General features: G+C 56.4%; 53 protein-coding genes, 6 pseudogenes and 1 riboswitch (2 of these 60 running past the window's edge). Of the genes and pseudogenes, 32 read left to right on the top strand and 27 right to left on the bottom strand.

The features are described 5' to 3' along the window. Both prc and htpX read left to right on the top strand, forming a co-directional pair. Positions 1-1,796, top strand: the 3' portion of a protein-coding gene (gene prc, locus LA04_RS15620) for a carboxy terminal-processing peptidase (protein WP_047652306.1). The gene continues 253 nt to the left of window position 1, outside the view; 1,796 of the gene's 2,049 nt are visible here — the last part of the coding sequence; its start codon lies off the left edge, out of view; it ends in the stop codon at positions 1,794-1,796. A 193-nt stretch (positions 1,797-1,989) separates the two neighbouring features. Further along, positions 1,990-2,871, top strand: coding sequence for a protease HtpX (htpX, locus tag LA04_RS15615; RefSeq protein WP_014884290.1), 882 nt, complete (start codon positions 1,990-1,992; stop codon positions 2,869-2,871). Between the two features lie 99 nt (positions 2,872-2,970). Here the strand turns inward: htpX and LA04_RS15610 are convergent. After that, positions 2,971-4,089 (bottom strand): annotated as a pseudogene (locus LA04_RS15610) (MFS transporter); the annotation flags it as partial. 179 nt (positions 4,090-4,268) lie between these two features. On the opposite strand from LA04_RS15610, the gene kdgR reads away from it, so the two are divergent. Then, positions 4,269-5,060, top strand: a complete 792-nt coding sequence (kdgR, locus tag LA04_RS15605) for a DNA-binding transcriptional regulator KdgR (protein WP_023312208.1) — start codon at positions 4,269-4,271, stop codon at positions 5,058-5,060. A gap of 68 nt (positions 5,061-5,128) precedes the next feature. On the opposite strand, the gene LA04_RS15600 is transcribed toward kdgR, so the two are convergent. After that, positions 5,129-5,368, bottom strand: a complete 240-nt coding sequence (locus LA04_RS15600) for a YobH family protein (protein ID WP_023312207.1) — start codon at positions 5,366-5,368, stop codon at positions 5,129-5,131. A 161-nt stretch (positions 5,369-5,529) separates the two neighbouring features. Between LA04_RS15600 and mgrB the strand changes: the two genes are divergently transcribed. The 7 genes and pseudogenes from mgrB to rlmA all read left to right on the top strand — a co-directional run bounded on the left by mgrB (position 5,530) and on the right by rlmA (position 10,762). After that, positions 5,530-5,673, top strand: a complete 144-nt coding sequence (gene mgrB, locus LA04_RS15595; protein WP_006175995.1) for a PhoP/PhoQ regulator MgrB — start codon at positions 5,530-5,532, stop codon at positions 5,671-5,673. 74 nt (positions 5,674-5,747) lie between these two features. Next, positions 5,748-6,038, top strand: a complete 291-nt coding sequence (locus LA04_RS15590; protein WP_008500484.1) for a YebO family protein — start codon at positions 5,748-5,750, stop codon at positions 6,036-6,038. Positions 6,039-6,060: 22 nt separating this feature from the next. After that, positions 6,061-7,050, top strand: coding sequence for an MBL fold hydrolase (locus LA04_RS15585; protein WP_047652305.1), 990 nt, complete (start codon positions 6,061-6,063; stop codon positions 7,048-7,050). A gap of 525 nt (positions 7,051-7,575) precedes the next feature. Next, positions 7,576-7,720, top strand: a pseudogene (locus LA04_RS15580) (DUF2627 domain-containing protein). 13 nt (positions 7,721-7,733) lie between these two features. Beyond that, entirely contained in the window at positions 7,734-7,943 is a 210-nt protein-coding gene (cspE, locus tag LA04_RS15575; RefSeq protein ID WP_001062678.1) for a transcription antiterminator/RNA stability regulator CspE, read from the top strand. A gap of 219 nt (positions 7,944-8,162) precedes the next feature. After that, positions 8,163-9,881 (top strand): peptidoglycan glycosyltransferase FtsI, encoded by a 1,719-nt coding sequence (gene ftsI / locus LA04_RS15570; RefSeq protein WP_047652304.1) that lies wholly within the window; start codon positions 8,163-8,165, stop codon positions 9,879-9,881. Between the two features lie 65 nt (positions 9,882-9,946). Then, complete coding sequence (rlmA, locus tag LA04_RS15565; protein ID WP_047652303.1) at positions 9,947-10,762, top strand: 23S rRNA (guanine(745)-N(1))-methyltransferase; 816 nt, start codon at positions 9,947-9,949, stop codon at positions 10,760-10,762. On the opposite strand, the gene mntP is transcribed toward rlmA, so the two are convergent. The 5 genes from mntP to manX all read right to left on the bottom strand — a co-directional run bounded on the left by mntP (position 10,759) and on the right by manX (position 14,913). Continuing rightward, positions 10,759-11,325 carry a manganese efflux pump MntP gene (gene mntP / locus LA04_RS15560; RefSeq protein WP_047652722.1) on the bottom strand — a complete coding sequence of 189 codons (567 nt, stop codon included), beginning with the start codon at positions 11,323-11,325 and terminating at the stop codon, positions 10,759-10,761. The two genes, rlmA and mntP, sit on opposite strands and share 4 nt — an antisense overlap. A gap of 71 nt (positions 11,326-11,396) precedes the next feature. Then, positions 11,397-11,525, bottom strand: a riboswitch (yybP-ykoY riboswitch). A 198-nt stretch (positions 11,526-11,723) separates the two neighbouring features. Continuing rightward, a complete protein-coding gene (locus tag LA04_RS15555; RefSeq protein ID WP_045404374.1) occupies positions 11,724-12,182 on the bottom strand; it encodes a DUF986 family protein in 459 nt (152 codons plus the stop codon). 54 nt (positions 12,183-12,236) lie between these two features. Next, on the bottom strand, positions 12,237-13,088 hold the full coding sequence (locus LA04_RS15550; RefSeq protein ID WP_047652302.1) for a PTS mannose transporter subunit IID: 852 nt from the start codon (positions 13,086-13,088) through the stop codon (positions 12,237-12,239). Positions 13,089-13,100: 12 nt separating this feature from the next. After that, complete coding sequence (manY, locus tag LA04_RS15545; RefSeq protein WP_008500490.1) at positions 13,101-13,901, bottom strand: PTS mannose transporter subunit IIC; 801 nt, start codon at positions 13,899-13,901, stop codon at positions 13,101-13,103. Positions 13,902-13,947: 46 nt separating this feature from the next. Then, a complete protein-coding gene (gene manX / locus LA04_RS15540) occupies positions 13,948-14,913 on the bottom strand; it encodes a PTS mannose transporter subunit IIAB (protein WP_047652301.1) in 966 nt (321 codons plus the stop codon). Between the two features lie 266 nt (positions 14,914-15,179). Here manX and LA04_RS25285 point away from each other — a divergent pair, with 266 nt between their 5' ends. Both LA04_RS25285 and yoaE read left to right on the top strand, forming a co-directional pair. Continuing rightward, positions 15,180-15,389: a protein YoaL gene (locus LA04_RS25285; protein ID WP_072015543.1), complete on the top strand. Its 210-nt coding sequence runs from the start codon at positions 15,180-15,182 to the stop codon at positions 15,387-15,389. Then, a complete protein-coding gene (yoaE, locus tag LA04_RS15535; protein ID WP_033145827.1) occupies positions 15,377-16,936 on the top strand; it encodes a CNNM family cation transport protein YoaE in 1,560 nt (519 codons plus the stop codon). Before LA04_RS25285 ends, yoaE begins: the two co-directional genes overlap by 13 nt. 6 nt (positions 16,937-16,942) lie before the next feature. Here the strand turns inward: yoaE and LA04_RS15530 are convergent, their stop codons facing one another. From LA04_RS15530 to pabB, 4 genes are all read right to left on the bottom strand, one after another. Beyond that, a complete protein-coding gene (locus LA04_RS15530) occupies positions 16,943-18,541 on the bottom strand; it encodes an EAL domain-containing protein (RefSeq protein ID WP_047652300.1) in 1,599 nt (532 codons plus the stop codon). A 130-nt stretch (positions 18,542-18,671) separates the two neighbouring features. Beyond that, complete coding sequence (sdaA, locus tag LA04_RS15525; RefSeq protein WP_047652299.1) at positions 18,672-20,036, bottom strand: L-serine ammonia-lyase; 1,365 nt, start codon at positions 20,034-20,036, stop codon at positions 18,672-18,674. A gap of 184 nt (positions 20,037-20,220) precedes the next feature. Beyond that, positions 20,221-20,799 carry a CoA pyrophosphatase gene (locus tag LA04_RS15520; RefSeq protein WP_047652298.1) on the bottom strand — a complete coding sequence of 193 codons (579 nt, stop codon included), beginning with the start codon at positions 20,797-20,799 and terminating at the stop codon, positions 20,221-20,223. Between the two features lie 6 nt (positions 20,800-20,805). Further along, positions 20,806-22,131, bottom strand: coding sequence for an aminodeoxychorismate synthase component 1 (gene pabB / locus LA04_RS15515; protein ID WP_047652297.1), 1,326 nt, complete (start codon positions 22,129-22,131; stop codon positions 20,806-20,808). Positions 22,132-22,192: 61 nt separating this feature from the next. Here pabB and LA04_RS15510 point away from each other — a divergent pair, with 61 nt between their 5' ends. After that, positions 22,193-22,375 (top strand): YoaH family protein, encoded by a 183-nt coding sequence (locus LA04_RS15510; protein ID WP_047652296.1) that lies wholly within the window; start codon positions 22,193-22,195, stop codon positions 22,373-22,375. A gap of 6 nt (positions 22,376-22,381) precedes the next feature. Here LA04_RS15510 and LA04_RS15505 read toward each other — a convergent pair whose 3' ends face one another. Continuing rightward, positions 22,382-22,726 carry a RidA family protein gene (locus LA04_RS15505; protein ID WP_008500498.1) on the bottom strand — a complete coding sequence of 115 codons (345 nt, stop codon included), beginning with the start codon at positions 22,724-22,726 and terminating at the stop codon, positions 22,382-22,384. 134 nt (positions 22,727-22,860) lie between these two features. On the opposite strand from LA04_RS15505, the gene LA04_RS15500 reads away from it, so the two are divergent. The 5 genes and pseudogenes from LA04_RS15500 (at position 22,861) to rnd (ending at position 29,241) form a co-directional block, all read left to right on the top strand. Beyond that, positions 22,861-24,771 (top strand): ATP-dependent DNA helicase, encoded by a 1,911-nt coding sequence (locus tag LA04_RS15500; RefSeq protein WP_047652295.1) that lies wholly within the window; start codon positions 22,861-22,863, stop codon positions 24,769-24,771. Positions 24,772-24,837: 66 nt separating this feature from the next. Further along, positions 24,838-25,533 carry a tRNA (adenosine(37)-N6)-threonylcarbamoyltransferase complex dimerization subunit type 1 TsaB gene (gene tsaB / locus LA04_RS15495; RefSeq protein WP_047652294.1) on the top strand — a complete coding sequence of 232 codons (696 nt, stop codon included), beginning with the start codon at positions 24,838-24,840 and terminating at the stop codon, positions 25,531-25,533. Between the two features lie 37 nt (positions 25,534-25,570). Then, positions 25,571-26,152: a Slp family lipoprotein gene (locus LA04_RS15490; protein ID WP_047173205.1), complete on the top strand. Its 582-nt coding sequence runs from the start codon at positions 25,571-25,573 to the stop codon at positions 26,150-26,152. Between the two features lie 203 nt (positions 26,153-26,355). Further along, a pseudogene (gene fadD, locus LA04_RS15485) lies at positions 26,356-28,042 on the top strand (long-chain-fatty-acid--CoA ligase FadD). 71 nt (positions 28,043-28,113) lie between these two features. Then, positions 28,114-29,241 (top strand): ribonuclease D, encoded by a 1,128-nt coding sequence (gene rnd / locus LA04_RS15480; RefSeq protein WP_152594374.1) that lies wholly within the window; start codon positions 28,114-28,116, stop codon positions 29,239-29,241. Between the two features lie 75 nt (positions 29,242-29,316). Here rnd and minE read toward each other — a convergent pair whose 3' ends face one another. The 3 genes from minE to minC are packed head-to-tail and all read right to left on the bottom strand — an operon-like array spanning position 29,317 to position 31,133. After that, the gene (gene minE / locus LA04_RS15475) at positions 29,317-29,586 is read right to left on the bottom strand and encodes a cell division topological specificity factor MinE (RefSeq protein WP_008500504.1); all 270 of its coding nucleotides are present in this window, start codon (positions 29,584-29,586) and stop codon (positions 29,317-29,319) included. 3 nt (positions 29,587-29,589) lie between these two features. Continuing rightward, positions 29,590-30,402 carry a septum site-determining protein MinD gene (gene minD / locus LA04_RS15470; protein ID WP_029742160.1) on the bottom strand — a complete coding sequence of 271 codons (813 nt, stop codon included), beginning with the start codon at positions 30,400-30,402 and terminating at the stop codon, positions 29,590-29,592. A 23-nt stretch (positions 30,403-30,425) separates the two neighbouring features. Further along, positions 30,426-31,133 (bottom strand): septum site-determining protein MinC, encoded by a 708-nt coding sequence (minC, locus tag LA04_RS15465; RefSeq protein ID WP_023312186.1) that lies wholly within the window; start codon positions 31,131-31,133, stop codon positions 30,426-30,428. A gap of 123 nt (positions 31,134-31,256) precedes the next feature. Between minC and LA04_RS15460 the strand changes: the two genes are divergently transcribed. The 3 genes from LA04_RS15460 (at position 31,257) to LA04_RS15450 (ending at position 32,773) form a co-directional block, all read left to right on the top strand. Next, positions 31,257-31,532 (top strand): YcgL domain-containing protein, encoded by a 276-nt coding sequence (locus LA04_RS15460; protein WP_029742143.1) that lies wholly within the window; start codon positions 31,257-31,259, stop codon positions 31,530-31,532. Positions 31,533-31,579: 47 nt separating this feature from the next. Continuing rightward, on the top strand, positions 31,580-32,239 hold the full coding sequence (locus tag LA04_RS15455; RefSeq protein WP_032647730.1) for a fumarylacetoacetate hydrolase family protein: 660 nt from the start codon (positions 31,580-31,582) through the stop codon (positions 32,237-32,239). A 93-nt stretch (positions 32,240-32,332) separates the two neighbouring features. After that, complete coding sequence (locus LA04_RS15450) at positions 32,333-32,773, top strand: YcgN family cysteine cluster protein (RefSeq protein WP_047652292.1); 441 nt, start codon at positions 32,333-32,335, stop codon at positions 32,771-32,773. A 125-nt stretch (positions 32,774-32,898) separates the two neighbouring features. Here LA04_RS15450 and dsbB read toward each other — a convergent pair whose 3' ends face one another. Continuing rightward, the gene (dsbB, locus tag LA04_RS15445) at positions 32,899-33,429 is read right to left on the bottom strand and encodes a disulfide bond formation protein DsbB (RefSeq protein WP_047652291.1); all 531 of its coding nucleotides are present in this window, start codon (positions 33,427-33,429) and stop codon (positions 32,899-32,901) included. 143 nt (positions 33,430-33,572) lie between these two features. Next, a complete protein-coding gene (gene nhaB, locus LA04_RS15440) occupies positions 33,573-35,111 on the bottom strand; it encodes a Na(+)/H(+) antiporter NhaB (protein ID WP_047652290.1) in 1,539 nt (512 codons plus the stop codon). Between the two features lie 200 nt (positions 35,112-35,311). Between nhaB and fadR the strand changes: the two genes are divergently transcribed. Further along, positions 35,312-36,031, top strand: coding sequence for a fatty acid metabolism transcriptional regulator FadR (gene fadR, locus LA04_RS15435; RefSeq protein WP_023312180.1), 720 nt, complete (start codon positions 35,312-35,314; stop codon positions 36,029-36,031). A 72-nt stretch (positions 36,032-36,103) separates the two neighbouring features. On the opposite strand, the gene LA04_RS15430 is transcribed toward fadR, so the two are convergent. Further along, the gene (locus LA04_RS15430) at positions 36,104-37,636 is read right to left on the bottom strand and encodes a SpoVR family protein (RefSeq protein WP_047652289.1); all 1,533 of its coding nucleotides are present in this window, start codon (positions 37,634-37,636) and stop codon (positions 36,104-36,106) included. Between the two features lie 321 nt (positions 37,637-37,957). On the opposite strand from LA04_RS15430, the gene LA04_RS15420 reads away from it, so the two are divergent. Together LA04_RS15420 and dadX are read left to right on the top strand one after the other, a co-directional pair. After that, positions 37,958-39,256, top strand: coding sequence for a D-amino acid dehydrogenase (locus LA04_RS15420; RefSeq protein WP_032658462.1), 1,299 nt, complete (start codon positions 37,958-37,960; stop codon positions 39,254-39,256). Between the two features lie 9 nt (positions 39,257-39,265). Further along, the gene (gene dadX, locus LA04_RS15415) at positions 39,266-40,336 is read left to right on the top strand and encodes a catabolic alanine racemase DadX (RefSeq protein WP_047652288.1); all 1,071 of its coding nucleotides are present in this window, start codon (positions 39,266-39,268) and stop codon (positions 40,334-40,336) included. 43 nt (positions 40,337-40,379) lie between these two features. Here dadX and LA04_RS15410 read toward each other — a convergent pair whose 3' ends face one another. Both LA04_RS15410 and ldcA read right to left on the bottom strand, forming a co-directional pair. Continuing rightward, a complete protein-coding gene (locus LA04_RS15410) occupies positions 40,380-42,113 on the bottom strand; it encodes a potassium/proton antiporter (RefSeq protein WP_047652287.1) in 1,734 nt (577 codons plus the stop codon). 97 nt (positions 42,114-42,210) lie between these two features. After that, complete coding sequence (ldcA, locus tag LA04_RS15405; RefSeq protein WP_047652286.1) at positions 42,211-43,125, bottom strand: muramoyltetrapeptide carboxypeptidase; 915 nt, start codon at positions 43,123-43,125, stop codon at positions 42,211-42,213. Between the two features lie 107 nt (positions 43,126-43,232). Between ldcA and emtA the strand changes: the two genes are divergently transcribed. Beyond that, positions 43,233-43,844 (top strand): membrane-bound lytic murein transglycosylase EmtA, encoded by a 612-nt coding sequence (emtA, locus tag LA04_RS15400; RefSeq protein WP_047652285.1) that lies wholly within the window; start codon positions 43,233-43,235, stop codon positions 43,842-43,844. A 37-nt stretch (positions 43,845-43,881) separates the two neighbouring features. On the opposite strand, the pseudogene LA04_RS15395 reads toward emtA, so the two are convergent. Beyond that, a pseudogene (locus LA04_RS15395) lies at positions 43,882-44,488 on the bottom strand (flagellar brake protein). A gap of 208 nt (positions 44,489-44,696) precedes the next feature. On the opposite strand from LA04_RS15395, the gene LA04_RS15390 reads away from it, so the two are divergent. Together LA04_RS15390 and LA04_RS15385 are read left to right on the top strand one after the other, a co-directional pair. Continuing rightward, positions 44,697-44,951, top strand: coding sequence for a GlsB/YeaQ/YmgE family stress response membrane protein (locus LA04_RS15390; RefSeq protein ID WP_008502662.1), 255 nt, complete (start codon positions 44,697-44,699; stop codon positions 44,949-44,951). Positions 44,952-45,064: 113 nt separating this feature from the next. Then, a complete protein-coding gene (locus LA04_RS15385) occupies positions 45,065-47,167 on the top strand; it encodes a TonB-dependent siderophore receptor (protein WP_047652284.1) in 2,103 nt (700 codons plus the stop codon). A gap of 62 nt (positions 47,168-47,229) precedes the next feature. Here LA04_RS15385 and LA04_RS15380 read toward each other — a convergent pair whose 3' ends face one another. Both LA04_RS15380 and LA04_RS15375 read right to left on the bottom strand, forming a co-directional pair. Next, positions 47,230-48,915 (bottom strand): alpha,alpha-trehalase, encoded by a 1,686-nt coding sequence (locus LA04_RS15380; RefSeq protein ID WP_047652283.1) that lies wholly within the window; start codon positions 48,913-48,915, stop codon positions 47,230-47,232. 102 nt (positions 48,916-49,017) lie between these two features. Continuing rightward, positions 49,018-49,974, bottom strand: a complete 957-nt coding sequence (locus LA04_RS15375; protein ID WP_047652282.1) for an AraC family transcriptional regulator — start codon at positions 49,972-49,974, stop codon at positions 49,018-49,020. A 115-nt stretch (positions 49,975-50,089) separates the two neighbouring features. Between LA04_RS15375 and LA04_RS15370 the strand changes: the two genes are divergently transcribed. After that, on the top strand, positions 50,090-51,277 hold the full coding sequence (locus LA04_RS15370) for an MFS transporter (protein WP_047652281.1): 1,188 nt from the start codon (positions 50,090-50,092) through the stop codon (positions 51,275-51,277). 41 nt (positions 51,278-51,318) lie between these two features. Here the strand turns inward: LA04_RS15370 and gap are convergent, their stop codons facing one another. After that, the gene (gene gap, locus LA04_RS15365; protein ID WP_047652280.1) at positions 51,319-52,329 is read right to left on the bottom strand and encodes a type I glyceraldehyde-3-phosphate dehydrogenase; all 1,011 of its coding nucleotides are present in this window, start codon (positions 52,327-52,329) and stop codon (positions 51,319-51,321) included. Between the two features lie 78 nt (positions 52,330-52,407). Beyond that, positions 52,408-53,388: a GlxA family transcriptional regulator gene (locus tag LA04_RS15360; protein ID WP_047652279.1), complete on the bottom strand. Its 981-nt coding sequence runs from the start codon at positions 53,386-53,388 to the stop codon at positions 52,408-52,410. 149 nt (positions 53,389-53,537) lie between these two features. Between LA04_RS15360 and LA04_RS15355 the strand changes: the two genes are divergently transcribed. From LA04_RS15355 to LA04_RS15350, 4 genes and pseudogenes are all read left to right on the top strand, one after another. Beyond that, positions 53,538-54,509: a fatty acid desaturase gene (locus LA04_RS15355; protein WP_047652278.1), complete on the top strand. Its 972-nt coding sequence runs from the start codon at positions 53,538-53,540 to the stop codon at positions 54,507-54,509. A gap of 51 nt (positions 54,510-54,560) precedes the next feature. After that, positions 54,561-54,758, top strand: a pseudogene (locus tag LA04_RS25050) (fatty acid desaturase); the annotation flags it as partial. Then, positions 54,751-55,050, top strand: a pseudogene (locus LA04_RS25280) (phosphate ABC transporter substrate-binding protein); the annotation flags it as partial. The pseudogenes LA04_RS25050 and LA04_RS25280, both read left to right, overlap by 8 nt. Further along, entirely contained in the window at positions 55,030-55,758 is a 729-nt protein-coding gene (locus LA04_RS15350; protein ID WP_047652721.1) for a phosphate/phosphite/phosphonate ABC transporter substrate-binding protein, read from the top strand. The pseudogene LA04_RS25280 and the gene LA04_RS15350, both read left to right, overlap by 21 nt. On the opposite strand, the gene LA04_RS15345 is transcribed toward LA04_RS15350, so the two are convergent. Continuing rightward, positions 55,737-56,633, bottom strand: a complete 897-nt coding sequence (locus tag LA04_RS15345; RefSeq protein ID WP_047652277.1) for a LysR family transcriptional regulator — start codon at positions 56,631-56,633, stop codon at positions 55,737-55,739. The genes LA04_RS15350 and LA04_RS15345 overlap by 22 nt on opposite strands. A 22-nt stretch (positions 56,634-56,655) precedes the next feature. Next, positions 56,656-56,961: the end of an FdhF/YdeP family oxidoreductase gene (locus LA04_RS15340; RefSeq protein ID WP_047652276.1), read on the bottom strand. The gene runs 1,983 nt beyond the window's last position; only the last 306 of its 2,289 coding nucleotides appear in the window; its start codon lies off the right edge, out of view; its stop codon occupies positions 56,656-56,658.

Here is a 56,961-nt window from a genome sequence, read left to right as displayed (position 1 = left end):
TGCTCGCCAGCGATGTCGAGCAGTTCGCTAAGCGCAAATCCGAGGTGGGTGACGAGTTGCGTTCAGGCAAGCTGGATCTGTTCTACGATCTCTACAACCTGTCGCAAAAGCGCCGCTTTGAACGCTATCAGTACGCGCTGAAAGTGCTGGAACGTCCGATGGACTTCACCGGTACCGACACCTTTAATCTGGATCGCAGTAAAGCACCCTGGCCGAAAGATGAAGCCGAGTTGAACGCGCTGTGGGACGGTAAAGTTAAATACGACGAACTGAGTCTTAAGCTGACCGGCAAAGACGAAAAAGAGATCCGTGACACGCTGACGCGTCGTTACAAATTTGCCATTCGTCGTCTGGCGCAGACCAACAGTGAGGATGTTTTCTCACTCGCGATGACCGCCTTTGCGCACGAAATCGATCCGCACACCAACTATCTCTCTCCACGCAACACCGAACAGTTCAATACCGAGATGAGCCTGTCTCTGGAAGGTATCGGCGCGGTGCTGCAGATGGACGATGATTACACGGTGATCAATTCCATGGTCGCGGGTGGCCCGGCATCCAAAAGCAAAGCGATTAGCGTAGGCGATCGCATTGTGGGTGTAGGACAAACAGGCCAGAACATGGTCGACGTGATCGGCTGGCGTCTCGATGACGTGGTTGCGCTGATCAAAGGTCCGAAAGGCAGCAAGGTTCGTCTGGAAATTCTGCCTGCCGGTAAGGGCACCAAAACCCGTATCGTTACCCTGACCCGCGAGCGTATCCGTCTGGAAGACCGCGCGGTGAAAATGTCGGTGAAAACCGTGGGTAAAGAGAAGGTGGGTGTTCTGGATATTCCTGGCTTCTACGTGGGGCTGACTGACGATGTGAAGGTTCAGCTGCAGAAGCTTGAAAAGCAGAACGTCAGCAGCATTATCATCGACCTGCGCAGTAACGGCGGCGGGGCGCTGACGGAAGCGGTTTCACTCTCCGGTCTGTTCATTCCATCTGGCCCGGTGGTTCAGGTGCGCGATAACAACGGTAAAGTGCGTGAAGATGCCGACAACGACGGTGTGGTCTACTACAAAGGCCCGCTGGTGGTCCTGGTTGACCGCTTCAGTGCTTCCGCGTCTGAAATCTTTGCCGCTGCAATGCAGGACTATGGCCGCGCGCTGATCGTCGGTGAGCCAACCTTCGGGAAAGGTACCGTTCAGCAGTATCGCTCTCTGAATCGTATTTACGATCAGATGCTGCGTCCGGAATGGCCTGCGCTGGGCTCGGTTCAGTACACCATTCAGAAATTCTACCGCGTGAACGGCGGCAGTACGCAGCGTAAGGGCGTAACGCCGGACATCATGATGCCGACAGGCACGGAAGAGACCGAAACCGGCGAGAAGTTTGAAGATAACGCCTTGCCGTGGGACAGCATCAATGCCGCGACCTACGTGAAAGCGGGTGATATGACGCAATTTGGCCCTGAACTGCTGAAAGCGCATAACGACCGTATCGTGAAAGATCCGGAGTTCCAGTACATCATGAAGGACATTGCACGATTCAATGCCCTGAAAGATAAGCGGAATATCGTTTCTCTTAACTACGCTCAGCGTGAGAAAGAGAACAACGAAGACGATGCAACCCGCCTGGCGCGTATCAACGATCGCTTCAAGCGCGAAGGCAAGCCTCTGCTTAAGAAACTGGACGATCTGCCAAAAGATTACCAGGAGCCGGATCCGTATCTGGACGAGACGGTGCATATCGCTCTCGACCTGGCGAATCAGGAAAAAGAGAAACCTGCCGTACAGCCCGCTCCGGCAAAATAACCTCCCAACAGGCACAAGAAATTGTGCCTGTTTCTTTTTGTTCTGCATCCTTCCGTCAGCCAGATTTCCAATTGTGTAAAGTTGTGTCTTTCTGGTGACTTACGCCCGCCGGATGCTTGAAAATAGCCGCAATACCCATACGATGTGGGTAATCGCATAGTGCGTTTTGTTAAACTGAGGTAAAAAGAAAATTATGATGCGAATCGCGCTCTTCCTGCTCACCAACCTGGCGGTTATGGTGGTTTTCGGGCTCGTGCTAAGCCTGACAGGAATTCAGTCGAGCAGCGTTCAGGGTCTGTTGATTATGGCGCTGCTGTTTGGTTTTGGTGGCTCGTTCATCTCCCTGCTGATGTCGAAGTGGATGGCACTGAAATCGGTGGGTGGTGAGGTTATTGAACAGCCTCGTAACGATATGGAACAGTGGCTGATGAATACGGTGGCTCAGCAATCCCGCCAGGCCGGGATCGCCATGCCGCAGGTAGCGATTTATCATGCACCGGACATCAACGCTTTCGCCACGGGCGCCCGTCGCGATGCGTCACTGGTTGCCGTCAGCACAGGTTTGCTGCAAAACATGAGCCGTGACGAGGCCGAAGCGGTTATTGCCCACGAAATCAGCCATATCGCAAACGGTGACATGGTGACCATGACCCTGATTCAGGGCGTGGTGAACACCTTCGTGATCTTCATCTCCCGTATTCTGGCGCAGATCGCGGCAGGTTTTATGGGTGGCAACCGTGACGAAGGCGAAGAGAGCAATGGCAACCCGCTGATTTACTTTGCCGTGTCGATGGTTCTGGAGCTGGTATTCGGTATTCTGGCCAGCATCATCACCATGTGGTTCTCCCGTCACCGTGAATTCCACGCGGATGCCGGCTCGGCGAAACTGGTTGGTCGTGAGAAGATGATTGCCGCGCTGCAGCGTCTGAAAACCAGCTACGAGCCGCAGGAAGCGAACAGCATGATGGCCTTTTGCATTAACGGTAAATCCAAATCGTTGAGCGAGCTGTTTATGTCTCACCCGCCGCTGGATAAACGTATCGAAGCGCTGCGCAGTGGGGAATACCTGAAGTAACGCTAAGAACCCTAATAAGCCGGGCAGGAGAATACTCCGCCCGGCTTTTTTATGCCTGAACCCTGGGCTGGGTCACCCGCAGGCCGCTGATGACCGCCGCCCCGCGCCGCACAGGATCATGCGCCAGATGATGTCCAGATCCGTTGGCGATGACGGTAGCAGAGCAAGCGCGAAAAGGCCTGTCGCCATCACCGCCAGCCCCAACGCTCCCAATAAACCGGCATGGACGCGTTCAATTAAGTAACCTGCCAGCGGCGCCATCACCATTGTCGCCAGCGGCCAGGGGGTTAACAGCAGGCCGGTTTCCACTTCTGAACGGCCGACCACGCTCTGCAGAAAGAAGGGCAGAGAAACCAGGGCCAGCATCTGGGCGCAAAACGAGCAGACAGACGTGCAAATGGAGAGGGAAAAGAGGGGAATACGCAGCAGATCGACTGGCAGTAAAGGCACGGGGAGAGTGAGCTGGCGGCGAACAAAGGAGAAGCCGATCGCCAGCAGGGCGATGAGCTCCGCGCCGGTAAGCATCAGAGACTGTCCCTGCGCAAAGCCGCTCAGCGCCGTAATCAGCAGGCCAAAGGTCAGGGCATTCATCACCGCACTCGCCACGTCGAAGCGCGGCATGGTGCTTTTGGGACCGTTAGCGGGAAGAAAGCGCAGGGCAAAGAATATAGCGACGATACCCAGCGGCACGTTAATGGCAAACAGCCATTGCCATGACGCAACGGAAAGGATCGCCGCCGCAATGGTTGGCCCGGCGGCGGAAGAGACGGCCACAATAAACGAGTTTATCCCCATGCCGCGCCCCAGATGACGCTGCGGATAAATTAAGCGGATCAATGCCGTGTTTACGCTCATGAGCGCCGCGCCGCCAAAACCCTGCGCTATGCGGGCAAGCGTCAGGGTATGCAGTGAATCTGAAAGGGCGCATAACAACGACGTGAAGGTGAAAACCACCAGACCGCACTGATATACCCGACGGTAACCGAACATATCGCCCAGGAAAGAGAACGAGAGCAGGGAAACCACAATCGCAATCTGATAGGCGTTGACGATCCATATCGAACTGGCGGGAGAGGCATGCAGGTCGCTGGCGATGGTTGGCAGGGCAACGTTCGCGATTGCGCCGTCAAGGACGGCCATTGAGATACCGATAATGATGGTCGCTATAGCGCCGTACCGCTGGGGTAAAGGCAGGCCATCGGAAAGGGTTTTTTCCATTAGGATTAAAAAAGCTCAGCGTGAAATTATTCTCAGGATAACTATTTTAGCATTGTTACAGCCGCGATATGTCGCAGATTTGTAACGAAGTAAACGCGGATTGATTGCAGGTGACATGACGGGAACTTATAATAAAAACCGGTTCTGATTTTTATAAAACACTCTCTATGAGGTGGTAAATGGCTATTGCGGATTTGGATAAACAGCCAGATTCTGTTTCTTCCGTGCTGAAGGTGTTTGGCATCTTACAGGCGCTGGGGGAAGAGCGTGAAATAGGTATTACAGAGTTGTCGCAGCGCGTCATGATGTCTAAAAGCACCGTATATCGCTTTTTGCAAACCATGAAGTCGCTGGGCTACGTAGCCCAGGAAGGCGAATCTGAAAAATACTCTCTGACGCTGAAGCTGTTTGAGCTGGGTGCCCGTGCGCTACAAAATGTTGACCTGATCCGCAGCGCTGATATTCAGATGCGTGAAATCTCTCGCCTGACTAAAGAGACCATCCATCTCGGTGCGCTGGATGAAGACAGCATTGTGTACATCCATAAAATCGACTCCATGTACAATCTGCGCATGTACTCGCGCATTGGTCGCCGCAACCCGCTGTACAGCACCGCGATTGGTAAGGTTCTGCTGGCGTGGCGCGATCGTGAGGAAGTGAAGCAGATCCTCGAAGGCGTGGAATACAAGCAAAGTACTTCACGAACCATTACCAGCACGGACGCGCTGTTAACGGTGCTCGATCGCGTACGCGAGCAGGGGTATGGCGAAGATAACGAAGAGCAGGAAGAGGGGCTGCGCTGCATCGGCGTTCCGGTGTTTGACCGCTTTGGGGTGGTGATCGCAGGCTTGAGTATCTCCTTCCCAACCTTACGCTTCTCCGAAGAGCGCCTGCATGAATATGTGGCTATTCTGCACACTGCCGCACGTAAGATTTCTGAACAAATGGGTTATCACGACTACCCGTTTTAATCTCTGCTCGCATAAAAAAACGCCGCATCTCTTGCGGCGTTTTTTATATCAGCCATGTCACCGGGCGATTAGCCATTATCAATCACGACGGATGTCTTACGCAGGACCGGACAGTTGGTCAAGCCAACGATCCCGCTGTCAGTATGCAGATATTGCGCAGTGCTGACGCCCTGTGCCGTTAAATATTTACATTGAATGCCTAACCCGGCTGCGTTTTCGGTGCTTCCCACTAGCACACCGTAACCCGTGAGCAGAAGGCCAATCCAGACGATGGCCAGAGCAATAATTGTTCGAATGATGAAGCGCATCATTAACCTCTTTTGTCGTTGTTATCATAATGCTAGCGTAAACGGTTTACACCATGAAACAAGTGCAGGATTCTGAAAAAAGCGCGATGGCGGTACAGTTAGTCCCTGTTTAAGATAAGCATGATAACCTTGTTACATCAGGTTTTTAGACGGAGTCTGGAGTGAAAAAAATACGCTGGGTAATTCTGATTATCGTGCTGATAGCATGCGTGGTGTTATGGACGCAGACGATCAATGTGATGTGCGATCAGGATGTACAGTTTTTTAGCGGCGTTTGCGCAATTAATAAGTTTATTCCGTGGTAATACGCATTTTTTCTCAAGGTGATTTCCTTCCTTCGCGCCAGTGGTAAAATAGACGTTTTTATTGAGGTGGTGAAATGGGTGAGTTACTGAATTCAGGGCTGCTGAATATGGCATCCCTGATGATTTCTTTGGTTGTTCTGCTTGTGGGCCTGGTCATTTGGTTTTTTGTGAACCGCGCCAGCTCCCGTACTAACGAGCAGATTGAACTGCTGGAAGCGCTGCTCGATCAGCAAAAACGTCAGAATGCGCTGCTGCGCCGTCTGTGTGAGGCTAACGAACCGGAAGAGAAAGACGCGCCGAAAGACGCGGTTGCTGAAGATAACAAAGACGAAGACGACTTTATCCGCCTGGTGGCTGAGCGTTAATCTTTTTGTCCGGGAGGTGGCTGTGGTCTGGAAAAATCCCTGGTATGACCCCTCCCTGAAACATCACACCCCGAACGGTTTTCGTAATACCGATCCTGTCGGACATCAACCCGGCGACCTTGACCGTTGGCGTAAAGCGCGTAAAGAAGCCGGTTTACCGAAGCCACCCGCGCTGGGTTATGAAGACTTTATCCAACAGTGGTGGCAACCGGTTGAGCTTACGCAACCTCATGAAGATGGGGTGTGGTGGCTGGGACACGCGAGCGTGATGATGCAGCTGGACGGCAATATCATCCTTACCGATCCGGTGTTTTCACGGCGCGCTTCTCCGCTGCCTTTCCTGGGACCCCAGCGCAAAACGCCTCCCGCGCTGTCAGTCGATCAACTCAATCAGCTTGATGCGGTCGTCATCTCCCATAATCATTACGATCATCTTGATGATGCGACCATTCGCCGTATTCTCAAACGCTTTCCCGACGTCAGTGTTTTTGTTCCGCTGGGCCTGGCCGACTGGTTTCGCCGCCGGGGAGCAAAACGCGTGGTTGAGCTCGACTGGTGGCAGAGCTTCACCTGGCAGGGGATGACGCTGACTGCCGTACCGGCACAGCACTGGAGTATGCGCACGCCATGGAACCGCAATCGCTCATTATGGTGTGGCTGGGTTATGGAAGGTCGACATCATCGTTTCTGGTTCAGCGGAGATACGGGGTATTCGCCCGAGCTGCTGCTGATACCTGAACGCCTTGGCCATATCGATGCTGCCGCGTTACCGATTGGTGCCTATGCCCCTCGATGGTTCATGGCTGTCCATCATATGGATCCGCAATCTGCGGTGGCATTGTGGCAGCAGCTGGGCTGTCCTCTGGCGTTTCCCATTCACTGGGGCGTGTTTGAACTGGCAGATGAAGCCCTCGATGAACCTGTGCGGGAGTTAACTGAAGCGCTAGATAATTTAGCACCAGTTAATCATTCTTTCAGGATACTGAAAATTGGTGAATATTTATCCTTATAAACGAAGCGATAAAGTAGTGCATATATTCTGTTTGTAAACCCGTGAAGGAATGTTTTATTTTAATCGAAACGTTTTGCTTGCCTTTTTTTGATGCAGAGTAATAAAAATTTCATTATTTTGGTGCATAACACCGTTTATTAGTTGGTGCATTTTAATACAGTTCGGGGCGGGTTATTAACAGTGTTTTTTCTCTGAAACAATTTGGTCGCGTTACAATGATTTAAGCATAAGTTTTCACAAATTGTTCTAACTCAATCAGGACGTAAGATTTCTTTTCCCGGTTGCTGGACGCTTCGTAATGATTGAGCTATGTTAAAAAAGTCTTAGATTACAGCGCTTGTGAAAGCAACGCTGGGTCTTTGTTACGCAGCAGAGCTGTCTGTAAGTGATGCGCATAATTGTGCAAAACCTGACAGGCACTGTTCGAATTTGTGCGGCGGATCGAGACATGTTTAAAAATGGCTTGCCATATTAAACATAGTGTGTGATAACACGTTTTGGGTCAAACGAGGTACAGTTCTGTTTATGTGTGGCATTTTCAGTAAAGAAGTCCTGAGTAAACACGTTGTCGTTGAATACCGCTTCTCTGCCGAACCTTATATTAGTGCCTCATGCAGTAATGTCTCAGTTTTATCTCAGTTAATGCCTGCGGGCTAAGAAAACACTCTAAGGAATTTTGCAAAATGGCAAAGATTAAAGGTCAAGTTAAGTGGTTCAACGAGTCTAAAGGTTTTGGTTTCATTACTCCTGCTGACGGCAGCAAAGACGTGTTCGTACACTTCTCTGCAATCCAGGGTAACGGCTTCAAAACTCTGGCTGAAGGCCAGAACGTTGAGTTCGAAATTCAGGACGGCCAGAAAGGCCCAGCTGCAGTTAACGTAACTGCTATCTGATCGAACCGCTGCTGACTGAAGCGCCTGGCACTTCAATCTCAGACATAAAGCCTCGCATAACGCGGGGCTTTTTTATGTCCTTTATCTTTCAAAATATTACCATTCGCGGTCTTGTTAGTAACTTGTTGCAAAGCTGCGAGGTTAGTAGCACTGTTTTGCCACCTTAAACCCATATTTTCCCGTTAAATCAGGGCGTTGTTTAACAGTCCTGGGGTTCAGGTGAAGAAGAAATTGATAACGACCGCTGGCAATTTCACGCCGGCGCGTTTTGTGCTGCTCTGTTTAGCTATTTTTTGTAGTCTGGCTTTTTTGCTGGGCCGCGTTGCCTGGCTGCAAATCATCAAGCCTGACAGTCTCGTGAAGCAGGAAGATATGCGCTCCCTCCGCCAGTTGGCGATTGATGCGCCGCGCGGCATGATAATGGATCGCGAAGGTCGCCCCCTGGCGGTGAGCGTGCCCGTCCGGGCCGTCTGGGCCGATCCTAAAACGGTGCTGGCAAAAGGGGGCGTTGGCATTGACGAACGCTGGCAGGCGCTGGCAAATGCGCTGCATCTTTCCCTGGGCACACTCTCGGCACGAATCAACGCCAACCCGCAGGGGCGTTTTATTTATCTTGCCCGTCAGGTCGATCCCGCACAGGCGAAGTGGATCGATAAGCTGAATCTGCCCGGCATTAATTTACGCGATGAATCCCGCCGTTTTTATCCTGCTGGCCATGTGGCAGCGAACCTGATTGGCTTCACCAATATTGACGGGCAGGGCATTGAAGGCGTGGAAAAAAGCTTTAACGCTCAGCTGACCGGTAAGCCGGGCGTGCGGCAGGTAAGGGAAGACCGCTACGGTCGCGTGGTTGAAAACCTGACGGAAGTGGCGCCTGCACCGGCGCATAACATCCACTTAAGTATTGACGAGCGGCTGCAAACCATCACCGAAGATGCGCTCGATAACGCCGTGGTCTGGAACAAGGCCGAGTCTGGGGCATCGGTATTAATTAATATCCCAACCGGGGAAATACTCGCCATGGCGAGCTATCCGGATTTCAACCCCAATAATCGGGAAGGTGCGACGATAAACGATTTTCGTAATCGCGCGATCAGCGATACGTTCGAACCCGGTTCGACGGTCAAGCCGCTGGTGCTGATGACGGCCCTGCAGCAGGGCCTGGTCCAGCCGGACAGCGTGATTGACACTCACCCCTATACCCTTGACGGGCATCGTATCCGCGACGTGGGCTATTATCCTGAACTGACGATGACCGGGATCCTGCAAAAATCGAGCGACACCGGCGTGTCCCGCCTGTCCCTGGCAATGCCTGTCCAGCATCTTATTGATACCTATCGAAACTTTGGGTTTGGCACGAATACGGGGCTTGGCTTAACGGGCGAGAGCGCGGGGCTGTTGCCAAATCGTAAATACTGGAGCCAGCTCGATCGTGCGACCTTTGCTTTCGGCTACGGGCTGATGGTGACGCCGCTCCAGCTGGCGCACGTCTACGCCACGATTGGCGGCTTCGGGCTTGAGCGACCTCTCTCGATTACGCGTATCGATCCACCCGTTATCGGGCACCGCGTCATGCCGGAAGAGATTGCGCACGAGGTGGAGCACATGATGGAGAGCGTTGCGCTGCCCGGCGGCGGGGGCGTTAAGGCCGCCGTTCGTGATTACCGGGTGGCGGTGAAAACCGGTACGGCGAAGAAAATTGACGACAGCGGGAAGTACGTCGATAAATACGTCGCCTATACGGCCGGCGTTGCGCCCGCCAGCGATCCGCGCTTCGCTCTGGTGGTGGTCATTAACGATCCGCAAAATGGGGCCTACTACGGCGGGGCCGTCTCCGCGCCTGTCTTCAGCGAGATTATGGGCAACGTGCTGCGTCTGGAGAATGTGAAACCTGACGGGTTACCGGCGGGCTCCGATCACCTTATCGTTATGCGTTAACCGGGCGTTTATAACCAGGGCGAATAGCGGTACACTTCGCCCTTTGATTATGCTCCGGAGTCACCATGTCCTTCAGCTGTCCTCTTTGCCACGCCCCCCTGACGCACTCAGATAAAAGCTATACCTGTCCGCAGGGGCATCAGTTTGATGTGGCAAAAGAAGGCTACGTGAATCTTCTACCCGTGCAGCATAAGCGCTCCCGCGATCCTGGCGACAGTGCAGAGATGATGCAGGCGCGTCGTGCGTTTCTGGATGCCGGGCACTATTTGCCGCTGCGGGAGACCGTCGCGCAGTTGCTGAATGACATACTGCCGGGTTCAGCCACCGCCATGCTCGATATCGGCTGCGGGGAAGGGTACTACACAGCACGGTTTGCCGGGATCGCCCGCGAGAAGGGCGCGTTGACATTCGGTCTGGACGTGTCGAAAGTGGCCATCCGCGCGGCGGCAAAGCGTTACGCTGACGTGACGTTTTGCGTGGCATCCAGCCACCGGCTGCCGTTTGACGATGCCAGCATGGATGCGGTTATCCGCATTTACGCGCCCTGCAAGGCGGAAGAGCTGGCTCGCGTGGTGAAACCGGGCGGATGGGTAGTCACCGTAACGCCGGGTCCGCGTCATCTGATGGAGCTGAAAGGGCTGATCTACGACGAAGTGCGACTGCATGCCCCTCACTCTGAACAGCTGTCCGGTTTTACCCTTAAGCAGGAGCAAACCGTGGCGTATGAAATGACGCTGAAAGGCGAAGAGGCCACCGCGCTGCTGCAGATGACGCCGTTCGCATGGCGGGCAAAACCAGAAGTATGGGAAGCGCTAGCTACACACTCTACATTTAACTGCCAGACGGATTTCAGTATCCACGTCTGGCAGCGCGAAGATTAACCGGCGAAATGTGCCCAGAGGATCTGGGCGCCAATGCCAATCAGCACAATTCCCCCCAGGATCTCGGCGCGTTTACCCAGCAGCGGGCCGATAAACCGTCCGACCATCATGCCCAGCGTGGACATAATCAGCGTTGCGCAGCCGATGGCCAGCGCGGTGGCGATAATATTGACCTGCAGGAATGCCAGACCGACACCGACGGCCATCGCATCAAGGCTGGTGGCAATCGCCGTGGTGACCAGCAGCCAGAATCCGTGGCGGTGCTGCGGCTCCTCGTCTTCATCATCACCGCCGCGGAAACCTTCAATCACCATTCGGCTACCGAGAAACACCAGCAGTACGAAGGCAATCCAGTGGTTCCACTCCAGTACGAACTGGCTGGCGAGCATGCCAAATCCCCAGCCGATAAGCGGCGTAAGCGTTTCGATAGCACCAAAAATGAGGCCGGTACGCAGGGCTTCTGAGAACTTAGGTTTGTGGAGCGTGGCGCCTTTTCCGATGGAAGCAGCAAATGCGTCCATGGACATGCCAAAAGCGAGGAGGATCGTAGCGGAGATATTCATAACAGCGTCCAGACCGGGGATATCCATATGACACATCACTGCCCCCAGTAAACAGCAGTTGATGTATCTATGGTCTCGCCTGATCGCGCCGCACACAAGATGTGCTGTCAGCGAACCGTACGCGCCACGTTTTTCAACGAGTATGTTGACACGTACATTTCCTGAGAACAGGAAATCGGCTACTCCCCAACGACGGGCGCAACCTTAACATATTTTGAGAATATAAAACAACAGCGAAGAGGCATTATTTAAAATGCTTATTGATAACGATTTTCATTTGTCTTTAAGCGTAAAAGCATCGTTAACAAATAGAGAATAAATTAACGAAATGGATATAGCTTTGGCTATATTTCTTGCGCAAGATAAACACAGAATATAGCCATTGCTATATATTTAACTCATTGAGTTTTAACGAGTAACTTGTAGATCTTTTCCAGGTCGTCAATATTCTTCACCCGAATAAGCAGGCGGCGTTGTTCTAATTGCATCACCAGCACACCGTCTTCGGATAAATTCATCTCTTTAATACGGTTATATTCTATCCACACATTGGCGAAGAAAAATCCGCGGGATTTAAAAATGATTTTCGGCGTGCGGATCCAGAACAGATAAACCGCCATTAATGCCAGCGCACATAATAACCATGTGGTTAATATTGCACCATGACTGGTGACGTTATTGTAAATAAGAATAACGATGAGACCCGCGAAGATAAACGCATCCACGCGCCCGCGTCGCAGAAGGGGAAGGGAGAGCAGCGTCTCGCCGTGACGGCGGGGCATGATGAATTCGTCATAGATCGCGTAAGCCAGAAGGGCAGCAATAAATAAAACCAGTACGATGTCCGTGACAGTCATTCATCCTCCAGATAAAAAAACCGGGGGCAAGCCCCCGGTCTATAGCATTGAAACTTACAGACCCAGCAGGCCGACAGCGTAGCCCGCGATACCGACGACGAAGAAGCCAACGATAATCCACAGCGGGTTGACTTTCTTACGCAGCAGCCACATGCAGGCAAAGGTCAACAGCAGCGGTACCAGGCCAGGCATCAGCTGGTCCAGAATCGTCTGCACGGTGGTGACGCGCGTCTGACCATCCTGACCGGTGATGGTCGAGACCACCAGCGGGATGTTCACATGCGTCCACTTGTTAACCAGCGCCCCCATGACAAACAGGCCGAGGATTGACGCCCCCTCAGTCAGTTTCTGCAGGAAGCCGCCGCCCATATCCTTAACGATGTCCACCCCTTTACGGTAGCCGTAGGCCACACCGTAGTAACGGGTCAGCAGGCGCACGGCGTTGAACAGGATGAAGAACAGCAGCGGGCCAAGCAGGCTGCCGCTCATCGCGATACCGGCACCCAGCGCCGCGAAGACCGGACGCACGGTACCCCAGAAGATAGGGTCACCGACACCGGCCAGCGGACCCATCAGGCCGACTTTGATACCGTTGATAGCACCGTCGTCAATCTCTGCGCCGTTCGCACGCTGTTCTTCCATCGCCAGCGTTACGCCCAGAACCGGAGCCGCTACGTAAGGATGGGTGTTAAAGAATTCCAGGTGACGCTTGATCGCCTGACGGCGCGCTTCATTGTTTTCCGGGTACAGGCGTTTGATTGCCGGTACCATGGAGAAGCAGAAGCCCAGCGCCTGCATACGTTCGAAGTTCCATGAACCCTGAAACAGGTTAGAACGGATGAACACGCCACGAATATCACCCGGAGTGAGTTTTTTCTCGGTGGTAGTTTTTGTCATATCAACCATTTCGCTCACCTGTTAGTCCAGTTCGTTATCGAGATCGTTGTTACCAGCAGCCTGCGCTGGGGCACCCGCGACGCGGTTATATTTCGGGCTGAGCTGGATGTAGAGAATCGCCATCACCGCACCAATCACGCCCAGTGCTACCAGGTTGAAGTTAGTGAAGGCCGCGGTCACGAAGCCGAGGTAGAAGAACGGCATCAGGTAGCCTGCGCGCATCATGTTGATGACCATCGCATAACCAACGACCACGATCATGCCGCCCGCGATGTTCAGACCGCCGGTGACCACTTCTGGAATGGCGTTCAGCATGCTCTGCACTTCACTGGTACCAACAGAGATCGCCACGATAACCGCCGGGATCGCGATACGCATCGCCTGCAGGAACAGGGATGAAACGTGGATCCACGACAGTGCCGTGAGGTTGCCGTTTTCGGCCGCCTTATCCGCCGCGTGCTGGAAGGCAACGGTGATAGTACGAACGATGATGGTCAGAACCTGGCCTGCTGCAGCCAGCGGGATCGCCAGGGCGATACCGGCACCAATACTCTGGTGACCGGCAATAACCAGAACGGTCGAAATGATAGAGGCCAGAGCCGCATCGGGCGCAACCGCCGCGCCGATGTTCATCCAGCCCAGGGCGATCATTTCCAGGGTACCACCGATGATGATACCGGTTTTCATGTCACCCAGAACGGCCCCAATCAGCGTACAGGCCACCAGAGGGCGGTGGAACTGAAATTCATCAAGTACGGATTCCATACCCGCAATACATGCGACGACGAACACCAGCACAATCTGAAGAGTGGTAATCTCCATTGCACTTCTCCTATTACATAAACTTTATATGAGAACCGGCGCGGGCTTATTTCCCAACTTTGCCGATCAAATCCATCATTTTCAGTTTCTGGTCCGTGGAAACCTTACGGGCTTCCAGCTCAATACCGCGTGCATTCAGCTTGTTAAATGCTTCGATATCTTTCGCATCGACTGAAATGGCGTTGTTGACCTGCGTTTTGCCCTGACGGAAGGCCATACCACCAATGTTCACGGAGGTGATTTTCACGCCGCCTTCAACAATGCGCTCAACGTCTGTCGGGTTAGTGAACAGGAGCATCACGCGTTCACCCGCGTATTTCGGGTTGTTGTAAACGCGGATCATCTTGGCTACGTCCACCACGTGCGCGGTAACGCCAGGAGGAGCAACCTGAGTCAGAAGGGTTTTACGAACGGTATCGGCGGCCACTTCGTCGCTGACCACGATAATGCGTCGAACGTTGGTCTCTTTGGTCCAGCGCGTGGCGACCTGGCCGTGAATTAAACGGTCATCAATACGCGCCAGGCCGATGACCATGTAATCGTTCGGACCCATCGGTTTTGCCGGTGCTGCCGCTGTTGGTGCCGCTGCAGGCGCAGGGGCAGGTTTTTCAACCGGCTGCGCCTTCAGGGCTTTTACCCCTTCGCGACCGGTTTCAACGGCCAGCGCCACCAGCTCATCGAATGCCGGATTGTCGTCGCGCGCCATGAAGGTTTCCACCAGCATGGGAATATTAACCCCGGCGACAACTTCATAGTGCTCTTTATCGACGACAATGCGGCTGGCGGCATTGAACGGGCTGCCGCCCCATGTATCAACGAGAAACAGCACGCCTTTGCTGGTATCCAGCTTCGCGAGTTGAGCGTTGTACTTCTCTATCAGCGTCTCGGCGTTTTCACCGGGAACGAAATCGATCCAGCCGACGTTTTCCTGCTCGCCCAACAGCATCTCTGCCGTTTTGAGTAGCTGCTCAGCAGCCCAACCATGTGTGCCTATGACAATAGCAATGGTCACTTGCTACCTCCTTTTATTATCATTAATACGTCTGCCAGGCAGTCGTACTGAGAATCGTATTGGCGAACCGAATCGATTCAGATAAGGGTTAGAGTTCAAAAAAACTAAGACTTCCGCGAATTATTTTAGATAGTGAAAAAATAATTTATGTGATGAAGATCCGTAATTTAGCCACGCGTTACAGATTTATCCGTAGCGTAAAGCCGCTGTGTTACAGAACTTTGCAAAGGAACGTAAATCTTTGCTAAAAACACATTGTCTCTGATATGTTTAGCCTCCGTTTAATTGTTCAGGAGTATAGGGCTACAGCCCACTATATGGACCGTCACCGACGTCAGTCATCTGCCAGGCCATTTCGCGCCTTATTCACCGGCGATCCTCGCCACGTATCGACTTTATCTACCTCTGTTTTGCCCACGTTGAGTGGGGCACCGTTTCGTCATTCCTTTAGCAGGAGCTTGTCATGGAATTCTTAATGGACCCGTCAATCTGGGTGGGATTGCTCACGCTGGTGGTGCTGGAGATTGTTCTCGGCATTGATAACCTGGTGTTTATCGCCATTCTTGCGGACAAACTGCCGCCAAAACAGCGTGATAAAGCGCGTCTGATTGGTCTCTCGCTGGCGCTGGTTATGCGACTGGGGCTGCTCTCCGTCATCTCCTGGATGGTCACGCTGACCAAACCGCTGTTCTCCGTCATGGATTACACCTTCTCCGGGCGTGATTTAATCATGCTGATCGGGGGGATATTCCTGCTTTTCAAAGCGACGACAGAGCTACACGAGCGGCTGGAAAACCGTCAGCACGATGATGGGCATGGTAAAGGCTATGCCAGCTTCTGGGTGGTGGTGCTGCAGATTGTGGTGCTTGATGCGGTCTTTTCGCTGGATGCGGTGATCACGGCGGTCGGCATGGTGAATCATCTGCCGGTAATGATGGCGGCTGTCGTCATTGCGATGGCGGTCATGCTGCTGGCCTCAAAGCCGCTGACGCGCTTCGTCAACCAGCATCCAACGGTGGTCGTGCTGTGTCTGAGCTTCCTGCTGATGATTGGTCTGAGCCTGGTGGCGGAAGGTTTTGGCTTCCATATTCCGAAAGGCTACCTGTACGCTGCGATTGGCTTCTCGATCCTGATCGAGCTGTTCAACCAGATTGCGCGTCGTAACTTTATTAAGCAGCAGTCGAATCAGCCGCTGCGTGCCCGTACCGCGGATGCGATTCTGCGCCTGATGGGCGGTCGTCGTCAGGTGAACGTTCAGTCTGATTCCGAAAACCATAACCCGGTTCCGGTCCCGGAAGGGGCGTTTGTGGAACAAGAGCGCTACATGATCAACGGCGTGCTCTCCCTGGCCTCCCGTTCGCTGCGCGGCATCATGACGCCACGCGGGGAAATCAGCTGGGTCGATGCAAACCTGAGCGTCGATGAAATTCGCCAGCAGCTGCTCTCTTCTCCGCACAGCCTGTTCCCGGTGTGTCGCGGAGAGCTGGATGAGATCATAGGCGTCGTGCGGGCGAAAGAGATGCTGGTAGCCCTGGAAGAGGGCGTCAACGTGGAAGCCGTTGCTGCGGCGTCGCCTGCGATTGTCGTGCCGGAAACGCTGGATCCGATCAACCTGCTCGGGGTGCTGCGCCGCGCGCGCGGTAGCTTTGTTATCGTCACCAACGAGTTTGGCGTGGTGCAGGGGCTTGTCACGCCGCTGGACGTGCTTGAAGCGATTGCCGGTGAATTCCCGGATGCCGACGAAACGCCAGAGATCGTTGCAGACGGTGAAGGCTGGCTGGTTAAAGGTACCACCGACCTGCACGCGCTCTCGCACACGCTGGGGCTGGAAAACGTGATCAACGATGAAGAAGATATCGCGACCGTTGCCGGTCTGGTTATCGCCGTTAACGGGCAAATCCCGCGCGTCGGCGATGTGATCGAGCTGGCGCCGCTGCACATTACGATCGTTGAAGCCAACGACTATCGCGTTGATATGGTTCGCATTGTTAAAGAACAATCAGCCCACGACGAAGATGAGTAAGCCGGCTTAGCGCAGCGGCATTAAGGGCACGATGTGCCCGTTATGATGCGCTGGCGGGGACGCGCTTCCCGCCAGCCACTTCGGAAAATCCCGTAGCGGCATGGGCCGCGCATAGAAAAACCCCTGCAGAACAGGTACCCCATGGCGGCGCAAATAGCGCGCCTGCTCCTCCGTCTCGACCCCTTCAGCCACCAGTTCAATATTCAGCCGCTGTCCCAGCGCAATAATCATATCCGTCACCGTCGAGTTCACGGCGTCGGTACCGATGGCGGTGGTAAACGACTGGTCGATTTTCAGCACGTCCGGGTGCAGCTTTTCAAGCCAGGAGAGGGAGCTGTTACCGGTGCCAAAATCGTCGATGGCGAGCTTCACCCCTTTGCGATGCAGTTCGCGCACGATGCGATAATCCGCATCCAGCAGCGCATCTCGTTCCGTGAGTTCAATCACCAGCTGCTGGCGCGGACTAGCGCTGAACCAGAGGCGGTTCAGGTCCTGTATCAACGCCGCGCGACGGAAATGGCTGGCGGCGACGTTAATACCGATGTGAAAACCGGCGCTGGCGGGGAAGTAGCCTATCTGGCGCACCGTTTCGGCGATGACATAGCGGGTCAGGGGGACAATCTGGTTATGTTCTTCTGCCAGAGTGATAAACACCTCCGGGGTGATCCAACCCTGACGGGGGTTATTCCAGCGCAGCAGGATCTCTACGCCGGTGCACGCCTGGGTACGGGCATTCACCAGCGGCTGGCAGAAAAGCTCGAATTCCCGCGCCGCAATGCCCATATCGATCTCCCGCGTAAAGCTCATCCGGTTTGCCGTTGCCAGCCACGCGAGATAGCCAAGCAGCAGGCTGAGCATCAGCCCGAGAGGCAGCTGGGCTGGCAGGCTTTTTAAGGCTAATTCTCCAGGGCCTGGCCCGCTGACCGTAATGGTAAAAGGATTTCGGGTTGACGATTGCTGGAAAAGCGAGCCTTCCTCATCAAACGTCAGGCTGTCGCTGACGCGTTGTCCATAGCGCAGAAAGCGATCGCCTACGGTCAGCGCCACGTCATTGATGAGCGGGCGCTGGGGCTCGAGGATCATTTTGGCGATCAGGTCGATATTGATGATCTCGATAATGCCTGCTTCACCGTCGTTAGAGACGGGATACCACTGGATCAATATCGGGCTACCCTTCAGCAGCCACTGATCGCTCGATAAAATCAGCTTTGCCGTGCTGGCGGGTAATTCTTTCAGGAAGTCGCGAACGGGCACATTGCGGCTCCCGAAAATACTTGAGCAATACAGGATACCCTCGTTAATCAGGGCGATGGAGCGTACCGTCTGCAAAATGGCGGCCTGCTTTCGCAGCGCTAGGTGCGCCTGGGGACAGGGCTGTCCCACCAGGGGCTGCAGCACGCTGCGGCGGTTCTCCAGAGAAAGCAGTATGTTATCAAGGGCGCGGACGGTGTGGCTGGTAAAATCGAGGATCCGCTGTTGGTTAACATTGCGCTGTGAAATAAAGCGAACGCCTAACGTCAGGATGAGCGTGAGGAACGCAACCGTGACACAGACGATAACGCGTTTTCGGCGATAGTTTTTAATGATCGTTTGTGCAGTTTGCATGAACGGTCGCCTGATAAGCCACCAGCCACAAAAGCCGGACGCAACAGTCAAAGTGTAGTGGGGAAAGCTGAAGGAGACGAGAAAGAAGAGGGAAATTCGCCCATCCGTTGCAGATGGGCGAAAGGCAGTATTAGTCGCACTGCACCTTAATGGCCAGGCCACCGCGGGAGGTCTCGCGGTATTTCGCGTTCATGTCCTTGCCGGTTTCGTACATGGTTTCAATCACCTTATCCAGCGATACGCGAGGTTCGCTGGTGCGGCGCATCGCCATACGTGAGGCGTTGATCGCTTTCACGGAGGCAATCGCGTTACGCTCGATGCACGGCACCTGCACCTGGCCCGCGACCGGATCACAGGTCAGACCGAGGTTATGTTCCATACCGATTTCCGCCGCCACGCAGACCTGCTCAGGGCTTGCGCCCAGCAGCTCTGCCAGACCGGCCGCCGCCATGGAGCAGGCAACGCCCACTTCACCCTGACAGCCTACTTCCGCACCGGAGATGGAGGCGTTCATTTTGTACAGCGCACCGATGGCACCTGCCGCCAGGAAATAGCGGATGTAGATGTCCGGCGTCATGGGCTCAATAAAGTGATCGTAATACGCCAGCACTGCCGGAACGATACCGCAGGCACCGTTGGTTGGCGCCGTCACGACGCGTCCACCGGCGGCGTTCTCTTCGTTAACCGCCAGGGCAAACATGTTTACCCAGTCGACCACGTTCATCGGGTCGTTGGAGAATTTATCGGTAGTCACCAGCATACGGCGCAGGGCAGAGGCACGACGCGGTACGCGCAGTGGACCCGGCAGAACGCCTTCGGTGTTCATCCCGCGGTCGATACAGGCGCGCATGGTTTGCCAGACGTTCGCAAAATAGTCTTCAATCTCTTTTTTGCTGTGCAGGGCCAGTTCGTTCTGCATCACCATGCCGGACAGTGAAAGACCGGTCTCTTTACAGTAGCCCAGCATTTCGGTAGCCGATTTGAACGGGTACGGTACGCTGACGTCGCCGACGCTATCTTTGCCAAAATGCTCTTCATCCACGATGAAGCCACCGCCGATGGAGTAGTACGTTTTGCTGTAGATCTCTTTTTCACCGCTCCAGGCGTGAATGGTCATGCCGTTTTCATGCAGCGGCAGGTTGTCGCTACGGAAACGCATGCCGTCATCCTGCGGGAAATCGACTTCCTGCTGGCCGTTTGCCAGCAGCAGGCGGCCGCGTGCTTCCACGTCGCGGATGAATGCCGGGATGGCATCAATATCAACGGTATCCGGCATATTGCCTGCCAGACCCATAATAATGGCGATATCGGTGTGGTGGCCTTTACCCGTTAATGACAGCGAGCCGTAAACATCCACGGCGACACGGGTAACGCTTTCCAGTAATCCTTTTTCGACCAGATCATCGACGAACTGTTTACCGGCCTTCATCGGGCCAACAGTATGGGAAGACGAAGGGCCAATTCCCACTTTGAACATGTCGAATATACTAATCACTTTCACACTCCTGACAGGGTTACCGGGGTTCCAGTAACGATGTTATAACTGCGCATAGTGTAAGAGGGAACACCGACCTCGGCTTAACTATTCACATGAATTAAACTAATGGTTAGCGATGGGTTTTGCTAATAGCGCGACGCGGATCGCAAACCTGCGAAAAAGGATGGAATGTAAAGTATAGTCAAGGTTTCAGGCCGATTTGCAGCGCCAGTTCACGAATGATGCCCGCCGTCATGCCCCAGACAAAATAATGCTGATACCAGGATAACCAGACCCGATGGTCATGCCCACGACGCTGAATATCCAGCGGGTGGTAACGACTCAGTCGAAGGGCTTCATCAAGCGGCATTTCAAACACCGCAGAGACTTCATCGACGCTGGCGTGATACTGCAGGCCCGGCGGGATAATGCCCACCACCGGCGTGACCTGAAAACCGGTAACGCTGTCGACGGGCGGCAGCACGCCGATGACCTCAACCGCTTCCGGTGGAATGGCAACCTCTTCCTGCGCTTCGCGCAGCGCGGCGGCAATCAGCGAGGCGTCGGAGCTGTCTACCGCGCCACCCGGAAAGGCGACCTGACCCGCGTGCTTACGTAAATGGGGAGAACGCTGGGTGAGCAGCAGGCCCGGCTGCGCGCGACGCACGACCGGGATCAGCACGGCCGCCTGTCTCTGATTGAGCGCCTCGCGGTTAACCTGCGGTCGTAATAGCTGAAAACGAGATAAAAAGTCGTCCAGCGTCAGGTTCTCTTTTTCCACCCGTGATTACTCCAGTTGTTTCAGGATACGGTTAACTTTATCAAAGGTTTCCTGATATTCCGCTTCGACCCGGCTGTCGGCAACAATGCCGCCCCCGGCCGAACAGTAAAGGTTTCCGTCGCAGGCCGTCAGCGTGCGAATGGTAATGCTGGTATCCATGGTGCCGCACAGGCTGATATAGCCGATGCTGCCGCACCAGGCGTTGCGGCGGTGCGGCTCCAGCTCATCAATGATCTCCATCGCTCGTACCTTCGGCGCGCCGGTGATGGAGCCCCCCGGAAACGCGGCGCGGAGCAGATCGCAGGCGGTGCGCGAATCAGGCAGCCGCGCGGTAATGGTGCTGACCAGATGATGCACCGCCGGGAAAGGCTCGACGACAAAAACTTCCGGCACGCGCACGCTGCCCGGTTCAGCGACGCGGCCAATATCGTTACGCATCAGGTCGACAATCATCAGGTTCTCGGCGCGGTCTTTCGGCGAGGCGGCAAGCTTTTCCGCCTGCTGGCGATCGGCGTCGGGATCCGCAAGACGCGGTAACGTGCCTTTAATCGGTCGGGTTTGAATCGTGCCCTCGGCAAGATGAATAAAGCGCTCGGGTGACAGGCTGAGTATGGCCCCCTGTTCCAGACGGACAAACGCGCTGAACGGTGCCTTATTGCTGGCGTTAAGGCGGGTAAATGCCTGCCACTCGTCTCCCTGATACGTTGCCTGGAAACGCTGGGCGAGGTTAACCTGGTAGCAGTCACCGCTTTGCAGATACGCCTGAACGCGCGCGAATTTTTCGGCATACTCCGCTGCGGTCATGTTCGAGCGCCAGCCAGAGGTCAACGTAAACGTCTGTGCCGGTGCAGGCCGTTGCGCCTCGAGCCAGGCCCGACGCGCCTGCACGTCATGATGGCTCAGCAGGGAAACCGTTTTTTTCAGGTGATCGACAATTAACGCCCAGTCATACAGCCCCACGGCCATGTCTGGCAGGGAAATATCTACCTGCGCATGCTCCGGCAGCGTTTCGAAACGGCGACCCAGATCGTAACCAAACAGGCCCAGCGCGCCCCCCTGAAAAGGAAGGTCCGGGTTTGGCGCGGCAGATAAGCCCAGCGCGTTAATGGCCTGCTGCAGCTGCAGCAGCGGATCGTCCGTCAGTGACAGATCATCGGTTGTCAGCGTCTTTAGTGGATCGGCCACCAGAATGTCGAAGCGGCTGTAGGGATGGTCCGCATGGCCGGAGTGCAGCAGCATCGCAAATGGCAGATGGCTCAGGCGGGCAAACCAGAATTCAGCGGCGTCTGCACGCCAGGGCAAGGTCATAACAGTGGGGAAGCGCATGTTCATGTGTGGCATACTACCGGGCAGCGTGAAATAATTAGCGCGAATAATTTAGCAGGAGTTGACGATGTTTGCAGGTTTACCTTCTCTGAGCCATGAACAGCAGCAGAAAGCGGTTGAGCGAATTCAGGAACTGATGTCCCAGGGGATGAGCAGCGGACAGGCGATTACCGTTGTCGCCGAGGAGATTCGCGCCAGTCATTCCGGCGAGCGGATCGTGGCGCGTTTCGAGGATGAAGATGAAGAGTAATCGGGCTTAAACCGCCGCGATAATCTTGATCTCTACCTTATACTCCGGTTTCATCAGCGTGGCCTGTACGGTACAGCGTACAGGCGCGTGACCCGCCACTACCCATGCATCCCAGGCTTTGTTCATCGCCGCGAAGTCGTCTTTGTTTGCCAGGAAAATCGTCGCATCCAGAATGCGGGATTTGTCGCTGCCCTGTTTTTCCAGCACCGCGTCAATCTGCGCCAGAGTGTTAGCCGTCTGCTCGAACGCATCCGCGTCCAGGTTAGCCGGTACGCCGGTGTAATAGAGCGTCTGGTTATGGATCACTACATCAGACCAGCGGGCTTCGGCATCAATGCGCACAATTGTCATAAACGTTTCCTCGTTATTTTTCGTCGTCAGGCGGCAAGACTGCCATATTGTTCTCGCGTCGTCACTATTTGGGGTGGCACAGGAGAGGATGGGCTGACATAATCCCCTGTGCAAAAATACAGTGAGAGAACACCGTGGCAGACGATTTTTCCCCTGAAGGTCAATTAGCGCAGGCTATCCCCGGCTTTAAACCCCGTGAGCCTCAGCGCCAGATGGCGCACGCCGTTGCACGCGCCATCGATAAGGCTCAGCCGCTGGTGGTCGAAGCCGGAACCGGCACGGGTAAAACGTATGCTTACCTTGCTCCGGCGCTGCGCGCGAAGAAGAAGGTGATTATTTCCACCGGATCGAAGGCGCTGCAGGATCAGCTCTATAGCCGCGATTTGCCCACGGTGGCGAAAGCGCTGAAATACAAGGGGCGTCTGGCCCTGTTGAAGGGGCGATCTAACTATCTCTGCCTGGAACGTCTTGAGCAGCAGGCGCTGGCGGGTGGCGACCTGCCGGTGCAAACCCTCAGCGACGTTATTATCCTTCGCGCCTGGGCGAACCAGACTGAAGAGGGTGATATCAGCACCTGCGCGAGCGTGCCGGAAGATTCCCCGGCCTGGCCGCTGGTGACCAGCACCAACGATAACTGCCTCGGCAGCGACTGCCCGCTGTATAAAGACTGCTTTGTGGTTAAAGCCCGCAAAACGGCCATGGACGCCGACGTGGTGGTGGTAAACCATCACCTTTTTCTCGCGGATATGGTGGTCAAGGACAGCGGCTTTGGCGAGCTGATCCCGGAAGCGGACGTGATGATCTTCGACGAAGCCCACCAGCTTCCGGACATCGCCAGCCAGTATTTCGGCCAGTCGCTTTCCAGCCGCCAGATTCAGGATCTGGCGAAAGATTTTACCATCGCTTACCGGACCGAACTCAAAGATACCCAGCAGCTGCAGAAGTGCGCCGACCGTCTGGCCCAGAGCGCGCAGGATTTCCGCTTACAGCTCGGCGAGCCGGGCTATCGCGGTAACCTGCGCGAGCTGCTGGCGGACAAAAACATCCAGCGCGCGCTGCTGCTACTCGATGATGCCCTCGAACTCTGCTACGACGTGGCAAAACTGTCCCTCGGCCGCTCCGCGCTGCTGGATGCGGCCTTCGAACGCGCCACGCTTTATCGCGGGCGGCTCAAACGGCTGAAAGAGATTAACCAGCCGGGGTTCAGCTACTGGTATGAGTGCACCTCCCGGCATTTCACGCTGGCGCTCACGCCGCTGACGGTGGCGGATAAATTTAAAGAGGTGATGGCGCAAAAACCGGGAAGCTGGATCTTCACCTCGGCAACCCTGTCGGTGAATGACGATCTGCATCACTTCACGGAACGTCTTGGCATTGAGGAGGCGGAATCCCTGCTCCTGCCGAGCCCGTTCGATTACAAAAAACAGGCGCTGCTTTGCGTGCCTCGTAATCTGCCGCTGCCGAACCAGCCGGGTGCGGCGCGCCACCTGGCCGCGATGTTAAAACCGATGATCGAGGCCAACAATGGCCGCTGCTTTATGCTCTGCACCTCTCACGCCATGATGCGTGATCTCGCCGAGCAGTTCCGCGCCACCATGACGCTGCCGGTGCTGCTGCAGGGTGAAACCAGTAAAGGCCAGCTGTTACAGCAGTTTGTCAGCGCCGGGAATGCCCTGCTGGTAGCAACCAGCAGCTTCTGGGAAGGGGTCGACGTGCGGGGCGATACGCTCTCGCTGGTGATCATTGATAAGCTGCCGTTTACCTCCCCGGACGATCCGCTGCTGAAGGCGCGCATGGAAGACTGCCGTCTGCGCGGGGGCGATCCATTTGACGAGGTACAACTGCCGGACGCGGTGATTACCCTCAAGCAGGGGGTAGGGCGATTGATCCGCGACGTTACCGATCGCGGGGTGCTGGTCATTTGCGATAACCGGCTGGTGATGCGCCCTTACGGCGCCACCTTCCTTGCAAGCCTGCCGCCCGCGCCGCGGACGCGGGACATAAAACGCGCGGTGCGTTTCCTGGCAAATCCAACGGCGGAGTAATTTACCCCGGAGTGTGCTAAGATGCGCGCCATTTTGTGACTGACCCTTGCGAGAGCGCGACGACTGATGCGAATTCTGGCTATTGATACCGCGACAGAGGCTTGCTCTGTCGCTCTGTTGAACGACGGTGCTGTTTCTGCCCATTTCGAAGAGTGCCCACGGGAACACACCCAACGCATTCTGCCCCTGGTAAAAGCCATTTTAACCCAGGGCAACACCTCCTTAACCGACCTCGACGCGCTGGCTTTTGGCCGTGGCCCCGGCAGCTTTACGGGCGTACGCATCGGGATTGGCATTGCGCAGGGGCTGGCGCTGGGCGCCGAACTGCCGATGATCGGCGTCTCAACCCTCGCCACCATGGCGCAGGGCGCATGGCGCATGACCGGGGCAACGCGCGTTCTGGCCGCGATTGATGCCCGCATGGGGGAAGTTTACTGGGCCGAATACACCCGCGACGAGCAGGGCGTGTGGCACGGTGAAGAGACGGAAGCCGTGCTCAAGCCGGAAGCGGTCACTGAGCGGCTGCAACAGCTCTCCGGTAAGTGGGCAACCGTCGGCACCGGCTGGCCGGCGTGGCCTGACATGGCGAACGACACCGGGGTGACGCTGGTGGACGGCAACATGCTGCTGCCGGCTGCGGAAGATATGCTTCCGATTGCCTGCCAGCTGCTCGCAGCAGGAAAAACCGTGGCCGTTGAACAGGCGGAGCCGGTTTATTTGCGAAACACCGTCGCGTGGAAGAAACTTCCGGGCCGCGAGTGAATCTCAGTATCAGGAACTGAGAAAAAGGAGTCGCATCATGGCGGTTCAGACTAAAGTAGTACGCCTTATTATGGCAGGCGCAGTAGCCATAGCACTGAGCGGATGCGTTTCCGTTCCTGATGCGATTAAGGGCAGCAGCCCGACGCCACAGCAGGATCTGGTTCGGGTGATGAATGCCCCTGAGCTGTACGTCGGTCAGGAAGCGCGCTTTGGCGGTAAGGTCATCGACGTACAAAACCAGCAGGGGAAAACCCGTCTCGAGATCGCCACCGTTCCGCTGGACAGCGGCGCGCGGCCGGTACTGGGTGAGGCCTCTCGCGGACGTATCTATGCGGACGTCAGCGGGTTCCTCGATCCGGTCGATTTTCGCGGGCAGCTGGTGACCGTCGTCGGGCCGATTACCGGCGCGGTGCAGGGCAAAATCGGCAGCACGCCGTATAAATTTATGACCATGCAGGTCAACGGGTATAAACGCTGGCGGCTGGCACAGCAGGTAGTCATGCCGCCTCAGCCGATGGATCCGTGGATGTGGGGTCCACATCCTTATCGTTACGGCTACCCGGGCTGGGGCTGGTATAACCCGGGACCAGCACAGGTTCAGACGATCGTTACTGAGTAACTTACTGTTATTGTTAGAAAAGAGACAGCGGCTCAGCCGCTGTCTCTGTTTTTTTACGGATAAAACGAAAAAAAAGAGTGACGCGCTTCGCAACCTTAAATCTGAACAATTAATAAACTGGTACGCTGAGTTAATATAATGTTAACAAACTGTTTATTATCGGGGTTGTGATGACGACGAACACTCATTTCAGAGGTGATGCATTGAAGAAGGTTTGGCTTAACCGTTATCCCGCAGATGTTCCTGCTGAGATCAATCCTGACCGTTATCAATCCCTGGTGGAATTATTTGAACACTCGGTAAGGCGCTACGCGGACCAGCCCGCATTCGTGAATATGGGCGAGGTGATGACGTTCCGTAAGCTTGAGGAGCGTAGCCGCGCGTTTGCGGCGTATCTGCAGGAAGGGCTAGGGCTGCAAAAAGGGGACCGCGTCGCGCTGATGATGCCGAACCTGCTGCAATACCCGGTGGCGTTGTTCGGTATCCTGCGAGCCGGGATGATTGTCGTCAACGTCAACCCGCTGTACACCCCGCGCGAGCTGGAGCATCAGCTGAACGACAGCGGTGCGGCCGCGATTGTCATTGTGTCCAACTTCGCCCATACGCTGGAAAAAGTGGTCGACAAAACCCAGGTTAAACACGTCATCCTGACGCGCATGGGGGATCAACTCTCTACCGCCAAAGGCACGCTGGTTAACTTTGTCGTCAAATACGTCAAGCGCCTGGTGCCAAAATATCATCTGCCGGACGCCATCTCCTTCCGCCGCGCGCTGCATGCGGGCTACCGTATGCAGTATGTGAAACCCGAAGTGGTCGCGGAAGATCTTGCGTTTCTGCAATACACGGGCGGGACTACCGGCGTCGCCAAAGGGGCCATGCTTACCCACCGTAATATGCTGGCAAACCTTGAACAGGTGAATGCCACCTACGGGCCGCTGCTGCATCCGGGCAAAGAGGTGGTGATCACCGCGCTTCCGCTGTATCACATCTTTGCGCTGACCATGAACTGCCTGCTGTTTATTGAACTGGGTGGTCAGAACATCCTCATCACCAACCCGCGCGATATCCCTGGCCTGGTGAAAGAGCTGGCGAAATATCCGTTCACCGCCATGACGGGGGTGAACACCCTGTTTAACGCGCTGCTTAATAACAAAGAGTTCCAGCAGCTGGATTTCTCCACGCTGCATCTCTCTGCGGGCGGCGGCATGCCGGTTCAGCAGGCGGTCGCCGAGCGCTGGGTGAAGCTCACCGGCCAGTATCTGCTGGAGGGCTATGGGCTGACGGAATGTGCGCCGCTGGTCAGCGTCAACCCGCATGACATCGACTATCACAGCGGAAGCATCGGTCTGCCGGTTCCTTCTACAGAGGCCAAACTCGTCGATGATAACGATAACGAAGTCGCGCCGGGTGAGCCGGGTGAGCTTTGCGTCAGAGGTCCGCAGGTGATGCTGGGCTACTGGCAGCGTCCCGACGCGACCGACGAGATTATCAAAGACGGTTGGCTGCACACTGGGGATATCGCGGTGATGGATGAAGGAAGGCTTCCTTCGCATCGTCGATCGCAAGAAGGACATGATCCTGGTCTCCGGCTTCAACGTCTATCCGAATGAGATCGAAGACGTGGTTATGCAGCACAGCGGCGTGCTCGAAGTGGCGGCGGTCGGCGTCCCTTCCGGCAGCAGCGGTGAAGCGGTGAAGATATTTGTGGTCAAGAAAGATCCTTCCCTGACGGAGGAGGCGCTGGTAACGTTCTGCCGTCGTCAGCTGACGGGCTATAAAGTGCCGAAACTGGTGGAATTCCGCGATGAGCTGCCGAAATCCAACGTTGGAAAGATATTACGACGAGAATTACGTGACGAAGCCCGTGGCAAAGTAGACAATAAGGCCTGAGCTTCACGCTAATCGCCCAGACGCCGGTTAAGCCGGCGTTTTTTATGGGCGCAAACAAAAGAGAACCCGTTTTGAATTACCAGATGATCACGACCAACGACGAGCTGGCTTCGCTGTGCGAAGTAACGCGCGACTTTCCTGCCATTGCCCTGGATACCGAGTTTGTCCGTACCCGGACCTATTATCCGCAGCTGGGTTTGATTCAGATATACGACGGTAAACACGTGTCGCTGATTGACCCTCTCGGCATTACCGACTGGACGCCGATGCGTGACCTGCTGCTCGATACCGCCGTGACGAAATACCTGCACGCAGGCAGTGAAGATCTGGAAGTCTTTCTGAACACCTTTGGCATCATGCCCCAGCCGCTGATTGATACGCAGATCCTCGCGGCATTCAGCAATCGTCCGCTCTCATGGGGCTTTGCTGCCATGGTGGAGGAGTATACGGGCCTGACGCTGGATAAAAGTGAATCCCGTACTGACTGGCTGGCGCGTCCGCTTACCGAGCGTCAGCTGGAGTATGCGGCGGCAGACGTGTTTTACCTGCTGCCGATTGCCGGACAGCTGATGAAAGAGGCGGAAGCCTCCGGCTGGCTCGCTGCTGCGCTGGACGAGTGCCGTATGACCCAGCAGCGTCGTCAGGAAGTGGTTGACCCGAAAGAGGCCTGGCGCGATATCACCAACGCCTGGCAGCTGCGCACGCGTCAGCTGGCATGCCTGCAGCTGCTGGCAGACTGGCGCTTGCGTAAAGCGCGCGAGCGCGATCTGGCCGTTAACTTCGTCGTCCGCGAAGAACATCTCTGGGCGGTGGCGCGCTATATGCCAGGCAGCCTGGGCGAGCTTGACAGCATTGGGTTGTCGGGCAGCGAGATCCGCTTCCACGGTAAAACCCTGCTGGCGCTGGTCGCCAAAGCGCAGGAGCTGCCGGAAGATGCGTTGCCGGAACCGCTGCTGAACCTGATGGACATGCCGGGCTATCGCAAAGCGTTTAAGGATATCAAAGCGCTGGTGCAGGCTGTTGCAACCGAAAGCAAACTGAGCGCGGAACTGCTCGCCTCACGTCGTCAGATTAACCAGCTGCTGAACTGGCACTGGAAGCTGAAGCCGCAGAATGGCGTGCCGGAGATGATGGCGGGCTGGCGCGGGGAATTGATGGCCGATCGCCTGAATACGCTGCTGGACGGTTATCCGCGATAAAAAAATATGCCGGGCGATATACCCGGCATATTTCCCCGGTGGCGCTGCGCTTACCGGGGCGATGAAAACACAAACCTACGGACGCGACTCTTCCGCTTCCGGGAGCGTAACGTTCAGCTCCAGAATCGAAATATCCCCGTCTTTTTGTTCCAGCTGCACCGTGACCATCTCCGGGTCAATCTGCACGTACTTACAGATCACTTCCAGGATGTCCTTGCGCAGCTGCGGCAGGTAGTGAGGCTCGGCGTCGCTACGACGACGCTCCGCAACGATAATTTGCAGACGTTCTTTTGCGATGTTGGCGGTGTTCTTTTTCCGCGAGAGAAAAAAGTCCAGTAATGCCATAACTTATCCTCCGAACAGGCGTTTGAGGAAACCTTTCTTCTCTTCTTCAATGAAGCGGAAAGGACGTTCTTCTCCCAGCAGACGGTCAACGGTATCGGCGTAAGCTTTACCTGCATCTGCCAATGTATCAAGGATCACTGGCTCGCCCTGGTTAGAGGCGCGTAACACGGACTGATCTTCCGGGATAACGCCCACCAGCTTAATGCGCAGGATCTCCAGCACGTCTTCCATGCTCAGCATGTCACCTTTGTTCACGCGGCCCGGATTGTAGCGGGTGAGCAGCAGGTGTTCTTTAATTGGGTCTTCGCCATTCTCCGCACGACGGGATTTAGAGGCGAGGATCCCCAGAATGCGGTCTGAGTCACGCACGGATGAAACTTCAGGGTTGGTAGTGATGATCGCTTCATCAGCGAAGTAGAGCGCCATCAGGGCTCCGGTTTCGATGCCGGCAGGGGAGTCGCAGACAATGAAGTCGAAATCCATTTTTTTCAGATCGTCGAGCACCTTTTCCACGCCCTCACGGGTCAGGGCGTCTTTGTCACGCGTCTGAGAAGCCGGGAGAATGTAGAGGTTCTCGGTGCGCTTGTCTTTGATCATCGCCTGGTTCAGCGTGGCATCGCCCTGAATGACGTTCACGAAGTCATACACGACGCGACGCTCACATCCCATGATGAGGTCGAGGTTACGCAGACCGATATCGAAGTCGATAACGATGGTTTTCTTTCCCTTCTGGGCCAAACCAGTAGCGATGGCCGCGCTGGAGGTGGTCTTGCCAACGCCTCCTTTACCCGAAGTAACAACAATAATGCGTGCCATAGAAATTCCTTGTTAAAAAGGGATCAATTCAACGGTTGAACGGTCAACGCGTCGTCTGCCAGAAGCAGGCGAGCCGCTTTGCCATAAAATTCGGCTGGGATTTTGTCGCTCAGCCAATATTCACCTGCGATGGACACCAGTTCCGCCGTCAGGTGAGTACAAAATATTTGCGCATCTCGATCGCCACTTGCACCGGCGAGCGCACGTCCACGCATCATACCGTATACGTGAATATTGCCATCTGCAATCAGCTCAGCGCCAGCGCTGACGTGGCTTGTAACAATCAGATCACAGTTTGGTGCATAAATGCGCTGACCGGAACGAACCGGCACATCAATCATTCGCGTTTTTGTGACGGTAGTAACGTTCTGCACCGCAGGAGGGGGCGTTTGCACGGCAACGGGTGCCGCACGCGAGGCTTTTTCTTTGCCCTCATTCAGAAGGGGCAGCCCCGCACGCTCAATTTCCGCTTTCAGCTCAGTATCTTTACAGCCGCTGATGCCCACGATACGCAGTCCGGTCGAGGAGACGGCCTGCTGGAGAAGTTTCCAGTTAACCGGCGCTTCAAGACCGCTGACGTTGATAACAACAGGGGCGTGCTTTAGAAAGGCGGGAGCCTGGGCGATTTTGTCTTCTAACGCCTGACGAATAACCTCGGGTTTTGCATCATGCAAATGTACCACTGATAAGGTGAAGCTACTGCCTTTAAGCTCGATGGGCGTGTTTGACATCCTGGCCTTACTCAATTTGCTATTAACCGCAACCACTCGCTGCGATATTCCGAAGAGTATCAGGCATGTTATAGTCAGGAGTATATTGAGGCAAGCAACCACCCATTAATTCAGAGTAAAAACATGTTTTGTGTGATCTACAGAAGTACAAGCCGTGACCAGACCTATCTTTATGTCGAAAAGAAAGACGATTTTTCACGCGTGCCTGAAGAATTAATGAAGAACTTTGGCCGACCACAGTTGGCGATGCTGCTGCCGCTTGATGGTCGTAAGAAACTGATTAATGCCGATCTGGATAAAGTGAAAACGGCCTTAGCCGAGCAGGGCTATTATTTACAGCTTCCGCCGCCACCCGAGAATTTATTAAAACAGCATCTTGAGGCGAACGGCAAAAAATAGTCTCAACTGCTTTTGGGCACAACACATCAACCGTTTAGGGGTCGACCATGTATCAACATCATAACTGGCAAGGTGCATTACTGGATTATCCCGTCAGCAAAGTGGTTTGCGTAGGCAGCAACTATGCAAAACATATTCAGGAGATGGGCAGCGCGACGCCAGAAGAGCCGGTCCTGTTTATTAAGCCTGAAACGGCGCTTTGCGACATCCGCCAGCCGCTGGCGCTGCCGCAGGGGCTGGGCTCGGTGCATCACGAAGTTGAACTCGCCGTGCTGATTGGTGCCACACTGCGCCAGGCCTCAGAAGAACATGTTCAGAAAGCGATTGCCGGATACGGCGTGGCGCTGGATCTGACCCTGCGTGACGTGCAGGGCAAAATGAAGAAAGCCGGGCAGCCGTGGGAAAAAGCCAAAGGGTTTGATAATTCCTGCCCGATCTCGGCGTTTGTGCCGGTGAGCGAATTTACCGGCGATCCGCAGGACACGCCGCTCAGCCTCAAGGTTAACGGCGAGATCCGCCAGCAGGGCACCACCGCAGACATGATCCATAAGATTGTGCCCCTGATCGCCTACATGAGCCGCTTCTTTACCCTGAAGCCGGGCGATGTGATCCTGACCGGAACCCCAGAAGGCGTTGGTCCGCTACTCAGCGGTGACGAGCTTGAGGTCGGTTTTAACGGCCTGTCGCTGAAAACCCGCGTGCTGTAACCCCATCTTGCCGCCTGAAGAGGGCGGCAAAACTTGCAACAACGTGCCAGACTCGTTATAAGGTGCGCTTTCTTTTGACGTGTGGACATCCTGATGAACGACATCCCTTTCTGGCAAAGCAAAACTCTCGACGACATGACTGACGCGGAATGGGAATCATTGTGCGACGGCTGCGGGCAGTGCTGCCTGCACAAGCTGATGGATGAAGATACGGATGAAATCTACTTCACCAACGTTGCCTGCAAGCAGTTAAACATTAAAACCTGCCAGTGCCGCAACTATGAGCGTCGGTTTGAATTTGAGCCTGACTGCATCAAGTTAACGCGGGATAATCTGCCGACGTTTGAATGGCTGCCGCATACCTGCGCGTATCGCCTGCTGGCGGAAGGCAAAGATTTACCGAACTGGCACCCGCTGCTGACCGGGTCAAAAGCGGCGATGCACGGCGAGCGTATCTCTGTGCGCCACATTGCGGTGAAAGAGTCCGAGGTGCGTGACTGGGAAGACCACATCATGAACCACCCGACCCGTTGAGATTAAAAAACCCGCCAGGGCGGGTTTTTTATTGTGCTTGTGCGGCCTGATGCCCTCATCCCAACCCTCTCCAACGGAAGAGGGCGCAAACGCTAAAAACGGCAACCTTGGTTGCCGTTTTGCGTTTACCTTCCGAACAAATCTCGTTTCTTCGGTTTGAAAGGCTGGGCAATCAGCACCAGCAGCGCCACGACGAAGTAGGCGGCAAAAATACCCACCAGCCACTGCGGCATCTCCAGCGTCAGGAATTCCCACTGACGAACGGAGCAGTCACCGGATGCGACAAACACTTGCGGCAGCCATTTGTCCAGCGGCAGCCAGCTCGGGAAGCGGGCGGCAAAATCACAGGTCATAAACGGTGACGGATGCAATTGCATCATGGTGTGCTGCCAGGAGAGTTCAATTCCTTTCCAGGCGCTGTAAATCCAGATGGCAATAGCGGCATAGCGAAGCGGCGATTTAGGGGCAATTGCACCCACCAGGCCTGCCCCCATAATGCCGAACAGCGCGCAGCGTTCGTAAATACACAGCACGCAAGGTTTAAGACCCATTACGTGCTGGAACCACAGCGCGACCATTTCCAGCGCAAAGGCGGTCAGGGCCATTAACAACCACGCTCCGCGACCGCGGGAGCACTGGTTTAAAAATCTCAACATAATCATTTCCCTGGAACATGCTTAGAAAGCGCAGTGTAAACGAATTCGTTTTTCGCGCCACCTGTACCTGGCGAAATAAAACGTAATTGGATGTTTATCGTGCGAAAAGGCAAACGGGCAGCGAACTGCCCGAGATGCATAGTTTACTGCGCCGCAAGTATACCCGCTTGTACCAGCCATTGCGTACAGGGAATGAGGGTAATTTTGACGCAAAGCAATCCGACGATCGTGAGCACCAGCGTATAGGGCAGCGCCATCCACACCATCCTGCCATAAGAAAGACGTATGAGCGGCGCGAGGGCGGAGGTCAGCAGGAACAGGAAGGCGGCCTGGCCATTTGGCGTCGCCACCGACGGCAGGTTGGTGCCGGTATTGATCGCCACGGCCAGCAGCTCAAACTGTCCGGCGCTGATAACGCCTTGCTCCATAGCGGCTTTGGCCTCGTTGATGTAGACCGTCCCGACAAAGACGTTATCTGAGATCGACGAGAGCAGGCCGTTAAACAGGTAAAACAGCGAGAGCTGAGCATCCGGTGACGCCTGTAATACAAAGGCAATAATCGGCGCGAACAGGTGCTGGTCGATAATCACCGCCACGACGGCAAAGAACACCGCCAGCAGGGCGGTAAACGGCAGGGCTTCGGTAAACGCCTTGCCGATGGCATGTTCGTCCGTCACGCCGGTAAAGGTGGTGGCGAGAATAATGACCGACAGGCCAATCAGCCCCACTTCGGCAAGGTGGAACGCCAGCGCCGCGATAAGCCAGACGCCGATGATTCCCTGAGCAATCAGTCGTAGCGTCTCCTGGCGCGTCCGCTGGCTTCGGCTCTGCAGATCGAATTTATGCAGTTCCTGACGTACCGGCTCCGGGAGCTGCGCCCCGTAGCCGAAGAGGCGAAACTTCTCCACCAGCAGACAGGTCGCCAGCCCGCAGATCAGCACCGGTACGCTCACCGGCGCCATTCTCAGGAAGAACTCACCGAAGTGCCAGCCCGCCGCTTTGGCAATGATCAGGTTTTGCGGCTCGCCCACCATGGTCATCACGCCGCCCAGGGCGGTACCCACGCCGGCATGCATCATCAGGCTGCGCAGAAACGCGCGGAACTGTTCCAGCACGTCACGGTTATGCGCCTCGACGTGGCTGTCATCCTGCAGGTCCTCATTTGGGCGAGAGGAGGCCACGCGGTGATAAATACCGTAAAACCCAACAGCAACGCTGATCACCACCGCGACGACCGTCAGCGCATCCAGGAAGGCCGACAGGAAGGCGGCGGCAAGGCAAAACGCCAGCGAGAGGAACATTTTTGACGGAATGCTGAGCAGCAGGCGCGTGAAGATGAACAGCAGCAGCTGTTTCATAAAGTAGATGCCCGCCACCATAAACATAAGCAGCAAAAGCACTTCGAGATTTGACGCCAGCTCTGCTTTGACATGCCCGGCGCTGGTCATACCGATGACGACGGCTTCAAACGCCAGCAATCCGCCCGGCAGCAGGGGATAACATTTTAGCGCCATGGCCAGGGTGAAGATAAACTCCGCCACCAGCAGCCAGCCGGCGATAAAGGGATTCACAATAAAAACGATGGGATTAACGACCAGGAAAACCAGCAGTATCAGCTTATACCAGTCAGGAGACTGACCTAAAAAATTGCGCCATAGCGCGCGCCCAAAAGAAATTTCCACAACAGACGTCCTTCCCGTCAAGTAAGACAAAACATCAGTATACGCAAAAATCGCGGCCCGGAGGCGGATAAGGCGGCATTGTAAATTTCACAAAAATGAAACGGCGATCCCTCTTTTCTCTCTTTGCCGCGCTACCTGCCACTGCGTGCCTCTGGTATGATGAGTCCAATTTGCTAAAGCTGTGTAATGGAAATCTCACTATGGTCATTAAGGCGCAGAGCCCGGCGGGTTTCGCGGAAGAGTACATCATTGAAAGCATCTGGAATAATCGTTTCCCTGCGGGGTCCATTCTTCCGGCTGAACGCGAACTCTCTGAACTGATTGGCGTCACTCGCACCACGCTGCGTGAAGTGCTCCAGCGGCTGGCGCGCGATGGCTGGTTGACGATCCAGCACGGTAAGCCTACGAAAGTGAACAACTTCTGGGAAACGTCCGGGCTGAACATTCTTGAAACGCTGGCGCGTCTTGACCATGAAAGCGTGCCGCAGCTCATTGATAATCTGCTCTCCGTTCGCACCAACATCGCGACGATCTTTATTCGTACCGCTTTCCGTCAGCATCCGGAAGACGCCCTTGCGGTGCTGGCCACAGCGAACGAGGTGGAAGATCATGCCGATGCTTTTGCCACCCTCGATTACAACGTGTTTCGCGGCCTGGCGTTTGCCTCCGGCAACCCGGTGTACGGCCTGATCCTCAACGGTATGAAAGGGCTTTACACCCGCATTGGCCGCCACTACTTTGCCAATCCGGAAGCGCGTAGCCTGGCGCTGGGCTTCTACCATAAGCTGAGCAAGCTCTGTACCGAAGGCCTGCACGATCAGGTTTATGAGACGGTGCGCCGCTACGGTCACGATTCCGGTGAAATCTGGCACCGTATGCAGAAAACGCTGCCGGGTGATTTAGCGATTCAGACCCGCTAAAAGAAAAAACCTCTCATACGAGAGGTTTTTTTTCGTCGGGTGGCGGCTACGCCTTGCCCGGCACAACAGACTCTACAGCGTATTCAACCGCGCCGGGCAGCGGTCCAGCAGCTCGACGCTCCCGTCTTCATTCTGCTGCTCCAGCAGCACGTCAAACCCCCACAGGCGATGCACGTGCTTCAGCACCTCTTTACGTCCTTTATCCAGCGGCGCGCGGTTGTGCGGGATATAGCGCAGCGTCAGGGAGCGGTCACCGCGCAAATCCACGTTCCACACCTGAATATTCGGCTCAAGGTTGCTCAGGTTGTACTGGGAAGAGAGGCGAGAGCGGATCTCACGGTACCCCTCTTCGTTGTGGATTGCGGAGATCTCCAGATAGTTGTTGCGGTCGTCGTCCAGCACGGTGAAGAAGCGGAAATCACGCATGATCTTCGGCGACATAAACTGGCTGATGAAGCTCTCGTCCTTAAAGTCGCGCATCGCAAAGTGCAGCGTTTCCAGCCAGTCAGAACCGGCGATATCCGGGAACCAGTACTTGTCTTCTTCCGTCGGCGACTGGCAGATGCGCTTAATGTCCTGGAACATGGCGAAGCCAAGCGCATACGGGTTAATCCCGCTGTACCACGGGCTGTTGTAGGGCGGCTGGAACACCACGTTGGTATGGCTGTGGAGGAATTCCATCATGAACCGCTCGGTCACTTTTCCCTCGTCGTACAGATGGTTGAGAATGGTGTAGTGCCAGAAGGTCGCCCAGCCTTCGTTCATCACCTGCGTCTGCTTTTGCGGGTAAAAATACTGGCTCACCTTGCGCACGATGCGCAGGATCTCACGCTGCCACGGCTCCAGCAGCGGGGCGTTCTTCTCCATAAAATAGAGCAGGTTTTCCTGCGGCTCGGACGGATAGCGACGCGCCTCGGCGATCGTTTTTTCCTCCTCACGCTTCGGCAGGGTGCGCCACAGCATGTTCACCTGGCTTTGCAGGTACTCTTCGCGGCTTTTCTGCCGGGCTTTCTCCTCCTGCAGGGAGATTTTCTGCGGGCGTTTGTAGCGATCCACGCCGTAGTTCATCAGCGCGTGGCAGGAGTCGAGCAGTTTTTCCACTTCGTCCACGCCGTAGCGCTCTTCGCAGTCGGTAATGTATTTACGGGCGAAGATCAGGTAATCGACGATGGAGCTGGCATCCGTCCAGTTGCGGAACAGGTAGTTATTCTTGAAAAAGGAGTTATGCCCGTAGCAGGCATGCGCCATCACCAGCGCCTGCATGGTAATGGTGTTCTCTTCCATTAAATAGGCAATACACGGATTGGAGTTAATCACAATCTCATACGCCAGCCCCTGCTGGCCGTGCTTATACAGCCGTTCCGTTTCAATAAATTTTTTACCAAACGACCAGTGCGGATAGTTAATCGGCATCCCGACGCTGGAGTAGGCGTCCATCATCTGTTCGGACGTAATGACTTCAATCTGATGGGGATAGGTATCCAGACGATACAGCTTTGCGACCCGGTCGATTTCGGCGAGGTAAACATCCAGCAGCTCGAAGGTCCAGTCGGGTCCATCGCTCAGACGTGTGTTGTCCTTGTTCAGGGAATCAATAGTAGCCATTAGCGCGCCCTCGTTGTGGGTGCTCTCTCTGTCTGGAGAGCCTCCTTTCAAGCATAGATCAACGTGTTAAAAAGCGTGCTGGGGCAGAAATTTTTTCTTTGCGATTTCGCGTTTTTGATACGGCAAAAAAATGGTATGTCTCAGCATATTATGCTGGTTAAAAATAACGCGCAGCAGGAGATCCCAAATTAGCACTATCCCCTGATGCTGGGGGATGTGTGAGGTAAGTCACCATAAAAAAGTCGTATGTTGAATAATATTTTCAACTAGGTTATCAATCTGTAATTAGAAGATTGTTCTTTTGCACATAATGGAGTGGCTATGCGTGTTGTCATACTGGGAAGTGGTGTCGTTGGGGTAACCAGCGCCTGGTATTTAAGTCAGGCGGGACATGACGTAACCGTTATCGATCGTGAATCCGGTCCGGCGCTTGAAACCAGCGCGGCGAACGCCGGGCAAATCTCTCCGGGGTATGCGGCACCGTGGGCTGCGCCGGGCGTTCCGCTGAAAGCGATTAAATGGATGTTCCAGCGCCACGCGCCGCTGGCCATCAGCCTTGACGGCACGCAGTTCCAGCTGAAGTGGATGTGGCAGATGCTGCGCAACTGCGACACCCGCCACTACATGGAGAACAAAGGGCGCATGGTGCGCCTGGCGGAATACAGTCGCGACTGTCTAAAAGCGCTGCGCGCGTCGACGGGAATTGAGTACGAAGGCCGTCAGGGCGGGACGCTGCAGCTGTTCCGCACCGAGCAACAGTACGAAAACGCCACCCGCGATATCGCCGTGCTGGAAGATGCCGGCGTACCGTACCAGCTGCTGGAAGCCAGCCAGCTTGGCCAGGTTGAACCGGCGCTGGCGGAAGTGGCGCATAAGCTGACCGGCGGCCTGCGCCTGCCGAATGACGAAACCGGCGACTGCCAGCTCTTTACGCAACGTCTGGCGCAGATGTGCGAGCAGGCGGGGGTGAAGTTCCGCTTCAACACCTCTGTCGACAAGCTGCTGTCGGAAGGCGAAAAAATTTACGGCGTGAAGTGCGGCGACGAGGTGATCAAAGCCGATGCCTACGTGATGGCGTTTGGTTCTTACTCCACCGCCATGCTGAAAGGCATTCTCGACATTCCGGTTTATCCGCTGAAGGGCTACTCGCTGACCATTCCGGTGAAAGAAGAGAGCGGCGCGCCGGTGTCAACCATTCTGGACGAAACCTACAAAATCGCCATTACCCGCTTCGATAACCGTATTCGTGTAGGCGGCATGGCGGAGATTGTTGGCTTCAACACCGAATTGCTGCAGCCGCGTCGTGAAACGCTGGAGATGGTCGTGGGCGATCTCTTCCCGCGCGGAGGTTTTGTTGAGCAGGCGACGTTCTGGACCGGCCTGCGTCCGATGACCCCGGACGGCACGCCGATCGTGGGCCGCACGCCGTTCAAAAACCTGTGGACCAATACCGGACACGGCACGCTCGGCTGGACGATGGCCTGCGGATCGGGCCAGCTGCTGAGCGACCTGATTTCCGGGCGCACGCCGGCAATTCCGTTTGACGATTTAAGCGCCGCGCGCTATCAATCGGGGTTTACGCCTTCGCGTCCACAGCACCTGCACGGCGCGCATAGCTAAGGAGTTGTCATGTCCCGTCCTGTTCTGGCCCAGCTCAACCTGCAGGCCCTGAAGGATAATCTGCAAATTGTTCGTCGGGCGGCCCCCGGCGCGCGCGTCTGGTCGGTGGTGAAAGCGAATGCCTATGGCCACGGTATCGACCGTATCTGGAGCGCGCTGAGCGCAACCGACGGCTTTGCGCTCCTGAATCTGGAAGAGGCCATTCTGCTGCGCGAGCGCGGCTGGAAAGGGCCGATTCTACTGCTGGAAGGCTTCTTCCATGCGGACGATCTGCCGCTGCTGGATAAGTACCGGCTGACCACCAGCGTTCACAGCAACTGGCAGATTAAGGCGATCCAGGATGCGAAGCTCCATGCTCCGCTGGATATCTATCTCAAGGTCAACAGCGGCATGAACCGCCTGGGCTTTCAGCCTGAGCGGGTGCATACGGTCTGGCAGCAGCTGCGCGCCATGAAGAACGTGGGCGAAATGACGCTGATGGCGCATTTTGCCGACGCGGAAAAAACCGACGGTATTGCCGATGCCATGGTCCGCATTGAGCAGGCGGCAGAAGGGCTGGACTGCCCGCGCTCGCTGTCGAACTCGGCGGCCACGCTGTGGCATCCCGAGGCGCACTATAACTGGGTGCGTCCGGGGATCGTTCTGTACGGTGCGTCTCCCTCTGGTCAGTGGCAGGATATCGCCAACAGCGGCCTGAAGCCGGTCATGACCCTGCGCAGTGAAATCATTGGCGTGCAGACGCTGAAGGCCGGGGACACGGTGGGCTACGGCAGCCGCTACCGGGCAAAGGGCGAGCAGCGGATTGGCATCGTGGCGGGCGGTTATGCCGACGGCTACCCGCGCATCGCACCCACCGGCACGCCGGTGTGGGTCGATGGGGTTCGCACCGGAACGGTGGGCACCGTATCTATGGATATGCTGGCCGTTGACCTGACGCCATGCCCGCAGGCGGGCATTGGTTCACCCGTCGAGCTGTGGGGTAACGAAATCAAAATTGATGACGTGGCTTCCGCGGCGGGCACGGTGGGGTACGAATTGATGTGCGCGCTGGCACCAAGAGTGCCGGTTGTGACGGTGTAACCTATCTTCGCCGGGTAAGCGTTAGCGCCACCCGGCAAAAAAACTACTCCGCTTCCTCATCCATAGGCCTCAAACCGACTTTCCGCACCGCGTTATCTTCTTTTTCGGCAACGGTCCAGATCATCCCGGCAAACTCCACCTGATCGCCCACGACCGGCGCAGCGCCAAGCCGCTGCTGGATGATTTCACCCAGCGTTTGCGGGTTATCACCGTCTTCAGCACCTTCATCCAGACCGTAAATCAGCGCCACATCCGCAAATTTGGCGCTGGCTTCCAGAATAAAATCGCCGAAGAAGCGCTGGTCCAGCGCTACCGGAGGCGACTGGCTGAACAGCTTGCCCAGTGCGGGCAGGTCGCGCTCGCGACCAATCACGCAGAGAATATCCCCTTCGCGCAGGCGGGTGCTGCCGGTAGGGTGCAGCAGGACATTATCGCGGAACAGGGCGGCAATGCGGGTTTCGGTCGGCATGTGCAAATCGCGCAGCGAGGCTCCCACGCACCATTTGTCGGCGCTCAGCTGATAGACAAACTGTTCCCACGGGTTCTCCGGGTGAATATCGAGCCCCACGCGGGAGACCGGCCAGCCCACGGGCGGTACCACCACTTTGGCTTTTTTCGCCGCCCATCCGAGCGAGGTTCCCTGGAACAGCAGGGAAATCAGCACCACGAAGAACGCCACGTTAAAGAACAGCCGCGCGTTATCCAGACCGGCCATCATCGGGAACACAGCAAGGATAATCGGCACCGCGCCGCGCAGGCCCACCCAGCTAATAAAAACCCGCTCGCGCAGGTTGAAGCCGCGAAACGGCAGCAGGCCTGCAAATACCGACAGCGGACGGGCGAAGAAGATCATCCACGCGGACAGCAGCAGCGCCGGAACGGCGATCGGCAGCAGGTCCGATGGCGTAACCAGCAGGCCCAGCACCAGAAACATGCCGATTTGTGCCAGCCACGCCAGGCCGTCGAAGTTCTGCAAAATGGCATGGCGGTTGCGAATAGGGCGGTTGCCCATCAGGAACCCGCAGAGATAGACCGCAAGAATACCGCTGCCGTCCACTGCGGTGGTGACGGCAAAAATGAGAATGCCGCCGCTCAGCGCCAGCAGGGGGTAAAGCCCCGCGGGCAGCGAGATACGGTTGATCGTCTGCTGTAGCAGATAGCCCCCCGCCAGTCCGATGACAATCCCCAGGCCGAACTGCTGCAGGATATGTAACGCAAACATCCAGCTCAGCCCGCTTTCATGCTGCTGAATCATCTCGATAAGCGTAATGGTGAGAAATACCGCCATCGGATCGTTACTGCCGGATTCAATCTCAAGCGTGGAGCCGACACGTTCGTTAAGCCCTTTTCCGCCGAGCAGGGAAAACACCGCTGCCGCATCGGTTGAGCCCACGATCGCGCCAATCAGCAAACCTTCCATGATATTGAGATGGAAAAGCCACGCGGCCATCATTCCGGTGAGGCCAGAGGTAATCAATACGCCGACCGTAGCGAGCGACAGCGCTGGCCCTAAGGCCACGCGGAAGGAGCTCGCCTGGGTGCGCATCCCGCCGTCCAATAAGATCACCGCCAGCGCAAGGTTACTCACCATGTAGGCGAAGGGGTAGTTATCGAATGGGATACCGCCAATGCCATCAATGCCGGCCAGCATGCCGATGGCGAGGAAAATGACAAGAATAGGTATGCCGAGACGCGATGAAAATGAACTTAATAAAATACTGCTGGTTACAAGGACGGAACCCAAAATGAAAAGGCTGATTATCGCTGCGGCATCCAATGTTCTCTTACTCCCACCTCAATGTTAACGCTGTTACTAAAACCCTAACATATTAACAACGGCAACAGCGTTTTATTAAGGGGGTATAACGGCTTTTTTATGCCTTTATGACAGGATGACCGCTGATGGTCAGCCGGCTGCCGGAATCATTATGGAACAGTGTGGCGTGCGCCCCCAGCGCCAGGGTCACGGTTTGCTGCTCATGGCCAAAATCCAGACCGGTTATGACCGGAATATCCAGCCGCGAACGAACGAAGTCGATCATGGTCTCAAGGGAGTAACCTGCGTCATAGTCATTCGGGGCAGAGCCGCTGAAGCTGCCAAGCACAATCGCGGACTGGCGTTCAAGAATACCGGCATGATAAAGCTGCAATAGCATGCGCTCGACGCGGAACGGATGTTCGTTGATATCTTCCAGCACCAGAATGCCGTCCTCGATTTGCGGCATCCACGGCGTGCCGATGAGCGAGACCAGCATCGCCAGGTTGCCGCCCCAGAGTTGGCCTTCACATTCCCAGTGCGGTCCGTTGCCTTGCCACTCCACGCTGTAGGTGGAATTGCGCAGCGCGCGCCAGAAATGTTCCACGGTAAACGCGTCCAGCTCCGGGGCGCCGAAGTTACCGGCCAGCATCGGACCGCTGAAGGTGATGACGTTATGCAGGGCCAGCAGCCCAAGCTGGATGACGGTGAAATCGCTGTGGCCGCAAATCAGCAGCGGATCCTGCTGCTGGCGCAGCGCTAGCCCCTGCCAGTCAATGCTCTCCAGCAGCCGGCTCGCGCCATATCCGCCGCGCACCGCAAGCACAATCCGGTTTTCGCCGGTCAGGCTCACCAGACTATTGATATCATTCAGCCTCTGCGCTTCGGTGCCGGCAAAACGCTGCTGGCGGCGGGGGATAATCGTCTGATTTTCTACCTGATGGCCAGATTCCAGCAAACGCTGAACGCCCCGCTGCGCCGCGTCCTGGTTAATGCAGTAGCCCGACGGCGCGATGAGATGAAACTGAGACATGGCAATTCCTTGCTGAATGAGAAACTAATTGTCTATATCATGCCGCTTATACGCTGCCTGCTTCAAGAGGCGGCGCACCGCGATGACCGGCTATAAGGATAGATGACGTGAAATTGAGATGGTTTGCTTTTTTGATTGTGTTGCTCGCTGGCTGTAGTACCAAACATGATTATCAAAACCCGCCCTGGAATCCGGAAGTGCCGGTGAAACGGGCCATGCAGTGGATGCCGATCAGTGAGCAAGCCGGGAAGGCCTGGGGCGTCAGCCCGCGTCTCATCACGGCGATCATTGCGGTGGAGTCCGGCGGTAATCCGACGCTCGTCAGCAAATCCAACGCGGTGGGGCTGATGCAGCTTAAAGCGTCAACGGCGGGGAGAGAGGTTTACCGCTACATGGGCTGGAGCGGCCAGCCGTCGACCAGCGAGCTGAAAAACCCGGAACGCAACATTTCAATGGGCACGGCCTATCTGAGCATTATGGAGCATGGTGTGCTGAAGGGGATTAAGGATCCAGAGGTGATGCAGTACGCGCTGGTGGTGTCTTACGTTAACGGTGCCGGCGCGTTGCTCAGAACCTTCTCCTCTGACCGCAAAGAGGCGATAGAAGAGATTAACGACATGGACAAAGACGAATTCTTTGAACATGTGGCGAAAAATCACCCGGCACCACAGGCGCCTCGTTATATCTGGAAAGTACAGAAAGCGATGGATGCCATGTAATGCCGCAGACGGGCGGCGGTCACGCTGCCCGATTTCTTCACAGGACCTTATTTGCGCGTTCCCGCGCCTCCCGCTCCAGGGAGTAGATAATGCGCTGAAGCTCACGCTCTGCGCCGGGCCCGACGTTGAGGAAACGGAAGCTCAGACGCGGCGTGGTGATAGTTTCATTTTTACTGTCCACGACGGTGCGGTCGCTAATCGCAATTAGCTGTGCATCGAAATAAAAGCGACCCCAGCCGCCCATATCCAGTGGCCTTACAAAAATAGGCGGGGTGAAGCGGGGCGCTGATGCGGAAATATTCACGACGCTGAACAAACCAGAGATTGGTCGGAAGCGGGGTAACAAAAGCCGGCAGTCCCTGATATTCGCTCAGTTCCAGCCGCGACAGGACAAATTCCACTTTGGCACCCTGCGTTTCGGCCATCACCGCGATATTCTCCGCTTTCAGCGCCGTGCGGTTTTCATACTCCTGACTGCCTAAATCAATCACCAGCCGATCCTGCGAGGCGTCAAGGATCTTGCTGATGAACTGATTATTCGACCAGCTGATGCGCAGCGGCACTTCACCTTTTTGCAGGTCGCGTAATACCCCTAATACAGCCAGCGGATTTTGCTTGAGGAACTGCTCACTGTAATGACTCACGCCGGATGGCTCCTTGATAGATGACGGACTGTCTTAGCGTTATCGGCAATCTGCAATGAAACTTAATACAAACCGGTGAGTTTTTTTTGCCTGTTTAACCAAAGATAAGTCGGTGAGATGAAAATGGTTTTCCGGCGATGACCTATACTTAAGTTAGCTGTGCAGAAGGTTTTCTGCGCACGCGTTAAACCTGCAAGAGGGCATCGCTATGGGTATCATCGCCTGGATTATCTTTGGTCTTATTGCTGGCGCTATCGCTAAACTGATCATGCCGGGAAACGATGGCGGCGGCTTTATTTTGACCTGCGTACTCGGGGTCGTTGGTGCGGTTGTGGGCGGCTGGCTGGCGACGATGTTTGGCTTTGGAGGCAACATAAGTGGTTTCGACCTGCACAGTTTTCTGGTCGCTGTCGTGGGTGCCATTGTGGTGCTGGGCATATTCAGGTTACTGCGACGAGCATAAATTGACGTAAACGGCTCTCTGCGGAGGGCCGTTTTTTTTGCCGGAGTATTGATTTGTTAATCTAAATGATAATAATTGTCGTTCCGTATTGCATCCAACAACAAGACGACATTATGAATACCTCACGTTTTACGCTTTGCGCTCTGGCAGGGGCCGTCACGCTGGCATTGCAGGTCCCGGCGTACGCCGAAGAATCCACCATCGTCGTCACGGACTCAGAGCAGGGCAGCGCGCTGCCGGCCTGGACGAACAGCGCCACGAAATCGGCCGTTGCCGAAAGTAAAACGCCGCAGGTCATCACGACCCTCTCTGCGCCGGAAATTGAAAAGCGTCACGCGAATTCGGTGAATGAAATTCTGCGCTATGCCCCGGGCGTCTCAACCGAGGTGCGGGGGAATACCTCCTACATGAGCGAGTATAAAATTCGTGGCTTTACCGTCGACCAGGAGTTTTATAACGGGCTGCAGCTGCCCTATAACGTCACCGGCAATACCAAAGCGCGCATCGATCCGCTGCTGATCGACAGCGTTGATATCCTGAAAGGCCCTTCATCGGTCCTTTACGGCGGCGGTTCGCCGGGCGGGCTGGTGAATATTCAAAGTAAAAAACCGCAGCGGGAAGCCCGAACCGAAATCGGCGTTAACACCGGAAACCGTAATCTGAAAGAGGGCTATCTTGATTCAACCGGGCAGATTGCCGACAGCGACTGGAACTACCGTCTGCTGGGCAAAGCCACGGAAAACGACGATCAGCCGCACACCACCCGGTATGAAAACTACCTGGTTGCGCCGTCCGTCACCTGGCAGCCGGACAGCAAAACCCGCCTCACCCTGGACGCGCTGGCGCAAAACACTCCAAGCCTGACGCCGTCTAACCCGCTGCCGCTCGCCTACCTGCACTCGAAATATGCGGGCAAGCGCGACTATGCCGGAGACGAATGGAGCGGGTTTAAGCAGCGTCAGTGGATGCTGGGCTACAGCTTTGAACATGAGTTTGACAGCGGCTGGGGCTTTAATCAGAAAGCGCGCTATTTCGACGTCGATACGCATCAGCGCAGCGTCTATGCGACGGGCACGGGAAGCGAGGTGTACCAGCTTAACCGCTTTGCTTACACTACCGATGAAGACCTTAAGAGCTTCAACATCGACAACCAGGTGACTAAAACCGTTGCGCTGGGCGACTGGAAACACCATCTGCTGGCCGGGTTTGACTATCAGAAGCTGAACTCCCATTTCCACTATCGCTACGCGTCGGCCACGCCGGGTATCGATATGCGTCATCCAGACTATTCGCAGATCCAGGAAAGCGCGCTGGGGCTTTATACCGCCCAGAAAAACCGTCTCAGCTACCAGCAAAACGGCTATTACCTGCAGGACCAAGTGGAATTTGGCGGCCTCAACCTGCTGGGCAGCCTGCGCTACGACGATTACCGCTCCGTTACCACCAACTACCTGCAAAACGGCGATAAAGCCTGGGTATCGCAGGACCGCGTCACCAAACGCCTGGGCGCGCTTTACGCCTTCGATAACGGGATTTCGCCGTTTATCAGCTATTCAGAAGGTTTTGCGCCGGTGTCACCGCAGGGCACGCTCGTGGCGAAAGACGTCAAACCGACTACCAGCAGGCAGGTGGAAGGCGGGGTGAAATATCTGCTGGCCGACTACGCCACCACCTTTACCGCCTCGGTGTTTAACATCCGGCAGAAAAATGTCGTCACCTCCGATCCGGGCTTCCTGAACTATCGTCAGACCGGGGAAGTGGAATCCAAAGGAGCAGAGCTCTCCGCCATCAGCCGTCCGACGGACAACCTGACGCTGATTGCCAACTATGCGTACACCCACGCGATCAACCGGGAAGATGACAAATACAAAGGCAAACGTCCAACGCAGGTGCCGGAGAATGCCTTCAACCTCTGGGGTGATTACACCTTTGAAAACACGCCGCTGAAAGGACTGATGCTGGGAGCGGGCGCACGCTACACCGGGCCGATGGAAATCTCTCCGGCAAACGATGCGGGTAAACTGGGCGGCACCACGCAGTACGATATGGCGGCCTCGTACCGGATGGGCGAAATCCTGCCCTCGCTGGCAGGGCTAACGCTTAAAGCCAGCGCGCAGAACATCACCAATAAAGAGACGCTCACCTGCTACGATGCGACCAACTGCTGGATTGGGCGTGACAGGACGTATCAGTTAGGGGCGAGCTATAGTTTCTAAGTCACTCCCTGTGAGTTCAAAATGTAGGCCGGGTAAGGCGTAACCGCCACCCGGCAATACCCTTACTGCGCCGCAGCTTTCACCGGCGCAGCCTCCTCATTCGCCGCAGGCTGATTCTCCGGCACGCTGTCGCACGGTTTTGCTTTTGGACAGACGCGATCCAGCATTTTCAGCGTCACGCCGTTGCTCCAGCCGAAGCCGTCCTGCAGCGGATACTCTCCGCCGCCGCCGCCCGTACCGGTGGTCGACACGTCATACTTCTCGACCAGTTTCTTTTCCCGGTCATAAGTGTGCTGAACGTTCTTCAGGAAGCGCCAGGTCACATCCATCGAGACCTTCTCTTGCCCGTAATTCTGCAACCCTTCCGCCGCCACCCACTGCAGCGGGGCCCAGCCGTTTGGCGCATCCCACTGCTGGCCGCTATTGACGGTGGTGGTCGCAATACCGCCCGGCTTCAGCAGGCGCGACGAGGTTGCCGCGGCGACTTTATCGGCCCGATCCTGCGCGGCCGCCTTCACGTAAAGCGGGAACAGGGCGGCCGCCGTGAGCTGATTGCGTACCTTCTTGCTCTTCAGATCGTAATCCGCGTACCAGCCCTCTTTATCATTCCACAGGTGGCTCTCGATGGCTTTCTGACGCGCCGTTGCCAGCGCCTCGTATTTGCTTGCGCTGGCGGCGTCGCCACTCTCCTGGCTTGCCCGGGCCAGCAGTTTTTCCATCTTGAACATCAGGGCGTTCAGGTCCACGGGGACAATGCTGGTGGTCCGGATGGTGCCGAGCTTTTGCGGATCGTCCATCCAGCGGGAGCTAAAGTCCCAGCCCGAGGCCGCGGCGGAACGCAAATCGCGGTAGATCTCGGTTGCCGGTCGGTTAGGGTTACTTTTCGCGGTATTCACATCGTCAAGCCATGACTCCGGGCGCGGGGTATCGCGGTCGTCCCAGTAGCGGTTGAGGATCGCGCCGTCATCCAGCTTCACCACGCGTTTGTTAGCCTGCCCCGGCTGAAGGGCGTCGACGCCGTCCATCCAGTAGGCATACTCTTTCTCCATCTGCGGACGGTACTTCTTCAGCGCATCGCTGTCGTGGGTTGCCAGCAGTTCAACCATCATTGAGAAAAACGGCGGCTGGGAGCGGCTCAGGTAGTAGCTGCGGTTGCCGTTGGGAATGTGGCCGAAGGTATCAATCTCATACGCGAAGTTATCCACCATGTCGCTGATTTTGTCCCAGTGATCGCTCTCTGCCAGGCCCAGCATGGTGAAATAGCTGTCCCAGTAGTAGACCTCGCGGAAACGTCCGCCGGGCACAACGTAAGGTTTGGGTAACGGCAGCAGGGAATCCCATTTGTTGCTGGCTTTATCCGTGGTGCGCGTCAGTACGGGCCAGAGATCGTCAATATGCTCACGTAAACTTTGTCCAGCAGGCGGAACATATTTTTCCCCTTCCGCAGGGAGCGTAAAGTTCATCTCGACAAAGTGGCGTAAGTCAAAGCTGGACTGCGTGTGCTGCATCCGGTAATCCGCCAGAATCATCAGCGGGTCGCTTTTGGGGACGGCATCAGCAAAGGTTTTCTGATCGGGAAACAGTTTGGCGCTTTGCACATCGTTAAACAGAGGGCCCAGCAAAATATCGGGTGAGGTTGTCTGGGCTGCGGGGGTATCGTCGGCATAACCGAAAGTCGTTACGCCGAACAGCGCGCCGCCTAGCGCAAGGGGCAAAAACGCGGGGCGTAGTGTACGAGGTCTTATCATTAGTTCGTCTCCTGTCTTCACTAAACAGCGTGACCGCTGTTGTCAATCACCTGAAAACCTTAGACGAATATTGCCCGCTTCGCGTTAATAATTGCTTGCCCGTCAGACCTCTTCCGGCGTCTGGCTGGCTTCCCGCAGCGTGCCCGGCGCATGTCCGATGATGCGCTTGAATGCCCGGCTGAAGGCCGCCAGAGAGCCGTATCCCAGCCGCAGCGCGACGGTTTCAATGGGTTGATTTTCATGCCGAATGTACTGAATCGCCAGCCGCATCCTCAGCTCGCTGAGATATTTTGCCGGGGTGGTTCCCGTCGCGGCCAGAAACCGTTCGGCGAACACGGAGCGGGACGTGCCCGCTTCTTTTGCCAGATCCGCCACGCTCCAGTTCAGGCCGGGCTGCTGGTGCATGGCGTAAATGGCCCGGCTCAGGCGCGGGTCGCGCAGAACCTGCACCCAGCCGGTGGCTTTACCGCAGCCGCCTTCAACCCAGCCGCGCACGATTAACGCCGCCACCACGTCGGCAAGGCGCGCAAGGATCCCGGCATACCCTGCCTGACGCGCCGCGGATTCCCGCTCCATCGCCGCCAGCAGCGGATGAATTTCCGGCCAGGTGGACATCAGCCGGCTGACCATCATCACTTCCGGCATCGCCTTGATCAGCGGCTGCATCCCGCCCAGCTCAAAATCCATGCACCCGCTAAAGATGAGGGTGTTCTCGCTTTCCGGGCAGGGCTCGCAGGTGATAGCACACACCGAGCTGCAGATAGGCTCGCTCGGGAAGGCGTTGATGGGCGTAATGGTGGCCTGCTCGTCAGAGAGCAAAGCATGAGAATTCCCGCCGGGAATAAAGAGTGCGTCGCCGCTGCTGAGTTTGAACGTCGCACCGCTCTCCATGCGCAGCAGGGCGCTACCGTGGCTCACAAAATGAAACTGCGCCCGGCCGGGCGCCTGATGAAACGCGACGCCAAACGGCGCGCTGGCTTCAATCCGCCGGTATTTCACGCCTGACAGGCGCATGCCGCGTAAAAGTTCGCTGATCAGATCGGGTGACTGGACGGTCATGGCGCAACTCCGGACGAATAATCAATAAGTGGAGATTATATGTCATAGATCGTCCAGGGTGAACCTTCTATTCTTTTGCGACAGTAGTCACATTTTTATAACGGGAGATCAACAGATGAGTTCATGTGTCGCGGCGAGCGAGGCGGTAGCGCCTGCAAAACCCGCCTGGCGGGCCGTCTATTCACTGGGGCTGGGGGTGTTTGGTTTGATTACGGCAGAATTTCTGCCCGCCAGCTTGTTAACGCCCATGGCCGCGAGCCTGGGCGTAAGTGAGGGAATGGCCGGACAGGCCGTCACCGCCACCGCGCTGGTGGCGCTGGTCACCGGGTTGCTGATCACCCCGGCAACCAAAAGTATCGACCGTCGCTGGGTGCTGATGTTTTTCTCGGTGCTGCAAATTATCTCCAGCCTGCTGGTGGCCTTTGCCCCCAACCTGCACGTCCTGCTCATGGGGCGCTTGCTGCTGGGGGTAGCGATCGGGGGATTCTGGGCGATGTCGACGGCCACAACGATGCGTCTGGTTCCGGCGGATAAAGTGCCGAAGGCGCTGGCGGTGATCTTCTCCAGCGTATCAATTGCCACGGTGGTCGCGGCGCCGCTGGGCAGCTATCTGGGCAGCCTGATTGGCTGGCGCAACGTCTTTGTGCTCTGCATTCTTCCGAGCATGCTGGCGCTGCTGTGGCAGCTCTGGGTGCTGCCGTCCATGAAGCCGGAGAGCAGCGGCAGCCTGAGTACGCTGTTCCGCGTGCTGCGTCGTCCGGGGATGATCGGCGGCATGCTGGCGACCATCCTGATCTTCAGCGGCCATTTCGCCTTCTTTACCTACCTGCGTCCGTTCCTGGAAACGGTGGGGCAGGCGAGCGTGGAGACCATTTCGCTGATCCTGCTGGGCTTTGGGCTCGCCAACTTTGTCGGCACATCCGTTGCAGGGCATCTGCTGGCACGTAATCTGCGACTGACGCTGGCGCTGGTGCCGTTCGCGATGGGCGTTCTCGCGCTCATGATGGTCGCCTTTGGTCATCTGGCGATGCTGGACGGGTTCCTGGTCGCGCTGTGGGGCTTTGCATTTGGTCTGGTTCCGGTGGGCTGGTCAACCTGGCTTGCTACCACCGTTCCGGATGAAGCCGAAAGTGCAGGCGGGCTGCTGGTGGCCTCAATTCAGCTGGCAATCAGTGCCGGTGCGGCCGGGGGCGGCGCCGTATTTGACCTCAACGGCGCCAGCGGGGTATTCGCAGGCAGCGGTTTCCTGCTGGTAACGGCGATGGTGATTGTGTTTATGGGAGTAAAAGTGAAGGCGGAGTGAATTATTTGCCGGGTGAGCGCGAACGCCACCCGGCTACGGGCTTACAGCCCTTTCTTATCCATCCACACCGCCAGATCCACCAGGCGGTTAGAGAAGCCCCACTCGTTGTCATACCACGCCAGGATCTTCACCATGTTCCCGCCAATCACCAGCGTGGAAAGCCCGTCGATAATTGAGGAGCGTGGGTCGCCCTGGTAATCGCTGGAGACCAGCGGTTCATCGCTGTATCCGAGAATGCCTTTCAGCGGCCCGCTGGCGGCCGCGTTGCGGAACGCGTCATTCACCTCTTCGGCGGTTACGTTACGGCTCAGCGTTACCGTTAAATCCACAATCGACACCACCGGCACCGGCACGCGCAGGGAGTACCCGGTCAGCTTGCCGTCAAGGGAAGGGATCACTTTCCCCAGCGCTTTTGCCGCGCCGCTTGAGTAAGGCACAATCGACAGCGCCGCCGCGCGTGCGCCGCGCAGATCTTTCTCCGGCTGGTCATGCAGCGCCTGGCTGTTGGTGTAGGCATGCGTGGTATTCATCAGGCCATGCTCAATCCCGAACTGCTGATGCAGCACCTGAGCGGCCGGCGCCAGACCGTTTGTGGTGCAACTCCCGTTGCTCACCACCGCGTGTCGGGCGGGATCGTACTGGTCATGGTTGACCCCCATCACAATCGTCAGGTCGTCGTTCTTCCCGGGAGCGGAAATGATGACGCGCTTAGCGCCGCCGTGGGTAATATGCACCGCCGCTTTTTCCCGCTCGGTAAAGAAGCCGGTGGCCTCAATCACCACGTCAACCTCGACATCACGCCACGGGATATTCGCCGGATCGCGTTCGCTAAATACGGCGATCCGCTGCCCGTCGACCTGCAGCGCGCCGTCTGCCGCTTCAACCGGGGCGGGAAGCTTGCCCAGAAGGGAATCATGTTTCAGCAGGTGGGCGAGGGTTTTACTGTCCGTCAGATCGTTAATGGCCACAATCTGCAGATCCGGGTTGCCCAGCGCCGCGCGCAGGAAATTACGTCCGATACGGCCGAAACCGTTAATACCGACCTTAACCATGGTGCACTCCTTATCTCTGTTGTCTGGAGTCACTGTAGGCGTCGGGCCGGTTGGCGTAAACGACAAAAAAGGATCAGATTACGCCATCTTGCGGCAGTGGAAGCGCTGGCGGTACTCGCCGGGCGTGAGGTGAAGCTGTTTCTCAAAGATGCGGCGCAGGTTAATGCTGGTGCCAAACCCGCTTTGTTCGGCAACGCGCTCAAGGGAGTCATGGGTCTGCTCAAGCAGCTGGCGGGCCGCGGCCAGACGTGCTTCGGTCACATAGCGGGCCGGAGAGACGCCCGCGTCGCGGGTAAACACGCGGGTGAAATTACGCGGGCTCATTGCCGCTTTCTCGGCCAGATTTTCCACGCACAGGTCGGCGGTGAGGTTCTGCAGGATCCAGGCTTGCAGTTCGCTTATCGGGCCCGATGCACCGGGCTGCTGCAGGCTGTAACGGCTGAACTGCAGCTGGCCGCCGGGACGGCGCAGATACATCACCATATCCTGCGCCACGTCGCGGGCGAGGGTAAATCCGTAGTCGTCCTCCACCAGCGCCAGGGTCAGATCGAACCCGGAGCTCACGCCGCCGGAGGTCCAGATGGGGCCATCCTGAATATACAGCGGGCCGCCTTCGACCTGGATTGACGGATACTGGGCTTGCATCGTCTCCAGCAGCCGCCAGTGGGTGGTGGCGCGACGACCGTCCAGCAGGCCGGTCTGGGCCAGCAGCATCGCGCCGCCGCAGATAGAGGCCACCCGCCGGGCATGCGGCGCAGCGAGATGCAGCCAGTCCACCACCGCCGTGCTCTCCTGCTCGTTCATGCCGCGTCCGGTGATGATAATGGTGTCCAGCGGTTCGCGCGGATCCAGCTCCGGCAGACGATAGTCCGCCAGCAAATTCAGGCCGGACTGGCCGTGGATCACCTGGTGAGGCTGCGTGGTGGCGATGATAATCCGGTAGCGCGGCTGCGCAAGCCCTTCCGGATGCAGCCGGTTGGCCTGCATCAGAATATCGGCGATACCGGCGGCTTCAAACAGCATGCCGCCGTCGGGAACAATAATCAGAATCTTTTTCATGTCCTGAAAAGTACATTTATTACAGAATAAGTCAAGAAACGCATGACCCCCACGTTTCTGGCAAAGCAAAGCGATTTAAGTTCTTTGTTATTTCAGGCGTTATCCCCGATCGTCAGAGAATTATCTCTGGCGAAACGGCGTCTGAAGGAATGAGTCAAAGAAGCTCCCTCTATTTACATCCGCAACAACGCGAACAAATCCGCCACCTTGCATCGGGTTTTTTATGGCGAAGCGAACTGCCTACCTGGCTGGTAATGTTCACGATTTATGCGGGCTGGTTTGCCACGCTGGCGTTCTGGCAAACGCTCGGCCTGCTGCCCGCCACGCTGCTGCTCATCTGGTTTACCGCCTGGTACATGTCGCTGCAGCATGAGCTGATCCACGGGCACCCCACGCGTTTCGCCTGGCTTAACCAGCTGTTCGGCACGCTCCCGCTGGCGGTCTGGTATCCGTACGGCCTGTACCGGGATTCCCATCTGGCCCATCATCGGCACCATAGCCTGACCCATCCGGTGGATGACCCGGAGTCGTACTATTTTACCGAGGCGAGCTGGGCGCGCTTTTCCCCCTGGCAGAAGCGCCTGATCCGGGCCCGAAATACCTTTGCCGGGCGGCTTCTGCTGGCGCCGCTGCTGGATATCCTGCAGACGCTGGGCAGCGCCTCGACGGCGTTTCGTCATCTTCATCTGCGGGCGATGACGATGTGGCTGGTTCACATCACGCTGCTTGCGACTCTCTTCGCCTGGATGACGCACGTCGGTTTTTCACCCGTCTGGTTCGTTCTGGCCGTCAGCTATCCGGCGCTGGCGATGACCAAGGTCCGATCGTTTTTCGAACATCGCGCGGCGGACGATCCGCTGGCGCGCTCCGTCATTAACGAGGCCGGGTTATTCTGGCGGGTACTGTTTTTGAATCTCAACTACCATTCAGTACATCACGATCTGCCGGGCATTCCCTGGTACGGGCTGAAGGCCATCTACCAGCAAAACCGGGAGGCGTACCGGGAGCGAAACCACGGTTTTCTCGTCAGGGGCTATGGTGAATGGCTGCGTCAGTTCTGGGCCAGGCCCGTCGACGTCACCGTTCATCCTGTAAAACAACAGGGGGAAGGGTATGAGTAACCTGCTGGCGTTTCCCATGTATGCCGTGGATCGCGCCGACACCCGCGCGCNCATTCAGTACATCACGATCTGCCGGGCATTCCCTGGTACGGGCTGAAGGCCATCTACCAGCAAAACCGGGAGGCGTACCGGGAGCGAAACCACGGTTTTCTCGTCAGGGGCTATGGTGAATGGCTGCGTCAGTTCTGGGCCAGGCCCGTCGACGTCACCGTTCATCCTGTAAAACAACAGGGGGAAGGGTATGAGTAACCTGCTGGCGTTTCCCATGTATGCCGTGGATCGCGCCGACACCCGCGCGCTCTGGCTGGCGGTAAAGGGGCTGCTGGCCGCGCGCGGTGTTTCCGTCGATCGCGACCCCGGCTGGCCGGAGTCTGACCTGCTGAGCCACTGGCAACAGACTGCGCTTATCCTCAGCCAGACCTGCGGTTATCCGCTGGTCACGCAGCTCCCGGACGTGCAGGTGGTCGGCTGTTTTCACTACGCGGCACCGGGCTGCGAAGGGATCCAGTACCGCAGCTTTCTGGCGGTGCGCGAGGAGGATCGGCACCTCACGCTGGCGGATTTTCGCGGACGCCGNGCGCGCGGTGTTTCCGTCGATCGCGACCCCGGCTGGCCGGAGTCTGACCTGCTGAGCCACTGGCAACAGACTGCGCTTATCCTCAGCCAGACCTGCGGTTATCCGCTGGTCACGCAGCTCCCGGACGTGCAGGTGGTCGGCTGTTTTCACTACGCGGCACCGGGCTGCGAAGGGATCCAGTACCGCAGCTTTCTGGCGGTGCGCGAGGAGGATCGGCACCTCACGCTGGCGGATTTTCGCGGACGCCGGGCGGTCTGTAATTCCCCGGATTCCCAGTCCGGCTACAATGCGCTGCGAAAAATAGTGGCTCCCCTGGCGAGCGGCGGTCAATTTTTCGCGCAAACGTCCTTCAGCGGGAGCCATCGGCAGTCGCTGACTGATGTGAAACGCGGGGCGGGGGATATTGCGGCCATCGACTGCGTGACCTGGGCACTGCTGCAGCGCCATGAGCCGGAACGGCTTGCGGGGCTGGCGGTGATTGACCATACCCCTCTGACGCCGGGACTGCCGCTGATTACCTCGCCTAACACCTCGCCTGAAACGCTTAACGCTATTCGCGATGCGCTTCACGAGCTGGTGGATGCGCCGGAATACCGGGAGGTGCGCGACGCGGTGCTGATCGACGGTTTTAGCGTGGTGAAGCGCGAGGCCTACGCCTCATTGTTGGCGTGATAAATCGCCTGCGCGTCGGTAAAACAGCGCAGCGCCAGCGAGGAGACGGGCTTCTGCCTGCGCATAATCAGGCCGACGGGAGCCTCAATGTTCGCGTCGGCGATGGGGACAATCCTGAAATTACCGTTCAGTACCTCCAGCCCGTTGTTCAGCGGCATCACGGCGCAGCACACGCCGCTCTGAACCGCCTGGATGATCTGAAACGTCGAGTCGCTCTCGAAAACGGACGTCGGTTCGATGCCTGCAGACTTAAAGCTGGCCTCCATATGCGCCCGGTAGTGCATCCCTTTGGTCAGGAACCCCAGCGGAAAATCCGTCAGATCGTGCCAGGTCAGCGTTGCCTGGCCGAGCTGAAAATGGCGGACGTCGTGCAGCAGGCCCATCTTCGTTTTTGGCAGCTGGATAATGTCAAACAGGCTGGTGTCGATGCTGTTGAGGTAGCAAATTCCCAGCTCAAGCTGATTGCGACTGACGCCGTCGGCAATCTGCGCGGAGGACATGGAATAGAGGCTGTAGGTCAGCTCCGGGTATTTTTGCGTCAGCAGGCGGATAAAGATCATCGGATCCACGCTCGCCAGCGGCACCATCCCCAGACGGAGTTCGCCCACCACCAGGCCTTTGCACAGCGCGGCTTCCGCCTGTAGCCCGTCATGCGCGGCCAGCAGGGCGCGGGCCCACGCGAGGATGCGTTCACCCTCCGGCGTAAACCCTTCAAAGCGCTGCCCGCGCACAATCAGCACCAGCCCTAGCTTCTCTTCCAGGCTGCGGATGCGCATGGAGAGGGTCGGCTGGGTGACGTTGCACTGCGAGGCCGCTTTACCAAAGTGCCGGGTCTCGTCGAGTGAGATTAAATATTTTAGCTGTTTAATATCCATCTTTTTCTCTGCGCGAGCAGCCTTACAGCATGCGGATCTCTTTCGAGCGCAGGGTGATGCGAACCGGAACGGATTTATACGACGGCGTACCGCTGTCCTTATCCAGATAATCCAGCGGCACCAGCACGTTGGCCTCCGGGTAATAGGCGCCGACGGTGCCAGGCGCGATGCTGTACGCCACCACGGTAATGTCCGTCAGACGCTGGACGCTGCCGGGGAGGGCGGTTTCGATATCGATGCGGTCGCCGTGCTCCAGGCCTGACTGCGCCATATCGTCTTCGTTCATAAACAGCACGTCGCGGCGGCCAAACACGCCGCGGTAGCGGTC

Origin of the sequence: Enterobacter sp. UCD-UG_FMILLET (genome assembly GCF_000762975.1) — a bacterium.
In the GTDB taxonomy this organism is placed as follows: Bacteria; Pseudomonadota; Gammaproteobacteria; order Enterobacterales; family Enterobacteriaceae; genus Enterobacter; species Enterobacter dykesii.
The sequence above is the reverse complement of the archived record's forward strand: the minus strand, read 5'-3'. Positions and strand labels throughout refer to the sequence as shown.

What these genes read in the sequence shown, in the direction of transcription:
- LA04_RS25285 (WP_072015543.1), top strand. Translation starts at nt 15,180, where the DNA reads ATGTTTAGCCTCCGTTTAATTGTTCAGGAGTATAGGGCTACAGCCCAC.
- LA04_RS15385 (WP_047652284.1), top strand. Translation starts at nt 45,065, where the DNA reads ATGAATACCTCACGTTTTACGCTTTGCGCTCTGGCAGGGGCCGTCACG.
- LA04_RS15455 (WP_032647730.1), top strand. Translation starts at nt 31,580, where the DNA reads ATGTATCAACATCATAACTGGCAAGGTGCATTACTGGATTATCCCGTC.
- LA04_RS15345 (WP_047652277.1), bottom strand. Translation starts at nt 56,633, where the DNA reads ATGGATATTAAACAGCTAAAATATTTAATCTCACTCGACGAGACCCGG.
- LA04_RS15390 (WP_008502662.1), top strand. Translation starts at nt 44,697, where the DNA reads ATGGGTATCATCGCCTGGATTATCTTTGGTCTTATTGCTGGCGCTATC.
- dadX (WP_047652288.1), top strand. Translation starts at nt 39,266, where the DNA reads ATGTCCCGTCCTGTTCTGGCCCAGCTCAACCTGCAGGCCCTGAAGGAT.
- LA04_RS15590 (WP_008500484.1), top strand. Translation starts at nt 5,748, where the DNA reads ATGGGTGAGTTACTGAATTCAGGGCTGCTGAATATGGCATCCCTGATG.
- LA04_RS15555 (WP_045404374.1), bottom strand. Translation starts at nt 12,182, where the DNA reads ATGACTGTCACGGACATCGTACTGGTTTTATTTATTGCTGCCCTTCTG.
- pabB (WP_047652297.1), bottom strand. Translation starts at nt 22,131, where the DNA reads ATGAACATGCGCTTCCCCACTGTTATGACCTTGCCCTGGCGTGCAGAC.
- LA04_RS15375 (WP_047652282.1), bottom strand. Translation starts at nt 49,974, where the DNA reads ATGACCGTCCAGTCACCCGATCTGATCAGCGAACTTTTACGCGGCATG.
- kdgR (WP_023312208.1), top strand. Translation starts at nt 4,269, where the DNA reads ATGGCTATTGCGGATTTGGATAAACAGCCAGATTCTGTTTCTTCCGTG.
- LA04_RS15490 (WP_047173205.1), top strand. Translation starts at nt 25,571, where the DNA reads ATGGCGGTTCAGACTAAAGTAGTACGCCTTATTATGGCAGGCGCAGTA.
- LA04_RS15550 (WP_047652302.1), bottom strand. Translation starts at nt 13,088, where the DNA reads ATGGTTGATATGACAAAAACTACCACCGAGAAAAAACTCACTCCGGGT.
- minD (WP_029742160.1), bottom strand. Translation starts at nt 30,402, where the DNA reads ATGGCACGCATTATTGTTGTTACTTCGGGTAAAGGAGGCGTTGGCAAG.
- LA04_RS15600 (WP_023312207.1), bottom strand. Translation starts at nt 5,368, where the DNA reads ATGCGCTTCATCATTCGAACAATTATTGCTCTGGCCATCGTCTGGATT.
- LA04_RS15510 (WP_047652296.1), top strand. Translation starts at nt 22,193, where the DNA reads ATGTTTGCAGGTTTACCTTCTCTGAGCCATGAACAGCAGCAGAAAGCG.
- cspE (WP_001062678.1), top strand. Translation starts at nt 7,734, where the DNA reads ATGGCAAAGATTAAAGGTCAAGTTAAGTGGTTCAACGAGTCTAAAGGT.
- LA04_RS15380 (WP_047652283.1), bottom strand. Translation starts at nt 48,915, where the DNA reads ATGATAAGACCTCGTACACTACGCCCCGCGTTTTTGCCCCTTGCGCTA.
- yoaE (WP_033145827.1), top strand. Translation starts at nt 15,377, where the DNA reads ATGGAATTCTTAATGGACCCGTCAATCTGGGTGGGATTGCTCACGCTG.
- minC (WP_023312186.1), bottom strand. Translation starts at nt 31,133, where the DNA reads ATGTCAAACACGCCCATCGAGCTTAAAGGCAGTAGCTTCACCTTATCA.
- LA04_RS15530 (WP_047652300.1), bottom strand. Translation starts at nt 18,541, where the DNA reads ATGCAAACTGCACAAACGATCATTAAAAACTATCGCCGAAAACGCGTT.
- manY (WP_008500490.1), bottom strand. Translation starts at nt 13,901, where the DNA reads ATGGAGATTACCACTCTTCAGATTGTGCTGGTGTTCGTCGTCGCATGT.
- LA04_RS15430 (WP_047652289.1), bottom strand. Translation starts at nt 37,636, where the DNA reads ATGGCTACTATTGATTCCCTGAACAAGGACAACACACGTCTGAGCGAT.
- LA04_RS15420 (WP_032658462.1), top strand. Translation starts at nt 37,958, where the DNA reads ATGCGTGTTGTCATACTGGGAAGTGGTGTCGTTGGGGTAACCAGCGCC.
- dsbB (WP_047652291.1), bottom strand. Translation starts at nt 33,429, where the DNA reads ATGTTGAGATTTTTAAACCAGTGCTCCCGCGGTCGCGGAGCGTGGTTG.
- htpX (WP_014884290.1), top strand. Translation starts at nt 1,990, where the DNA reads ATGATGCGAATCGCGCTCTTCCTGCTCACCAACCTGGCGGTTATGGTG.
- LA04_RS15360 (WP_047652279.1), bottom strand. Translation starts at nt 53,388, where the DNA reads ATGAAAAAGATTCTGATTATTGTTCCCGACGGCGGCATGCTGTTTGAA.
- LA04_RS15505 (WP_008500498.1), bottom strand. Translation starts at nt 22,726, where the DNA reads ATGACAATTGTGCGCATTGATGCCGAAGCCCGCTGGTCTGATGTAGTG.
- tsaB (WP_047652294.1), top strand. Translation starts at nt 24,838, where the DNA reads ATGCGAATTCTGGCTATTGATACCGCGACAGAGGCTTGCTCTGTCGCT.
- fadR (WP_023312180.1), top strand. Translation starts at nt 35,312, where the DNA reads ATGGTCATTAAGGCGCAGAGCCCGGCGGGTTTCGCGGAAGAGTACATC.
- LA04_RS15370 (WP_047652281.1), top strand. Translation starts at nt 50,090, where the DNA reads ATGAGTTCATGTGTCGCGGCGAGCGAGGCGGTAGCGCCTGCAAAACCC.
- LA04_RS15450 (WP_047652292.1), top strand. Translation starts at nt 32,333, where the DNA reads ATGAACGACATCCCTTTCTGGCAAAGCAAAACTCTCGACGACATGACT.
- LA04_RS15355 (WP_047652278.1), top strand. Translation starts at nt 53,538, where the DNA reads ATGAGTCAAAGAAGCTCCCTCTATTTACATCCGCAACAACGCGAACAA.
- rlmA (WP_047652303.1), top strand. Translation starts at nt 9,947, where the DNA reads ATGTCCTTCAGCTGTCCTCTTTGCCACGCCCCCCTGACGCACTCAGAT.
- minE (WP_008500504.1), bottom strand. Translation starts at nt 29,586, where the DNA reads ATGGCATTACTGGACTTTTTTCTCTCGCGGAAAAAGAACACCGCCAAC.
- ldcA (WP_047652286.1), bottom strand. Translation starts at nt 43,125, where the DNA reads ATGTCTCAGTTTCATCTCATCGCGCCGTCGGGCTACTGCATTAACCAG.
- gap (WP_047652280.1), bottom strand. Translation starts at nt 52,329, where the DNA reads ATGGTTAAGGTCGGTATTAACGGTTTCGGCCGTATCGGACGTAATTTC.
- LA04_RS15460 (WP_029742143.1), top strand. Translation starts at nt 31,257, where the DNA reads ATGTTTTGTGTGATCTACAGAAGTACAAGCCGTGACCAGACCTATCTT.
- mntP (WP_047652722.1), bottom strand. Translation starts at nt 11,325, where the DNA reads ATGAATATCTCCGCTACGATCCTCCTCGCTTTTGGCATGTCCATGGAC.